52 protein-coding genes and 1 tRNA gene (1 of these 53 cut by a window edge) are annotated in these 56,242 nt (G+C 68.6%); 40 read left to right on the top strand and 13 right to left on the bottom strand.

Translation table 11 applies throughout. The features are described 5' to 3' along the window. Positions 1-166, top strand: partial view of a class III extradiol ring-cleavage dioxygenase gene (locus QMO14_RS20150; protein ID WP_301509240.1) — the 3' end only. The gene continues 668 nt to the left of window position 1, outside the view; the window shows 166 of its 834 coding nt (coding positions 669-834); the start codon falls outside the window, past its left edge; it ends in the stop codon at positions 164-166. 9 nt (positions 167-175) lie between these two features. Here the strand turns inward: QMO14_RS20150 and QMO14_RS20145 are convergent, their stop codons facing one another. Continuing rightward, positions 176-1,633 (bottom strand): glycosyltransferase, encoded by a 1,458-nt coding sequence (locus tag QMO14_RS20145; protein ID WP_301509239.1) that lies wholly within the window; start codon positions 1,631-1,633, stop codon positions 176-178. A 140-nt stretch (positions 1,634-1,773) separates the two neighbouring features. Here QMO14_RS20145 and QMO14_RS20140 point away from each other — a divergent pair, with 140 nt between their 5' ends. Then, complete coding sequence (locus tag QMO14_RS20140) at positions 1,774-2,334, top strand: cytochrome b (protein ID WP_301509238.1); 561 nt, start codon at positions 1,774-1,776, stop codon at positions 2,332-2,334. Then, positions 2,325-3,176: an alpha/beta fold hydrolase gene (locus QMO14_RS20135; protein ID WP_301509237.1), complete on the top strand. Its 852-nt coding sequence runs from the start codon at positions 2,325-2,327 to the stop codon at positions 3,174-3,176. Before QMO14_RS20140 ends, QMO14_RS20135 begins: the two co-directional genes overlap by 10 nt. 1 nt (position 3,177) lies before the next feature. Here QMO14_RS20135 and QMO14_RS20130 read toward each other — a convergent pair whose 3' ends face one another. Both QMO14_RS20130 and QMO14_RS20125 read right to left on the bottom strand, forming a co-directional pair. Next, positions 3,178-4,185, bottom strand: coding sequence for a tripartite tricarboxylate transporter substrate binding protein (locus tag QMO14_RS20130; protein WP_301509236.1), 1,008 nt, complete (start codon positions 4,183-4,185; stop codon positions 3,178-3,180). After that, positions 4,182-5,177: a tripartite tricarboxylate transporter substrate binding protein gene (locus tag QMO14_RS20125; RefSeq protein ID WP_301509235.1), complete on the bottom strand. Its 996-nt coding sequence runs from the start codon at positions 5,175-5,177 to the stop codon at positions 4,182-4,184. Before QMO14_RS20125 ends, QMO14_RS20130 begins: the two co-directional genes overlap by 4 nt. 155 nt (positions 5,178-5,332) lie before the next feature. Here QMO14_RS20125 and QMO14_RS20120 point away from each other — a divergent pair, with 155 nt between their 5' ends. The 7 genes from QMO14_RS20120 (at position 5,333) to QMO14_RS20090 (ending at position 13,493) form a co-directional block, all read left to right on the top strand. Further along, positions 5,333-6,793 (top strand): FAD-dependent oxidoreductase, encoded by a 1,461-nt coding sequence (locus tag QMO14_RS20120; protein ID WP_301509234.1) that lies wholly within the window; start codon positions 5,333-5,335, stop codon positions 6,791-6,793. Positions 6,794-6,886: 93 nt separating this feature from the next. Further along, positions 6,887-7,756: an IclR family transcriptional regulator gene (locus tag QMO14_RS20115; RefSeq protein ID WP_301509233.1), complete on the top strand. Its 870-nt coding sequence runs from the start codon at positions 6,887-6,889 to the stop codon at positions 7,754-7,756. 54 nt (positions 7,757-7,810) lie between these two features. Next, a complete protein-coding gene (locus QMO14_RS20110) occupies positions 7,811-9,106 on the top strand; it encodes an aconitase X catalytic domain-containing protein (RefSeq protein WP_301509232.1) in 1,296 nt (431 codons plus the stop codon). After that, positions 9,103-9,558, top strand: a complete 456-nt coding sequence (locus QMO14_RS20105) for a DUF126 domain-containing protein (protein WP_301509231.1) — start codon at positions 9,103-9,105, stop codon at positions 9,556-9,558. The genes QMO14_RS20110 and QMO14_RS20105 overlap by 4 nt, the downstream gene beginning before the upstream one ends. Beyond that, entirely contained in the window at positions 9,555-11,255 is a 1,701-nt protein-coding gene (locus QMO14_RS20100) for a dihydroxy-acid dehydratase (RefSeq protein ID WP_301509230.1), read from the top strand. Before QMO14_RS20105 ends, QMO14_RS20100 begins: the two co-directional genes overlap by 4 nt. A 127-nt stretch (positions 11,256-11,382) precedes the next feature. After that, positions 11,383-12,516, top strand: coding sequence for a porin (locus QMO14_RS20095; protein WP_301509229.1), 1,134 nt, complete (start codon positions 11,383-11,385; stop codon positions 12,514-12,516). 17 nt (positions 12,517-12,533) lie between these two features. Further along, the gene (locus QMO14_RS20090) at positions 12,534-13,493 is read left to right on the top strand and encodes a tripartite tricarboxylate transporter substrate binding protein (protein ID WP_301509228.1); all 960 of its coding nucleotides are present in this window, start codon (positions 12,534-12,536) and stop codon (positions 13,491-13,493) included. On the opposite strand, the gene QMO14_RS20085 is transcribed toward QMO14_RS20090, so the two are convergent. Next, positions 13,480-14,301: an aldo/keto reductase gene (locus QMO14_RS20085; protein WP_301509243.1), complete on the bottom strand. Its 822-nt coding sequence runs from the start codon at positions 14,299-14,301 to the stop codon at positions 13,480-13,482. The two genes, QMO14_RS20090 and QMO14_RS20085, sit on opposite strands and share 14 nt — an antisense overlap. A 208-nt stretch (positions 14,302-14,509) precedes the next feature. Between QMO14_RS20085 and QMO14_RS20080 the strand changes: the two genes are divergently transcribed. After that, complete coding sequence (locus QMO14_RS20080; RefSeq protein WP_301509242.1) at positions 14,510-15,424, top strand: LysR substrate-binding domain-containing protein; 915 nt, start codon at positions 14,510-14,512, stop codon at positions 15,422-15,424. Here the strand turns inward: QMO14_RS20080 and QMO14_RS20075 are convergent. Then, positions 15,413-16,021 (bottom strand): 2-hydroxychromene-2-carboxylate isomerase, encoded by a 609-nt coding sequence (locus QMO14_RS20075; protein WP_301509227.1) that lies wholly within the window; start codon positions 16,019-16,021, stop codon positions 15,413-15,415. The genes QMO14_RS20080 and QMO14_RS20075 overlap by 12 nt on opposite strands. Then, positions 16,018-16,854: a CmcJ/NvfI family oxidoreductase gene (locus tag QMO14_RS20070; RefSeq protein ID WP_301509226.1), complete on the bottom strand. Its 837-nt coding sequence runs from the start codon at positions 16,852-16,854 to the stop codon at positions 16,018-16,020. The genes QMO14_RS20075 and QMO14_RS20070 overlap by 4 nt, the downstream gene beginning before the upstream one ends. A 184-nt stretch (positions 16,855-17,038) precedes the next feature. On the opposite strand from QMO14_RS20070, the gene imuA reads away from it, so the two are divergent. From imuA to QMO14_RS20050, 4 genes are all read left to right on the top strand, one after another. After that, positions 17,039-17,839, top strand: coding sequence for a translesion DNA synthesis-associated protein ImuA (gene imuA, locus QMO14_RS20065; RefSeq protein WP_301509225.1), 801 nt, complete (start codon positions 17,039-17,041; stop codon positions 17,837-17,839). Then, the gene (locus QMO14_RS20060; RefSeq protein WP_301509224.1) at positions 17,808-19,160 is read left to right on the top strand and encodes a DNA polymerase Y family protein; all 1,353 of its coding nucleotides are present in this window, start codon (positions 17,808-17,810) and stop codon (positions 19,158-19,160) included. Before imuA ends, QMO14_RS20060 begins: the two co-directional genes overlap by 32 nt. Further along, a complete protein-coding gene (locus QMO14_RS20055; protein WP_301509223.1) occupies positions 19,153-22,524 on the top strand; it encodes an error-prone DNA polymerase in 3,372 nt (1,123 codons plus the stop codon). Before QMO14_RS20060 ends, QMO14_RS20055 begins: the two co-directional genes overlap by 8 nt. 89 nt (positions 22,525-22,613) lie before the next feature. Beyond that, positions 22,614-23,543: a hypothetical protein gene (locus tag QMO14_RS20050; protein WP_301509222.1), complete on the top strand. Its 930-nt coding sequence runs from the start codon at positions 22,614-22,616 to the stop codon at positions 23,541-23,543. 336 nt (positions 23,544-23,879) lie between these two features. Here the strand turns inward: QMO14_RS20050 and QMO14_RS20045 are convergent, their stop codons facing one another. Together QMO14_RS20045 and QMO14_RS20040 are read right to left on the bottom strand one after the other, a co-directional pair. Beyond that, complete coding sequence (locus tag QMO14_RS20045; RefSeq protein WP_301509221.1) at positions 23,880-24,107, bottom strand: hypothetical protein; 228 nt, start codon at positions 24,105-24,107, stop codon at positions 23,880-23,882. 103 nt (positions 24,108-24,210) lie between these two features. Next, positions 24,211-25,491: an SGNH/GDSL hydrolase family protein gene (locus QMO14_RS20040; RefSeq protein WP_301509220.1), complete on the bottom strand. Its 1,281-nt coding sequence runs from the start codon at positions 25,489-25,491 to the stop codon at positions 24,211-24,213. A gap of 108 nt (positions 25,492-25,599) precedes the next feature. On the opposite strand from QMO14_RS20040, the gene QMO14_RS20035 reads away from it, so the two are divergent. After that, entirely contained in the window at positions 25,600-26,496 is an 897-nt protein-coding gene (locus QMO14_RS20035; RefSeq protein WP_301509218.1) for a LysR family transcriptional regulator, read from the top strand. 7 nt (positions 26,497-26,503) lie between these two features. On the opposite strand, the gene QMO14_RS20030 is transcribed toward QMO14_RS20035, so the two are convergent. Beyond that, the gene (locus QMO14_RS20030) at positions 26,504-28,753 is read right to left on the bottom strand and encodes a DUF6351 family protein (protein WP_301509216.1); all 2,250 of its coding nucleotides are present in this window, start codon (positions 28,751-28,753) and stop codon (positions 26,504-26,506) included. A gap of 154 nt (positions 28,754-28,907) precedes the next feature. On the opposite strand from QMO14_RS20030, the gene QMO14_RS20025 reads away from it, so the two are divergent. Further along, a complete protein-coding gene (locus tag QMO14_RS20025; protein ID WP_301509215.1) occupies positions 28,908-29,618 on the top strand; it encodes a Crp/Fnr family transcriptional regulator in 711 nt (236 codons plus the stop codon). Between the two features lie 106 nt (positions 29,619-29,724). Here QMO14_RS20025 and QMO14_RS20020 read toward each other — a convergent pair whose 3' ends face one another. Continuing rightward, positions 29,725-30,396 (bottom strand): GntR family transcriptional regulator, encoded by a 672-nt coding sequence (locus QMO14_RS20020; RefSeq protein ID WP_301509214.1) that lies wholly within the window; start codon positions 30,394-30,396, stop codon positions 29,725-29,727. Positions 30,397-30,592: 196 nt separating this feature from the next. On the opposite strand from QMO14_RS20020, the gene QMO14_RS20015 reads away from it, so the two are divergent. The 5 genes from QMO14_RS20015 (at position 30,593) to QMO14_RS19995 (ending at position 35,130) form a co-directional block, all read left to right on the top strand. Beyond that, positions 30,593-31,462: an NAD(P)-dependent oxidoreductase gene (locus tag QMO14_RS20015; RefSeq protein WP_301509213.1), complete on the top strand. Its 870-nt coding sequence runs from the start codon at positions 30,593-30,595 to the stop codon at positions 31,460-31,462. Between the two features lie 81 nt (positions 31,463-31,543). After that, on the top strand, positions 31,544-32,182 hold the full coding sequence (locus QMO14_RS20010; protein ID WP_301509212.1) for a 4-carboxy-4-hydroxy-2-oxoadipate aldolase/oxaloacetate decarboxylase: 639 nt from the start codon (positions 31,544-31,546) through the stop codon (positions 32,180-32,182). A gap of 28 nt (positions 32,183-32,210) precedes the next feature. Continuing rightward, positions 32,211-33,185, top strand: coding sequence for a tripartite tricarboxylate transporter substrate binding protein (locus QMO14_RS20005; RefSeq protein WP_301509211.1), 975 nt, complete (start codon positions 32,211-32,213; stop codon positions 33,183-33,185). A gap of 47 nt (positions 33,186-33,232) precedes the next feature. Further along, positions 33,233-34,162: a tripartite tricarboxylate transporter substrate-binding protein gene (locus QMO14_RS20000; RefSeq protein WP_301509210.1), complete on the top strand. Its 930-nt coding sequence runs from the start codon at positions 33,233-33,235 to the stop codon at positions 34,160-34,162. A gap of 38 nt (positions 34,163-34,200) precedes the next feature. Beyond that, positions 34,201-35,130: an amidohydrolase family protein gene (locus QMO14_RS19995; RefSeq protein ID WP_301509208.1), complete on the top strand. Its 930-nt coding sequence runs from the start codon at positions 34,201-34,203 to the stop codon at positions 35,128-35,130. A gap of 177 nt (positions 35,131-35,307) precedes the next feature. On the opposite strand, the gene QMO14_RS19990 is transcribed toward QMO14_RS19995, so the two are convergent. Then, positions 35,308-35,381: transfer RNA gene (locus QMO14_RS19990), tRNA-Gly, on the bottom strand. Positions 35,382-35,497: 116 nt separating this feature from the next. On the opposite strand from QMO14_RS19990, the gene QMO14_RS19985 reads away from it, so the two are divergent. Further along, complete coding sequence (locus tag QMO14_RS19985; protein WP_301509206.1) at positions 35,498-35,935, top strand: hypothetical protein; 438 nt, start codon at positions 35,498-35,500, stop codon at positions 35,933-35,935. Positions 35,936-36,206: 271 nt separating this feature from the next. After that, positions 36,207-36,506 carry a hypothetical protein gene (locus QMO14_RS19980; RefSeq protein WP_301509205.1) on the top strand — a complete coding sequence of 100 codons (300 nt, stop codon included), beginning with the start codon at positions 36,207-36,209 and terminating at the stop codon, positions 36,504-36,506. A 401-nt stretch (positions 36,507-36,907) separates the two neighbouring features. On the opposite strand, the gene QMO14_RS19975 is transcribed toward QMO14_RS19980, so the two are convergent. Both QMO14_RS19975 and QMO14_RS19970 read right to left on the bottom strand, forming a co-directional pair. Then, the gene (locus QMO14_RS19975) at positions 36,908-37,195 is read right to left on the bottom strand and encodes a hypothetical protein (RefSeq protein ID WP_301509204.1); all 288 of its coding nucleotides are present in this window, start codon (positions 37,193-37,195) and stop codon (positions 36,908-36,910) included. 251 nt (positions 37,196-37,446) lie between these two features. Next, positions 37,447-38,271 (bottom strand): ferritin-like domain-containing protein, encoded by an 825-nt coding sequence (locus QMO14_RS19970; RefSeq protein ID WP_301509203.1) that lies wholly within the window; start codon positions 38,269-38,271, stop codon positions 37,447-37,449. Positions 38,272-38,535: 264 nt separating this feature from the next. Here QMO14_RS19970 and alaS point away from each other — a divergent pair, with 264 nt between their 5' ends. From alaS to QMO14_RS33405, 16 genes are all read left to right on the top strand, one after another. Further along, positions 38,536-41,160, top strand: a complete 2,625-nt coding sequence (gene alaS, locus QMO14_RS19965; protein WP_301509202.1) for an alanine--tRNA ligase — start codon at positions 38,536-38,538, stop codon at positions 41,158-41,160. A gap of 41 nt (positions 41,161-41,201) precedes the next feature. After that, on the top strand, positions 41,202-42,218 hold the full coding sequence (locus tag QMO14_RS19960; protein ID WP_301509201.1) for a 2-dehydropantoate 2-reductase: 1,017 nt from the start codon (positions 41,202-41,204) through the stop codon (positions 42,216-42,218). Between the two features lie 54 nt (positions 42,219-42,272). Then, positions 42,273-43,532 (top strand): D-amino acid dehydrogenase, encoded by a 1,260-nt coding sequence (locus tag QMO14_RS19955; protein WP_301509200.1) that lies wholly within the window; start codon positions 42,273-42,275, stop codon positions 43,530-43,532. A gap of 182 nt (positions 43,533-43,714) precedes the next feature. Beyond that, positions 43,715-44,698 (top strand): tripartite tricarboxylate transporter substrate binding protein, encoded by a 984-nt coding sequence (locus tag QMO14_RS19950; protein WP_301509198.1) that lies wholly within the window; start codon positions 43,715-43,717, stop codon positions 44,696-44,698. A gap of 33 nt (positions 44,699-44,731) precedes the next feature. Further along, positions 44,732-45,547: an SDR family oxidoreductase gene (locus QMO14_RS19945; protein ID WP_301509197.1), complete on the top strand. Its 816-nt coding sequence runs from the start codon at positions 44,732-44,734 to the stop codon at positions 45,545-45,547. Positions 45,548-45,592: 45 nt separating this feature from the next. After that, positions 45,593-46,141, top strand: a complete 549-nt coding sequence (locus QMO14_RS19940) for a cupin domain-containing protein (protein ID WP_301509195.1) — start codon at positions 45,593-45,595, stop codon at positions 46,139-46,141. A 14-nt stretch (positions 46,142-46,155) separates the two neighbouring features. Further along, complete coding sequence (locus QMO14_RS19935; protein WP_301509194.1) at positions 46,156-47,010, top strand: alpha/beta fold hydrolase; 855 nt, start codon at positions 46,156-46,158, stop codon at positions 47,008-47,010. Between the two features lie 41 nt (positions 47,011-47,051). After that, positions 47,052-47,897 (top strand): IclR family transcriptional regulator, encoded by an 846-nt coding sequence (locus QMO14_RS19930; RefSeq protein WP_301509192.1) that lies wholly within the window; start codon positions 47,052-47,054, stop codon positions 47,895-47,897. A gap of 10 nt (positions 47,898-47,907) precedes the next feature. Beyond that, positions 47,908-48,747, top strand: coding sequence for an SDR family oxidoreductase (locus tag QMO14_RS19925; protein WP_301509190.1), 840 nt, complete (start codon positions 47,908-47,910; stop codon positions 48,745-48,747). Next, positions 48,740-50,440, top strand: coding sequence for a thiamine pyrophosphate-binding protein (locus QMO14_RS19920; protein WP_301509189.1), 1,701 nt, complete (start codon positions 48,740-48,742; stop codon positions 50,438-50,440). Before QMO14_RS19925 ends, QMO14_RS19920 begins: the two co-directional genes overlap by 8 nt. A gap of 14 nt (positions 50,441-50,454) precedes the next feature. Beyond that, positions 50,455-51,264 carry an aspartate dehydrogenase gene (locus QMO14_RS19915; protein WP_301509188.1) on the top strand — a complete coding sequence of 270 codons (810 nt, stop codon included), beginning with the start codon at positions 50,455-50,457 and terminating at the stop codon, positions 51,262-51,264. A 12-nt stretch (positions 51,265-51,276) separates the two neighbouring features. Beyond that, entirely contained in the window at positions 51,277-52,755 is a 1,479-nt protein-coding gene (locus tag QMO14_RS19910; RefSeq protein ID WP_301509187.1) for an aldehyde dehydrogenase, read from the top strand. A gap of 151 nt (positions 52,756-52,906) precedes the next feature. Then, complete coding sequence (locus tag QMO14_RS19905; RefSeq protein WP_301509186.1) at positions 52,907-53,878, top strand: VOC family protein; 972 nt, start codon at positions 52,907-52,909, stop codon at positions 53,876-53,878. Between the two features lie 17 nt (positions 53,879-53,895). Further along, positions 53,896-54,891 carry a tripartite tricarboxylate transporter substrate binding protein gene (locus tag QMO14_RS19900; RefSeq protein WP_301509185.1) on the top strand — a complete coding sequence of 332 codons (996 nt, stop codon included), beginning with the start codon at positions 53,896-53,898 and terminating at the stop codon, positions 54,889-54,891. Positions 54,892-54,918: 27 nt separating this feature from the next. Further along, positions 54,919-56,103, top strand: a complete 1,185-nt coding sequence (locus QMO14_RS19895) for an FAD-dependent monooxygenase (RefSeq protein WP_301509184.1) — start codon at positions 54,919-54,921, stop codon at positions 56,101-56,103. Positions 56,104-56,137: 34 nt separating this feature from the next. Next, the coding region (locus tag QMO14_RS33405; protein ID WP_367618161.1) for a recombinase-like helix-turn-helix domain-containing protein at positions 56,138-56,242 on the top strand (105 nt) is incomplete at its 3' end.

The raw sequence follows: 56,242 nt of genomic DNA, 5'->3' as shown, positions 1-56,242 counted from the left end.
GTGGGACTCAGCTCCGGCGGCGCGCATGGCGCATCCGCGCGAGGAGCACCTGATTCCCCTGATGGTGGCCGTCGGTGCCGCCGAGGGAGAAGCAGGCGAGCGCGTCTATCACGAGGACGCGTTCATGGGCGGGCTGGTGGTGTCGAGCTTCCGTTTCGGGACTTGAAGCGGGACCTCAGCCGCGCCGGGTTCCATCGGCATCCACCAGCCCCACCCGCGTCTGCCTCCCCCACGTCCCGCGCCCTGTCAGGAACATCCACCACCCCCAGGCCGCACCCGTGTGCCGCAGGATCTGGAAGGTGAAGGGTTCGACCAGCGCAGCTGCAAAAGCCTGCGCGAAGTTGGCCTCGCTGCCTTGGCCGATCCAGCGCCGGTAGATGTACACAGACCACAGGTGGAAGACGAGGTCGAGCACGATCTTCGCGCCGATCACCCCGGCGACCGGCGCCAGCACGCCGAGGTTGCCGCGCACCAGGTACACCAGCAGCAGCCCGAAGGCCGCGAGGCCGTAGAGCGGCTGCAGCGTGTCGACGGCCTTCACCGGCAGCATCGCGACCCCTAGCCAGCCGTAGCGCCGGTCGCCGACCATGGCGCGGTACCAGAACTGGGTCTGCAGGAAGCCGCCGAACCAGCGGCGGCGCTGGCGCAAAAAGGCGCCGGTGCTGCTCGGCGCGTCGGTGTGTGCCTGGGCGTCGCCCAGCACGCGCACGGTCCATGGCAGGCCATGGGCCTGCGCGTGGCGGTGCAGGCGGTGGATGAGTTCGTAGTCTTCGACCAGGCAGTCGGTATCGAAGCCGCCCACGGCGCGCACTGCCTCGGTGCGGAAGCCCGCGAAGGCGCCAGAGATCAGCAGCAGGCCGTTGACGCGCATCCACGCATAGCGCGAGAGGAAGTTGCGGATGTACTCATAAGTCTGGAACCACTGGAAGCAGCGGCCGGCCAGCGTGCGGCTGCACACGGGCGTGATGACGCCAGTGGCGGCGACGAGCTCCGGCTCTTCCGAGAAGGCCCGGCGCACGGCGCCGATGGCGCGGCTGTCGAGCAGCGTGTCGCCATCGACCGTGAGCACGATGTCGGTGTCGATGCACAGGATGGCGGCGTTCAGCGCCACTGCCTTGCCGCCGTGCGGCAACCGCAGCCATCGCAGCGACGGATGCAGCGTGCTGGGGGCGCTCAGCTCGCCCAGCTCGGGAGCGACGAGCCCGTAGCGCGTGATGAGCAGCTCGGCCGTGCCGTCGCTCGAGCCGTCGTCCGCGATCACGATGCGGTCGGGCAGGTCGGTCTGGGCGAGCAGGGCGGCCAGCGTCACGGGCAGCACGGCGGCCTCGTTGTGCGAGGCGACGATCACGCCCAGGGTGTTGCGCCGGGCGGCCGCCGTTGGAGAAGGCGCCGGCCGCGGCCGCAGGATCGGCAACGTCATCCACGCGACGAACAGCAGCAGCACCGTGTCGTAGAGCACATAGGCCACGCCCACCGACCAGGCCCCGACATCGACGGCCTTGAAGGCCATGGCGAAGAGCAGGGCCCACAGCACGAGCACGCCCCCGTGGATGAGCCAGCTGCGCAGCGGCGTGGCGGGTGGGGACAGGCGCGGCGACGCGGCCAGGAAGGCGCTTTTCAGAGGATCGTTCAAGGGAAGTGGCCCGGGCGGCTGTCGGTCGATGGTGCGTGAATACGTAAAGACTCGGCCTGCGGTTTCGAAAAAGCCCGGGGAATGCCGGGACAATCGCACGCGCTTCCGACTGAGTCGGCCCCCGCCTGAAAATTCCCCGCATGCTCGCACAAACCCGCTACACCCGAACCGCGATCGCGCTGCACTGGCTGATCGCGGTGCTCATGATCATCAACATCGCGCTGATCCTGCTGGTCGACCGCTATCCCGACGACTGGGTGCGCCCGGCCGTCGACACCCACAAGTCCATCGGCATCACCGTGCTGGGGCTGGTCATCATGCGCATCCTCTGGCGCGCCACGCACAAGCCGCCGGCCATGCCGGGCTCCTACGGCGCCTTCGAGCGTTTCGCGGCCCACCTGGCGCACGGCGCGCTGTACGTGCTGATGATCCTGCTGCCGCTGTCGGGCTGGATGCACGACTCGGCCTGGAAGGACGCCGCCACGCACCCGATGCAGCTCTTCGGCCTGTTCGAATGGCCGCGCATCGGCTGGATCATGGCCATCGAGCCGACGGTGAAGGAGACATGGCACACCGTGCTGGGCGGTGTGCACGAATGGGCCGGCTACGTGCTGTACGTGCTCTTCGGCCTGCACGTGCTGGCCGCGCTGAAGCACCAGTTGCTGGACGGCGAGCGCGAGCTGCAGAGGATGTGGCCTTGAACGCCGAGCTCATCGCGCGCATCGACGCGCTCTCGACCCATCACGACGCGGTGCACGAAGGCGTGCGCGTGCGCTGGCGCCGCTTCGGCACGGACACCAGCCGCCCGCCGCTGGTGCTGCTGCACGGCGGCCACGGCAGCTGGATGCACTGGCTGCGCAACGCCGAGGCGCTCTCGGCCGGCCGCACGCTGTGGCTGCCCGACATGCCGGGCTTCAACGAATCCGATGCGCCGCCGCGCGTGGCGCCGGGCGAAGACCCGCTGCAGCCGCTGCTCGCGGCGCTCGGCGGCACGCTCGACCAGCTCATCGGCGCAGGTACCGTCATCGACCTCGGCGGCTTCTCCTTCGGCGGTCTGACGGCCGCGCGCTTCGGCGCCGGGCGCGGCGCGGTCCGCCGGCTCGCGCTGATCGGCAGCGGCGGCCACGGCACGCTGCGGCGCATGACGGCGCAGATGATCAACTGGCGCGCCGCCCCAGACCGCGAAGCCGAGCGTGCCGCGCTGCTGCACAACCTGGCGGCGCTGATGCTGCACGATGCCGCCGCCATCGACGAGCTGGCCTTCGCCATCCACGACATCTCCTGCCACGGCACGCGCTTTCGCAGCAAGGAGGTGTCGCAGTCGGGCGGACTGCAGCAGGCAATCGGCACCATGAGCGTGCCGACGCTGCTGCTGTGGGGCGAGTTCGACGTCACGGCCGATCCGCGCCCGCTGGTGGCGCAGCTCGCCGCCGAGGGCCCGGCGCGCGAAGGCGTGGTGATCGACGGCGCCGGGCACTGGGCGCAATACGAGCGCGCCGATGAGGTCAACGCGCGGCTCGTGGAGTTCTTCCGCCGAGCCTGACTTACTGGGGCTGCTTCACCAGCCCCAGCTTGCGGATGATGTCGCCCCACTGGTCGTAGGTCGCTCGCGTCAGGTCGGCCAGTTGCCGCGGGCTCGACGACTCGGCCTCGTAGGCGCCCTGGCGGAAGAAGTCGCGCGTGGCCGGCATCGCCAGCACCTGCGCCAGCGCGGCGTTGAGCTTCTCGACCACCGGCGCCGGCATGCGCGCCGGCCCGTAGAAGCCCAGCCAGCTCGGCATGTCGACACCGCTCACACCCTGTTCGCCCATGGTGGGCACGTCGGGCAGCATCGGGCTGCGCCTGGGGGCGGCCACCGCGAGCATGCGGACCTTGCCGGTGGCGGTGTTCTGGATGGCGTTGGGCGCCGCGTCGAAGTAGTACTGCACGCGGCCTGCCAGGAAGTCCTTGGCCGCGTCGGCGCCGCCCTTGTACGGCACGTGCACCACGTCGAGCCCGGCCTGCCGCGCGAAGGCCTCGCCGTAGATGTGCGAGGAGGTGCCGGTGCCGAAGGAGGCATAGCTCATCTTCCCCGGGTTGGCCTTGACGTACGCCACCAGCTCCTGCACCGTGCGCGCCGGCACGCTCGCGTGCACGGTCAGCACCAGCGGGCCGCGCGCACCGAGCGAGATCGGCGTCAGGTCCTTGAACGGGTCGTAACGTACCTGCGCCAGCGTCTGCGGGTTCTGTGCCACCACGGAGGAGGGTGCGTACATGAAGGTGTAGCCGTCGGGTGCGGCGCGGATCACTTCCTCTGTCGCGAGGATGAAGCTCGCGCCCGGCCGGTTCTCCACGATCACCGGCGTCTGCAGCACCTCGGCGAGCTTGTTGGCGACGAAGCGCGCCTGCGCGTCCGAGGCGCCGCCGGCCGCCAGGCCCAGCACGATGCGGATGGTGCGGCCCTTGTCAGGAAAGGGCGCGGCGGCATGCGCAAGCAGCGGGGGCACGGCCGCGCCGAGCGCGAGCCAGGCGGCAACTCGGCGGCGGCCAGGAGAAAAAGGCGCGCCGTTCATTGCTTGGCCAGTCCCACCTGCTGCACCATCGCGCCCCAGCTGTCGTAGGTCGAACGCGTGATGCTGGCGAACTCCGCCGGCGTGGTCGAGCCGGCCTCGTAGCCGCCGCTGCGGTAGAACTCGCGCACCTGCGGCATCGCCAGCACCTTCGCCAGTGCGGTGTTGAGCTTCTCGACCACCGGCGCCGGCATGCGCGCCGGCCCGTAGAAGCCCAGCCAGCTCGGCAGGTCGAGCCCGGCGTAGCCCTGCTCGGCGAAGGTGGGCACGTCGGGCAGCGCGGCGATGCGTGCATTGGCCGCCACCGCGAGGATCTTCACCTTGCCGGTGGAGGCGGTGATGATGGCCGAGGAGGCCGAGTCGAACATGTACTGCACGCGCCCGCCGATCAGGTCCTTCGCCGCGTCGGAGCCGCCCTTGTACGGGATGTGCACCGCGTCGATGCCGGTCTTCTTCACGAAGGCCTCGCCGTAGATGTGCGAGGAGGTGCCCGCGCCGAAGGAGGCGTAGCTCACCTTGCCCGGATGCGCCTTCACGTAGGCCACCAGTTCCTTCACGTTGTTCACCGGCACCGTCGTGCTCAGCGACAGCACCAGCGGCCCGCGCCCGCCCATCGAGATGGCGGTGAAGTCCTTGAACGGGTCGTAGGGCACCTGCGCGAAGGTGTGCGGGTTCTGCGCCATGGTGGACGAGGGCGCGTACAGCAGCGTGTAGCCGTCGGGCTGGGCGCGCGACACCTCGTTGGCCGCCAGCATGGTGCTGGCGCCGGGCTTGTTGTCGACGATCACGCTGGTGTCGAGCACCTCGCCGAGCTTCTGCGCAACGATGCGCGCCTGCGCGTCGGTGCCGCCGCCGGGCGTGAAGCCCACGACGATGCGGATGGGCTTGCCGCGCGCCGGGAAGTCTTGCGCGAGCGCCAGTGGCGCGAGGCCCAGAAGGGCTGCGGCAGCGAGGGCCGAGCCGAAGGCACGGCGGGTGCCGTGGGGTTTTCTCATCGATGTCTCCGTTGGATTGCTTTTTAAATATTGATCTTGAAATCCATAAAAATCCATATTTATTAGGGAATACCCCAAAACAACGCGCATTGCGTTTGACAAAATGGAAAGTGAAATCAAAATACGACGAAACAAGCCAAGCCGAGAACGCATTCATGAAAACTGTCGTCCGCACCGACGAGCGCATCCTGTCCTCCGACATCTTCGACCGCGACAGCCGCGTCAAGCGGCCTGACCACGGCAGCTGGGCCGAGCCCGGCAAGAGCATCCCGGTCTATCACCGCTGCGGCGTGCTGGTGGTGGGCGGCGGCCCCTCGGGCACCGCCGCCGCTGCCGCCGCCGCCCGTGCGGGCGCCGACGTGGCGCTGCTGGAGCGCTACAACCACCTGGGCGGCCTGTCGACCGGCGGCCTGGTCATCTGGATCGACCGCATGACCGACTGGGAAGGCAAGCTGGTGATCCGCGGCTTCGCCGAAGAGCTGTTCGACCGCCTGCCGGCCGAGGCCATCGCCGGCCCGGCACGCGAGGACTGGGGCTCGCAGGACGCCGCCAAGGCCGCGCACTGGTCGCAGCGCACCGCCGCCTACCACGGCGTCGTCACCTGGTCGCCCACCATCGACCCCGAGCGGCTGAAACTGCTCTCGCAGGAGATCGTGCTGGAGCGCAAGGTCAAGCTCATCTACCACTCGTGGGCCGCCATTCCCATCGTGCAGGACGGCGCGGTGAAGGGCGCGGTGTTCGAGAGCAAGGAAGGCCGCATGGCCATCATGGCCGACGTGGTGGTCGACGCCACCGGCGACGGCGACCTGTTCGCCCGCGCCGGCGCCGAGTACGTGAACGACATCGAGGAGGCCGACGTGCATCACTGCATGAACACCTCGTGGCTCTTCGGCGGCGTGGACATGAACCGCTGGATCGGGTTCAAGGCCGGCCAGCCCGAGGCCTTCACCGCCTTCATGGCGGGCGGGCGCGAGCAGTGCGGCCTGTTCGAGCGGCCCTTCGTCTCCTGGCGCAACGACGTGGCGCTGTTCATGGGGCCGCGCCAGTCGGGCTACTCGGCGCTCGACGTGGACGACCTCACCGCCGTGGAGGTGCGCTCGCACCGCGCCATGGCCGCGCACCTGGACTACTTCCGCGCCCATGCGCCGGGCTTCGAGAACGCCTACCTGATGCTGAGCGCGCCGCAGATCGGCGTGCGCCACGCGCGGCGCCTCGTCGGCGTGGGCTCGGTGCTGCGCAGCCAGTGGCCCGACGGCGTGCCGCTGGCCGACGAGATCGGCGTGTCGCCCGCCGTCTCGCCCAAGTTCCCGAACATCTCCATTCCCTACGGTGCGCTGGTGCCCAGGCAGCTCGACGGCCTGCTGGCCTGCGGGCGCCACATCTCCTGCGACCGCAACTCGCACGGCTTCATGCGCGAGATCCCGCAGTGCTGGATCACAGGCCAGGCGGCGGGCGTGGCGGCGGCGCTGGCCTCGCGCGGCGACATCGCTCCGCGCTTCGTCGACGTGGGCGCGCTGCAGTCCGCGCTGCTGGAGCAGGGCGTGTACCTGCGTGCCGGCGCCGGGCAGGGCGACAGCGCTGCGCTGGCCACGGCCGAGGCCGAGGCCGGTGCCTGATGCGCGTGCACGGCCATGAACCCGGCAACCCTGCGTCCGCGAGCCTCTACATTCGGGAGTCCCGATCCTGAGAGTCTTGCGAAGGGTTCCTCCATGTCCACCGAAAAGAACGACACCTCTTTCCCCCCGGCCGATCTGCAACAGCAACAGGCCGACGCGCGCGGCGGCGAGCGCTCCGACACCGTGAGCGCGCTGGAGCGCGGCATCTCCGTGCTGCGCTGCTTCAGCGAAGACCGCCCGGTGCTCGGCCATGCCGACCTGGCGCGAATGACCGGCATTCCGCGCGCCACCGTCAACCGGCTGGTCGCCACGCTGCTCTCGCTGGGCATGCTCAAGCCAGCGCAGGCGGCGGACCGCTTCATGCTCGGGCCGGGCGTGGTGTCGCTGTCGCGCGTGTTCCTCGGCAGCCTCGACGTGCGCGCCGCCGCGCGGCCCAGCATGCAGGCGATGGCGGAAGAAGTCGGCGCCTCGGTCTACCTGGCCGTGCGCGACGGCATGGAGATGGTGCTGATCGAAGCCTGCCGGCCGCGCTCGTCCATGCTCTCGGCGCGGCTCGACGTGGGCTCGCGCGCGCCGCTTGCCAACTCGGCGCTCGGCCGCTCCTACCTCTCGGCGCTGCCCGAGGCGCAGCGCAACCAGCTCATCGATTCGATGCGCCTCTTGCGCGGCCCCGAGTGGGACAGCATCGCGCCCGGCATGAACCGCGCCATCGGCGAGTCGAAGCGGCTGGGCTACTGCCTTTCGCTCGGCGAGTTCCACCGCGAGATCAACTCGGTGTCGGTGCCGCTCATCGGCCCCGACGGCGAGGTGATGGCGCTCAACGGCGGCGGCGCCGCCTTCGTCTTCACCGAGGAGCGGCTGCGCAACGAACTCGCGCCGCGCCTGCACGACATCGCGCTGAGCATCGCGCGCGACATCGGCGGCCATGTGCCGACGCCTGCACCCACACCCTCGCCGGGCTAGCGGCCCGGCCGGGGCCCGATCCCCACGACACAAGAAAGAACGGAGACACAGGTCATGCACCTGAGCGATGAAGAAAAGGCCATGTACGACGGGCGCGACGGCCCGGCGGTGCAGAAGGCGATGGACCTGCTGGTGCGCTACGGCGAAGCCCTCGGGGCAGAGCGACTGGTCGAGACGCGCAACGTCTGCGCCTCCATCACCTCGACCACGCCCTTCCAGCGCGACTTCGCGCTCGCCAAGGGCGGCGGCATGGACGCGGTGTTCTCCGAATTCAGCCTCGACAGCCAGGAAACCGTCGAGATCCCCAAGTTCAAGGTCTTCACCAGCCACCTGCAGCTGGGCTTCGACCCCGGCCAGCCCGAACGCATGGGCGTGAGCGAGGAAATCGTGCGCTTCTACGAGAAGAGCGAGCGCCACGCAGCCGGCCTCGGCGCGCAGATCATGAACACCTGCACGCCCTACCAGGTGGGCAACATCCCGACGCGCGGCGAGCACTGCGCGTGGATGGAATCGTCGGCGGTGGTCTATTGCAACTCGGTGCTGGGGGCGCGCACCAACACCGAAGGCCGCGAGAGCACCGGCGCGGCCATGCTCACCGGCCGCATTCCCTACTGGGGCTACCACCTCGACCAGAACCGCCATGCCACGCACGTGGTCGAGCTCGACATCGAGGTCGAGTCGGTGCAGGACTGGGGACTGCTCGGCTACTACATCGGGGAGCACGTGCAGGAGCGCGTGCCGGTGGTGCACAGTCGGCGCGGCATCTCTCGGGTGCCGAACCTGCCGAGGCTCAAGCACTTCGGCGCGGCAGCATCCTCCTCGGGCGGCGTGGAGATGTATCACATCGCGGGCGTCACGCCCGAGGCGCTCACGCTCGAACAGGCACTGGGCGGGCGCGCCCCGGCACAGGTGCTGCGCTACGGCGAGGCCGAGCGCCGCGCCACCTACGAGAAGATCAACACCACGGGCAAGGATGGCGAGGTGCAGTACGTGATGCTCGGCTGCCCGCACTACACCATCGAGCAGATCTGGGAAGCCGCGCAGCTCATCGAAGGGCGCAAGGTGCACCCCGACTGCGAGCTGTGGATCTTCACGCCGCGCGCCATCAAGGCGCTGGCCGACCGCAACGGCTACACGAAGATCATCGAGGACGCGGGCGGCATCATCATGGGCGACAGCTGCTCCGCCATGAGCCGCGCCGTGCCCAAGGGCACGAAGACCGTGGCGCTCGACTCGGCCAAGCAGGCCCACTACCTGCCCGCCATCCTCGGCGTGCAGGCCTGGTTCGGCAGCACGGCCGAATGCATCGATGCTGCCTGCACGGGGCGCTGGAATGGAGGCTATGCATGAACGCCGCAGTCATTACCGAACAACAAACCCTCGTCATCCGTGGCCGCAAGGTGGTGGGCGGCGTTGCGGAAGGCGAGGCGCTGGTCACCCGCGACCGCATTTCCGGCTGGGGCGGTATCGACCCGCGCACCGGCACCGTCATCGAGACCCGGCACGAACTGCGCGGCCAGAGCTTTGCCGGCAAGGTGCTGGTGTTTCCGGGGGCCAAGGGCTCCTCGGGCTGGTCGGCCATGTTCCACATGACGCGGCTCATGAACTCGGCGCCGGCCGCGTTCCTGTTCAACGAAATGACGACCAAGATGGCGCTGGGCGCCGTGGTCACGCACGCGCCCGCGATGACCGACTTCGAGCGCGATCCGCTCGAATGCATAGAGACCGGTGACTGGGTGCGCGTGGACGCCGACAGCGGCGTGGTCGAGATCACGAAGAAGAAGCAGGAAGGTGCCGCATGACCCGACCGCTACGCAGCAACTTCCCGCGCGGCTCCTACCTCTGGTCGGTGCGCAACGCCCACTGGCGCGCGCTCGGCATTCCGGAGGAGGACTGCGAGAAGCCCAAGATCGCCATCGTCAACAGCTCCTCCGAGCTGGCCGCCTGCTTCAGCCACCTCGACCGCGTGGCGGCGGAGATCAAGGACGCCATCCGCGCCGCGGGCGGCGTGCCCTTCGAGATCCGCACGGCCGCGCCCAGCGACTTCATCACCGGCGCGGGCGCGCGCGGCGCCTACATGCTGGCGGCGCGAGACCTCGTCACCAACGACATCGAGGTGGCCGTCGAAGGTGCGCAGCTCGACGGCATGGTCTGCCTTACCTCGTGCGACAAGACCGTGCCGGGCCAGCTCATGGCGGCCGCGCGGTTGAACATACCGACGCTGCTCGTGCCCTGCGGCTACCAGCCCAGCGGCGAGTACAAGGGCCACCACATGGACATCGAGGAGGTGTTCATCGGCGCGATGCATGCGGTCACCGGCAACCTGCCGGTGGAAGAACTCGTGGGCATGAGCCGCGAGGCGATTCGCGGCCCCGGCGTGTGCTCGGGCCTGGGCACGGCGAATTCGATGCACATCGTCTGCGAGGCGCTCGGCATGGCGCTGCCCGGCAGCGCGCCGGTGGCCGCGCTGAGCCCGAAGATGATGGCCGACGTGCGCGCGGCCGGCACGCGCATCGTGCAGATGGTGTGGGACGACCTGAAGCCGCGCGACATCCTCACGCCCGGCGCCTTCGCCAACGCGGTGCGCGCGGTGCTGTCCATCGGCGGCTCGCTCAACACCGCCAAGCACCTGCAGGCGGTGGCGACCGAGGGCGAGACGGGCGTCGACGTGTACGGCATGTTCGAGCGCCTGGGCCCCGAAACGCCGGTGCTGGCCGGCGTGCGGCCCATCGGTGCGGACTCCATCGAGGCCTTCGAGGCGGCGGGTGGCTGCCGCGCGGTGATGAAGCAGCTCGAGCCGCTGCTCGACACCGGCGCACGCACCGTCACCGGCGGCACGGTCGCCGACAACCTGCGCGATGCCAAGGTGGCGAACGCCGAAGTGATCCGCCCCATCGGCCGCCCGGTGGCGCCGCTGCCGGCCATCGTGCTGCTGCGCGGCAACCTCGCGCCCGAGTCGGGCCTCATCAAGACCGGCATCACCGAGCGCAAGGTGCGGCGCTTCTCCGGCCCGGCCGTGTGCTTCTGGACTTCGGACGCCGCCATCGCCGCGCTGAAGAAGGGCGAGATCGTGCCCGGCCAGGTCGTCGTGATGCGCGGCGCCGGGGCCTGCGGCGGTCCGGCGATGGGCGGCGGCGCGTCGCGCGTGGTCTTCGCCGTCGACGGCGCGGGGCTGGGCGACCAGGTGGCGCTGCTGACCGACGGCCATCTCTCGGGCCTGGTCTGCAAGGGGCTGGTGGTGGCCGAGGTGTCGCCCGAAGCCGCGCTCGGCGGACCGCTGGGGCTGGTGCGCGACGGCGACACCATCACCATCGACCTCGACGCGCGCCGCCTCGACATCGACCTGACCGACGCCGAACTGCAGGCGCGCCGCGACGGCTGGCAGGCGCCGCCGCCGGTGCATGACACCGGCTGGCTGCAGCAGTACCGGCGCAACGTGGGGCCGCTCTCCAAGGGCGCCGTGCTCGTGCGCACCGAGCGCGCCGAACCCGCCAGCTAGGCCCTTCCATACCGGCTTTCGCCAACCGGTGCGCACACCCGTGCGCAGCCGGTGGCGCAGCCCTGCGCGCCTTCGTTCGTTCGACAGAGTTTTTCAACCCAAGAGAAGAAGCAGGAGACAAGAAACCATGAAGAGAATCTTGATGTGGTCGGCGCTGGGGCTGGCCGGCAGCGGCGTTGCACAGGCGCAATCCAGCGTCACCGTGTTCGGCGTGATGGACCTCGGCATCCAGTACACGAACGGCGCCGGTCCGGGCGGCGGCTCGGTGAAGGCGCTGTCCAACGGCGGGCTTTCCACCAGCCGGCTGGGCTTTCGCGGCACCGAGGACCTGGGCGGCGGCCTGCGCGCGGGCTTCTGGCTCGAAGGCAGCCTGAACCCCGACACCGGCACCGGCCGCCCGAGCAACAGCAACAACCAGCCGAGCGGAGCGGGCACCGCCGGGCCGATCTCCTTCGACCGCATGTCCTTCGTGAGCCTCTCGTCCGACACGCTGGGCGAGCTTCGGCTGGGCCACGACTTCATTCCCACGCACTACAACAGCATCTACTTCGACCCCTTCAACGCCAACGGCGTGGCGCGCGCGGGCAACCTGACCTTCTCGGCCGTGGGCACCGGGCCGCTGCCCACCACCATCACCGGCAGCAACACAGTGAGCTACTGGCTGCCGCGCAAGCTCGGCGGCTTCTACGGCATGGCGATGGTGGGCACCGGCGAGAACGATTCCACCCTGGCGAACCGCCACGACGGCAACTTCGCCGGCGCGCGCTTCGGCTTCGCATCGGGCGCCTTCGACGTGGCGGCGGCCGTCACGCGTTCGAAATTCAATGCCACCGCCGCCATTGGCAACTACACGCACGCCAACATCGGCGGCTCGTGGGACGCGGGCTTCGCCAAGTTCTTCGCGCTCTACAACAGGGTGACGGTGAAGCTGGCGGCCGGCACGGTGCGCAAGAACACGGCCGAGATCGGCGCGCACATCCCGGCCTTCGAGGTCGGGCGCATCCGCATCAGCTACGCCTACCTCGACGACCGCAGCGACGAGAGCCTGCGCAACGCCAACGGCATGCCGCGCAACCGCGACGACGCGCGGCAGTTCGGCATCGGCTACGTGCACAACCTGTCGAAGCGCACCGCGCTCTACGGCACCTACGCGCGGCTCATGAACAGCGGGCAGGCGCGCTACGTGGTCAGCGGCGGCGTGGCGCCGGCGGCTGGGCATCGCTCGACCGGCTGGGAATTCGGCGTACGCCATCTCTTCTGAAGCGGAGGGCCTTCAACATGCGACGCAGGACATTCACGCTGGCGGCCGCCGGCGCGGTATTGCCCGGCACGGCGGCATGGAGCGCCGATGCCTTTCCCAACAAGCCGCTGAAGCTGATCGTGGGTTTCGCGGCCGGCGGCGGTGCCGACGTGCTCACGCGCATCATCGCGGAGGGGCTGGCCAAGCAGCTCGGCCAGCAGGTGATCGTGGAGAACCGCCCCGGCGCCGACGGCGTGCTGGCCGCGCAGGCCACCTCGTCGGCCAGGCCCGACGGCTACACGCTGCTGATGGGCACCAACACCGCGATGGTGGCCGCGCCCACGCTGCGGCCGACGCCGCCCTACGATCCCTTCAAGGCCTTCATGCCGATCAGCTCGGCCGGGCAGTTCTCGATGTTCCTGGTGGTGCCTGCGAGCCTGCCGGTGAAGAGCGTGAACGAGCTGCTCGCGCTGGTGGCCTCGAAGCCCGGCGCGCTCAACTCGGCGTCGAGCAACAGCGCCTCGGAGCTCGCGATGCTGCAGCTGCTGGGCGACCGCAAGGTGGTCAACGCGCGCTACAAGGGCGACATGCAGGCCATGACCGACCTGCTGGGCGGGCAGATCCAGATGATGTTCACCACCGGCACGCTGGCGCCGGGCTTCGTGAAGGAAGGGCGCATCCGTGCGCTGGTGACGCTGCTGCCGCAGCGCAGCGGCCTGTTGCCCGACGTGCCCACGGGCGGCGAGCTGGGGCTGGGCAAGCTCACCATCACGCCGTGGGCCGGCTTCTTCGGACCGCCGGGGCTGCCGCGGGAGATTACCGACAGGCTCTCGCAGGAGCTGCAGAACACGCTCAAGCGCCCCGAGGTGCATGCGCAGCTGGTGCAGCAGGGCTTCGAGGGCTACGGCATGAGTCCCGCCAAGTTCGCCGAGTTCTTCCGCACGCAGTACGACGCCTTCGGCGCCACCGTGCGCGAGCACAACGTCAAGTTCGAATAGCTTCGGCCTCGCGGCGCCAGAAGGCCGCGTCGGGAAAGCCGCCGGCGCCGGCCGCCGCGTTGTCGGCCATGTGCTCGCGGCGGCTGGTGCCCGGTATGGCGCAGGTCACGGCCGGATGGCTCAGCACGAACTTCAGCAGCACCTGCGCCCAGCTCGTGCAGCCGATCTCGCCGGCCCATGGCGGCAGCGGTTTGTCGCGCAGCCGGCGCAGCAGCCCGCCGCCGCCGAAGGGCATGTTGACGATCACCGCCACGCCGCGCTCGGCCGCCAGCGGCAGCAGGCGCTGCCCGGCCTCGACCGCGTCGAGCGAGTAGTTGATCTGCAGGAAGTCGAGCTTCTCGGCCTTGAGCACCGCCTCGACCTCGCCGTAGGCCGAGGCCGTGTAGTGCGTGATGCCGATGTAGCGCACGCGGCCCTGTTCCTTCCAGCCGCGCAGCGTGGCGAGATGCGTGCGCCAGTCGACGAGGTTGTGCACCTGCATCAGGTCCATGCGCCGCGTGCGCAGCCGCGCGAAGGACTGCTCCATCTGCGCGATGCCGGCCTCGCGGCCCGAGGTCCAGACCTTGGTGGCGAGGAAGGCGTTGACCTGCCGCTTCGACGCGGCCAGCAGCTCGCCGGTGGTCTCCTCGGAGCGGCCGTACATCGGCGAGCTGTCGATCACCGTGCCGCCGGCCGCGAACAGGGCGTCGAGCACGCCGGGCAGGCGCGCGTATTCCTCGCTGCCGGGGCGCTGGTCGAAGCCGATCCAGGTGCCGCAGCCGATCACGGGCAGGGCTTCCTTGGTGGAGGGGATGGGGCGGGTGTTCATCGTGGGCTTGGACCGGGTTTGGGCAAAGGACGGTAGCGCGGCGCCGGCGCACAGCGCGACGCCCAGGCGCAGCAGTTCGGCGCGGGTGAGGGCGGGGAGGTCGTTCCGGGGCGGCATCGCCGGCCAGTATCCGGTGGCGCGGCACCGGGCGCGATGCCTCACCCTGTGCTCCAATCCGCCTTTTCGCTGCCTCATATTCACCATGGGAATGCCACTCTCCCTGCTTCGCATGCCCTCGCTGGACCTGGTGCGGGGCTTCGTCGCGGTGGGCCGGCGCATGAGCATCTCGCTCGCGGCGCAGGACCTGTGCCTCACGCAGTCGGCGGTCAGCAAGCAGATCCACGCGCTCGAATCGCAGCTCGGCGTCGCGCTGCTGGTGCGCGGGCACCGCTCGATCTCGTTCACGCCCGAGGGCGAGCGGCTCTTCCGCAGCGCAGACGGCGCGGTGCAGCAGTTGCAGGACGTGATGGGCGGCATCCGCCAGTCCGGCGAGCAGCGTCCCGTGACGCTGAGCGCGAGCATCGGCATGACGGGGCTCTGGCTGCTGCCGCGGCTGGGCAATGTGCAGAAGCTGCATCCGGGCGTGGACGTGCGGGTGTCCTCCAACAACCGGCTGGCCGACCTGCGCAACGACGGCATCGACCTGGCCATCCGCTATACCACGCCCGCCCTGGCACCGGCCGGCGCGGTGCGGCTTTTCGGGGAGACGGTGGCGCCGGTGGCGCATCCCTCGCTCGGGCTGCGCGCGCTCGATGAGCCCGGGGCGCTGTCCGGCCTGTGCCTGCTGGCCTTCGAAGACCCGCAGCACCCCTGGCTGCAGTGGAAGAACTGGCTCGCGGCGGTGGGCTGGGCCGACGCGAAGCCGCGGGCGGTGCTGCACTTCAACCAGTACGACCAGTTGATCCAGGCCGTGCTGGCCGGGCAGGGCGTGGCGCTGGGGCGGCTGGAACTGATCCAGCCGCTGCTCGACGAGAACCGGCTGGTGCGCATCGCCGCTGCGGTGCCGGAGCAGCCCTCGGGCCATGCCTACTGGCTGATCCAGGCCGAGGAATCGCCGCGCGAGGACGTGCGCCACGTCGCCGAATGGCTGGTGGACGAGGCGCGAAAGTCGTCAGTCGGCTGAGGCCTGCGCCTTGCAGAACGCGATCGCCTCGTCGAGCCGGTCGTTGCCCCAGAACATCTCGTCGTCCACGAAGAACGTGGGCGCACCGAAGATGCCTTTCTCGGCCGCCGTCTCGGTCTGCCGCCGCAGCCGCAGCTTGTTGGCGTCCGACAGCGCCTCCTCGATGACGCGGTGCGCCGGCAGGCCGAGCGAGCTCAGCAGTTCGTGCATGGCCTGGGGCGAATCGATGTCGCGGTCCTCGGCGAAATTCATCGACATGGTGCGGCGGCAGAACTCGCTCATCCACGGCTGCGAGGCACCCACCAGCGCGATGCGCAGCGGCAGCACGGCCGGGCGCGGAAAGTGGGTCGGCCGCTGCCACGGCAGGCCGTACTTGCGGCACTGGCGGGCCATGTCCTTCCACATGTAGTCGCCCTTTTCCTTCTGCAGCACGAAGGGCGACGACTCCCAGCCGAAGGAGCGGAAGATCGGCCCCAGCAGAAAAGGCCGCCAGCGGATGGCGATGCCGCTCGCGGCGGCTTCGGCCTCGATGCGCATGGTGCTCAGGTAGCTGTAGTTGCTGCCGAAGTCGAACCAGAACTCGAGTTCGGCGCTCATTCGAACACCACCAGGCAGCGAGCCTCGATGCTCTCGCGCAGCGGCGCGTCGGCGGGCGTTTCGGGATGGTCGAAGGCCGCGTGCGGCGTGTAGCGCGAGACGCCGCCGAGCTGCGAGTCGTACTGCTTGAAGACCAGCGCCTCGTGCCGGTCCATCGCGGAGAAGTACGACCAGCGGTGCGTGGGCGAATGCGTCGCCAGGTAGATCTCGCCGGTGCGGCGCAGGTAGCGCACCTCGGCGCTGACCAGGTCCTTCGCCATCACCGAGCGCGCGTCGCACACGGCCAGCGGCGTGTCGAGCACCGGCCCCTTGATGGAGCGCCAGACGTTGACGATGCAGTAGCGTCGCACTGACGCGGCTTCGTCTGGGTCGGTCAGCACCAGCGATAGCCTGCGGCGGCCGGAGTCTTCCGTGTAGTCGTTGTGGATGCGGCCGTTGGCGGCGGCCCGGCCGTCGGTCGCGCGGCGGCCGAAGCTTAAAGCGGCGCGGTCGGCCTCGCGCCGGCGCACCAGGAGGTCGAACACGCAGGCGCGTGCACCGCCGGTGACGGCCAGCGCCAGTTCGGCCACCTCGCGGCGATAGACGGCCTCGACCTCCGCGTCGTCGAGGAAGTCGCGCACGGCCGTGGGCGCATCACGCAGCACGAAGCCCTCGCGCTCGATGTCGGGCGGCGTGGCGGCGCAGCGCGCGTCGGCGATCGGCATGGGGCGCAGTTCGTAGCTGCCGCTTTCCCATGGTGTGTCGGGCGGCGGCTGGAAGGTGTAGCTGAAGGGGCGCAGGGCTGAGGGCTGGAGGTAGTTCAGGCCTGCGGTGACGGTGCTCTGGGTGGTCATGCGTGGCTCCTTTGGGGTAGGTTCATTGGAGCGAAGCGGCGCCTCGGGCTCAAACGACTTATTGGCGCCTTCGCATGAGCCAAAGGAATGTCAAGGCAGACGGTAAAGAAGAAAAACAGGGAAAGCGGCGTTCCTGTTGTAGGCTGCGAAATACTGTATGAAAATACAGTTAACAGTCATCACCATGGGCCTTCCTTTCCTCGATTCCTTTTCCGCTGCCGCGGGCCGTGGCGTCTGGCATGCCGACGAACTCGGCCTGGCCGACGCGCAGGTCGTCGCCACTGGCCATGCCGTGCTCGACGCGGAACTGCCGGGAGGAGGCTGGCCGGTCGGCGCGATGACGGAACTGCTGCTGGCCGCGCCCGAAGCCCATGTCTGGCGGCTGCTGCTGCCCGCGCTGGCGCAGGCGGTGGCCACCCGGGGCGGGCCGGTGGTGCTGATCGGCGCGCCCTACGAGCCCTGCGGAGCCTCGCTCGCGGCGCAGGGGCTGCCGGTGGAGGCGCTGATGTGGGTGCGCAGCGAGGCCCCGGCCGCGCGGCTGTGGGCCTGCGAGCAGGCGCTGCGCTGCGCCGAGGTGGCCGCCGTCGTGGCCTGGTTGCCGCAGGCGCGGGTGGGCGAGCTGCGGCGGCTGCAGCTGGCGGCCGCGCAGCACGAGGTGCTGCTCTTCGTGTGCCGGCCCGAGTCGGTGGCGCTGTCGGCATCGCCCGCGCGGCTGCGCATCCGGGCCGACCGGAGCGAGGCCGATGCCTCGCAGATCGAGTTGCACATCCTCAAGCGCCGGGGCCCGCCGCTGGCTGCGCCGGTGATGCTGCCGGCGCGCAACGAGCGCATGACGGCATTGCTTGCCGCCGCCCGGCTGCGGCGCAAGCTGCGCCTGCAGCAGCAGGGCACGGTGCCGGCCGGTGCGACGTCGGCCACGGTGGTGCGCATCGACGCATGGAAAGGAGGCCCGGATGCACTGGATCGCCTTGCGGTGGTTGCCTGAAGCCGACACGTCCGACGCCCCGACGCTCCCCACGCCCGAGGCCCTGGGCTGGTGGGCCCTGAAGTACACGCCCCACGTCGCCTGGCTCGACGAGGCGCTGATGCTCGAAGTCTCCGCCTGCGAGCGCCTCTGGGGCGGGCGCATGCAGCTGATGCGCCTGCTGATGGCCGACAACCCCGTGCCCGACGCGCGCATGCTGGGCGCGCAGGGCGCCACCAGCCTCATCGCGCTGGCGCGGCTGCGCCTGTTCGCGCGCGAGGAGAAGCGCCCGAAGGACGTGCCTGCCGGCCTGCCGCTGGACACGCTGAGCGCCGCGCGCGAGCACCTCGACCTGCTGGCGCGCCTGGGCTGCCGCACCTGGGGCGATGTGGCGGCACTGCCGCGCGGCGGGCTCACGCGGCGCTTCGGCACCGGGCTGCGCGAGGCGCTCGACATCGCCTGGGGCCTGCGTCCCGAAAGCCATTCCTGGCTCACGCTGCCCGACGTGTTCGAGCAGAAGCTGGAGCTGCCCGCGCTGGCCGAGACCGCGCCCGAGCTCATGTGGTCGGCCAACCGGCTGCTGACGGCGCTGCAGATCTGGCTGCGTGCCCGCCAGCGCGGCGCGCGTGCGCTGGAGCTGCAATGGACGCTCGACCTGCGGCGCCTCAATGGCGTGAACCTGCCGCCGTACGAGCAACTCATCGTGCGCACGGCCGAGCCCACGCAGGACATGGCGCACCTGCGCCGGCTGCTGTCCGAAAAGCTGGCCCTCGCCACGCTGGCCGCGCCGGCGAGCTGGATCAGGCTGCGCACGCTCGAAACCGATCCGTGGGCCGGCGCCAGCACCAGCTTCCTGCCGGAAGACAACCGCAAGGGCGACAGGCTGCACGAGATGGTCGAGCGGCTCAGCGTGCGGCTCGGGCCGCGGCAGGTGGTGGTGCCGGCTGCGCAGGCCGACCACCGGCCCGAGCGCAAGCAGGCCTGGCGGCCCGCGCTGCAGAAGGAGAAACCGGCCGGCGACGGCAAGGCCCGCAAGGAGGCCGCGGCCGCAGCCTCGCAGCCCGACGCCATCTACCCGCCGTGGCTGCTGCCCGAGCCGCTGCTGCTCGAAATGGATGGCGAGCGCCCTTGCTACCGGGGGCCGCTGAGCCGCTTGATCGGCCCGCAGCGCGTCGAGACCGGCTGGTGGGGCGACAAGGAAGAGGGCGGCCAGCCCGCGATGCGCGACTACTACGTCGCGGAGAGCCCCGAGGCCGGGCTGGTGTGGATCTTCCGCGAGCGGCCCGCCGCGCGCTTTTCTTCCGGCGAGGTTCGCTGGTATCTGCAGGGGTTCTATGCCTGAGCTGAGCGGCAAGCAGGAAAGCAGGCGCCAGCCCGCCAAGGTGCATGCGCTGCCGGTGTCGCTGCGCAAGGCGCCTTCGTTCGAGCTGCCCGATTACGCAGAGCTGCACTGCCTGACCAACTTCAGCTTCCAGCGCGGTGCCTCGACGCCCGAGGACATCGTGGACCGGGCCTACCAGCTCGGCTACAAGGCGCTGGCCATCACCGACGAGTGCTCGGTGGCTGGCATCGTGCGGGCGCACGTTTGCCTGCGCGGCATGGAGCACAAGCTCGACGAGTACGAGCGCGAGCATCCCGACGAGCCGAAGATCCCGCGCAACCCCGCCTTCCGCCTGCTGTTCGGCAGCGAGTTCCAGTTCGAGCGCTTCAGGCTCGTGGTGATCGCGAACGACACCGAGGGCTGGGGCAACCTCTGCGAGTTCATCACCGCCGCGCGCAACACCGAACTGCCCAAGGGCGAGTACCGCGTGAGCTGGGACGAGAGCGACGTGGCCTCGCTGCAGCGCTGCCAGGTTCTCTTCGTGCCGAACCGCGACCCCGGCGGCGCGATGGATACGGCCACGCTCCACGAAGACCTGGTGGCCGCCAAGGCGCTGTACGGCGACAACCTCTGGCTGGCCGTGGAACTGTTCAACGAACTCGACGACGACCTCTGGCTCGTCGCGCTGATGCAGGCGGGCGAGGACGCGGGCGTGCCGCTGGTGGCTGCCGGCGACGTGCACATGCATGCGCGCTCGCAGAAGCCCTTGCACGATGTGCTGACGGCCGTGCGCGAGGGCCGGACCGTGGCCGAGTGCGGCTTCGCGTTGCAGTCGAATGCCGAGCGGCACCTGCGTCAGCGCGTGCGGCTGGCCGAGCTCTATCTGCCGCGGATGCTGGAGAACACGCTGGTGGTGATGCGGCGGTGCAGCTTCGATCCGGAGGTGATCCGGGAGAACTACAAGTACCCGCTGGAGACGGTGGGCAGCCACGAGACACCGTCGCAAACGCTGGTGCGAAAGACATGGGAGGGGGCACTCAAGAAGTATCCGCTCGAAAGGTATGCCTCGGGTATTCCGGAAAGTGTTTGCAAGCAGGTCCGCAAAGAGCTCGACCTGATCCTGGAGCTCGAATACGAGATGTTCTTCCTGACGGTTGAGAACGTCGTGAGCTTTGCCAAGTCCCGGGACATCCTTTGCCAAGGCCGGGGCTCCTCGGCCAATTCGGCGGTCTGCTATTGCCTGGGCATCACGGCGATCAATCCCGAAAAAGGGCACCTGCTGTTCGAGCGCTTTTTGAGCCGTCATCGCCGAGAGCCACCCGACATCGACGTCGACTTCGAGCACCAGCGGCGCGAGGAAGTCATCCAGTACATCTACGACAAGTACGGCCGCGAGCGCGCCGCCATCGCCGCCGTCGTCATCTGCTACCGCTCCCGCAGCGCCTTGCGCGACGTGGGCAAGGCCATCGGCATCGACGAGCGGCTGATCGACGAATTCGCAAAGGACCACTACTGGTTCGACGACACCGTGCTCGGCGAGCAGCTGCGCCAGGCCTCGGCGCGTGTCGGTGTCGAGGAGGACGAACTCAAGCTGATGCACTGGATCGAGATGACGCAGCGGCTCAAGGGCTTTCCGCGCCACCTGAGCCAGCACGTGGGCGGCTTCGTGCTCACGCACACGAAGCTCACGCGGCTGGTACCGGTCGAGAAGGCCTCGATGAAAGACCGCTCCGTCATCCAGTGGGAGAAGGACGATCTCGAAGCCATGGGCATGCTCAAGGTCGACGTGCTGGCGCTCGGCATGCTCAGCGCGATCCGCCGGGGGCTCGATCACATGAACCGCTGGCGCGGCTCGACGCTCGCGATGCACCAGATACCCAACGACGACCCGAAGGTGTTCGACATGATCTGCGACGCCGACACCATCGGCGTGTTCCAGATCGAGAGCAGGGCGCAGATGTCGATGCTGCCGCGCCTGAAGCCGCGCACCTATGAAGACCTGGTGATCGAGGTGGCCATCGTGCGGCCGGGGCCGATACAGGGCGGCATGGTGCATCCGTATCTCAAGCAGCGGGAGCGCAAGAGGAAGGGACTGGAAATCCGCTACGAGAAAGACGCGCTGCGCCCTGCGCTGGAGCGCACGCTGGGCATCCCGATCTTCCAGGAGCAGGTGATGCAGATCGCCATGATCGCGGCCAGGTTCACCGCCGACGAGGCCGACCAGCTGCGCCGCGCCATGGCCGCGTGGAAGCGCAAGGGCGGCCTCGGCAAGTTCCACGACAAGCTGGTCAACGGCATGGTCGACAACGGCTACAAGGCCAGTTTTGCCGAAGCCATCTTCAAGCAGGTCATGGGCTTCGGCGACTACGGTTTCCCTGAAAGCCACGCCGCCAGCTTCGCGCTGCTGGTGACGGTGAGCAGCTGGCTCAAGAACTACGAGCCGGCATGCTTTCTCGCAGCGCTGCTCGATTCGCAGCCGATGGGCTTCTACAGCCCCTCGCAGCTGGTGCAGGACGCACGCCGCCACGGCGTCGAGGTGCGCCCGGTCGACGTCACGCGCAGCGACTTCGACACCACGCTCGAAGCCCGCGACCCCGATTCGCCGCGCATGCCGCCCGGCACAGACGAGCGCTATGCGGATCGCCTCGGCAGAGAGAACCAGCCCGCCGTGCGGCTGGGCCTGAACCGCATCGCGAGCCTCAGCGACGGCGGTGCCGGGCGCCTGCTTGCGGCGCGTGCACAGGCGCCCTTCACGAGCACCGAGGATCTCGCCCTGCGCGCCGAACTCGACGGCAAGGACATGGCCGCGCTGGCCGCGGCCGATGCGCTGATCTCGCTCTCGGGCCACCGGCGCCAGCAGGTGTGGGACGCCACCGCCCAGCGGCGCGCGCCGGCCCTGTTGCGGGGCGTGCCGATCAACGAGCAGGCGCTGCTGCTGCCGGCCGCGTCGGAGGGCGAGGAGATCGTGGGCGACTATGCGGCGATGCGGCTCACGCTGCGCCGCCATCCGCTCGCGCTGCTGCGCCCGCGCCTTGCGCGCATGAAGCTGATGAGCGCGGCGGAGCTGCGTTCGCTTTCCAGCGGCCAGACCGCGCGCGCCTGCGGCATCGTCAAGGGGCGGCAGCGGCCCGGAACCGCCAACGGCACCATCTTCGTCACGCTGGAGGACGAGACCGGCAATGTCAACGTGATCGTCTGGAGCCATGTCATCGAGGCCTGGCGCGAGCCGCTGCTCAAGTCGCATCTGCTCGCGGTGCAGGGCACCTGGCAGCGCGACGACGACAGCGGCGGCAAGGTGCAGCACCTGATCGCCACCGGCTTCAAGGACCTGACGCCCCTCATGGGGCGGCTCGCGCAGAGCAACACGAGCCGGGACTTCCATTGACGCGGCTAAAGATTCGGCGGAAAGCTCGAATGCAACCGATCGTTCCGCACCTCGCGCCTTCCGGCACTTTTCGCTAACCTGATTCCGCCATGTCCGAACCTGCCGTTCTCGCACCCGCCGTCGCCGGACCCATCGGCCCGCCGCCTCCCGCGCCCGATGTGCCCATTCCCGTGCCGCCGCTGCAGCCTCCAGTGCCGCCGCCGGAGGGCGATCCTCCGCCGGCCGAGCCGCCCGTGACCGACCCAGGCTTTCCGCCGCCGGTGACCGAGCCGCCGCCGATGCAGAGGGCGAGAGCAGAAGCGGAGGTGCCCTTCGGCAAGCTGCATGCGCGCCGCCTGCGCGAGATCTACCGCTCGGCCGGCTGGCCGTGCTGCGACACCATCGAGGTCGAGCTGCTCGCGGGCGGCTACCTGGAGCGCGTGCGCACGGTGCATGGCCACGAGACGCTGCGCGTGACCGACGCCGGCATCGCACGCATCGCCACCACGCTCACGATCAACCGCGCGGCGCTGTCGCCGCACGAGGCGCTGGTGGAGCGCGTGGCGCGCGAGATGACGCGCGGCGGCCGCATCGCATGGCGCGGCCTGGGCCTGCGGGCTCGCCTGCCGCCGCTGGAAGAGGGCGGCAAGCCGCGCTGGTGCATGGCGCGGCCCGATGTGTTCTCGATCCGCAATACCAGCGTGGAGGCCTATGCGCACCCCATCGTTCACGAGGTGAAGGTGAGCCGCGCCGACCTGCTGGGCGACCTGCGCAAGCCCGACAAGCGCGCGGCGTATCTCGACCTGGGCGGCGAGTGCTGGTACGTGCTGGGCAACGACGCGAAGGGCCGCTGCATCGCGAAGCCCGAAGAGGTGCCGGCCGAGTGCGGCGTGATGGTGCTGGAGGGCGATCGCCTCGTGGTCGCGCGCGCGGCGGTGCATCGCACCTTCGAGCGCATTCCGTTCGCGGTGTGGCTCGCGCTGGCCAAGGCCCAGCCGGTCGCGGGCTTCGAGGACGACGCGCAGGACATGCTGGTCTGACCGGTCCCGAGCCCCTGCGGTTGCTCAGGTGATGGCGTCGTAGCTCCGGTGCGCGATGTCGGCTGCGGCGTCGGGCAGGAACCGGCTCTGCATCTGGCGCAGGCCTTCTTCGCGGTCTTCCGTGCTGGCGGATCGCCGGACATCTGTTCGCAGAGCTCCGGCAGGTTCTTCACGATGCGTTCGGGCGGCAGCAGGCGATGGCCACCGGAGGGGCCGTAGCGCCGGACGATGTACGCGCCTCGGTGCAGTGGATAGGTGCCCAGCAGCTCGTGGCGGAACGGATAGGTGAAATGCGGGCGGCCGAGGCGGAATTTCGTCGCTGTCCAGCGGCTGGTTTCAGGATTCCGGCGGCCACCAGCTTTCGGCCGTGGTGTGAATGACGCGCGCCGCCTGGGCGCGGATGTCGTCTGCGTCGTTGCGATCATCGTCATGGCCCCTGTCGCGGGCCACCTTGAAGGGCCAGGTCGAGATTCGGCCTGTTCGGGTGCGGGATGGCTGCAACCGGTGCAGCCCGGAGAAGAAAAGGACCTGCGTGGTGGGCGCAGGCGGACTGGCGGTGGTCATGGGCGTCGCCTCGATGTTGTTCTTGGAGACGACGAATTCTAGAGAAATACTGTATTTATGTACAGTATTTCGGGAGCCCGCAAACCCTTGAGAAAAAGGTTCTTCAGGGCTGTGCGGCCGGGCCGAGAAGAGCCTCCAGATCGATGGCCGCAGCCATCGCCCTGTAACCGGCATCGCCCGGATGCAGATGGTCACCCGAGTCCATCGACGCCTTGAGCCGCGAGGGGTTTGCCGGGTCGCGCAGCAGGGCGTCGAAGTCGACCACGGCGTCGAAGGCGCCGCCTTCGCGGATCCAGCGGTTCACGGCCTGGCGCACCTTGTCCTTCGCGGGCGAATGGTGGCCTTCGAGCGGCGTGCCCTGCAGCGCCCGCTCGTTTGGCGGGATGGTGCCGGCCATGATGCGCACATTGTGGGCGCGTGCCATCTCGGCGAGTTGCCGCAGCCCCTGGATGACGGCTTCGGCGCGCATGGCCGGCTCCTCGGGCGCGAAGGGGCCGCCGGGCCAGCCGATGTCGTTGGTGCCCAGCAGCACGATCATGGCGCGCACGCCCGGCTGGCCGAACACGTCGCGGCCCGCGCGCTCAAGGCCCGAGCGGCCCATGCCGTCCTTCAGCAGGCGGCCGCCGGAGATGCCGGCGTTCAGCACCGCGACATTGCGCCCCGCCAGCCGCTCGGCGAGTGCGTCGGGCCAGCGGGTGTTGGCGCCGGGCGTGGAGCCGTTGCCGTCGGTGATCGAGTCGCCGAGGGCGACGACGGTGGCCGGGGGGCGGGGCGCCTCGACGATCAGGCCGCTGAAGTAGACGCGGGTGCTCCATTGCGTGGCTGCCGCTGGCAGGCGGGCCGCGCCGCTCAGGTCGCCATCGGCGACGTAGGCGGTCTGGCGCGCGTCGAAGTGGAAGCCCGCGGGCTGGCTGGGCCGCGGCAGGTAGAGCGACACGGCAAGCTCGGTGAGCGCGGGCAGGGCGATGTCCACCGGGTCGCTGACAAGGCGCGCACCGGGCGGAACGGTCACCTCGGCCTGCCCGCCGAAATGCAGCGGCCGGTCCGTGCCTTCGACGATGGCCGAGCCCCCGCCATGCCGGGCCACGTGCGCGGCGCCGATGTACAGCGGCGTCGTGCCGCCTTCGTTGCTGATCACCACGCGCAGCCGCGATCCGCCGATGCTCAGGCGCGCGACCTGCCGCACGGTCTGGCGGTTGAACTGGAAGGGCAGGCCGCTGGGCAGCACGAAATCGCCGTTCCAGACGGGCTGCGTGCTGGCCATCCAGCTGGGGCTCCAGTAGGTGACTGGGACGGGTTCGGCTGTCGAAGTTGCGGCCGAGCCGACAAGGGCGAGCGCGAGAGCGCCGTGGCGCAGGGCCGAGGCGAGAGCGGAGGTGGTCATTGAGTTTTTCCGGATGAAAGTTGAAGCGAGGCCACGACTTTCATTCATGCTCATTCGGATGAGTAGAAGGCAAAATGACATCAATAGCATTCCATACTCGAATACACCATGGATACCTTGCGCGCTCTCGAAGCCTTTGTGCACAGCGTGGAGCTGGGCAGCCTCTCGGGTGCGGCCCGCGCGCTGGGCACCACGCAGCCGACCGTCAGCAAGCTGGTCGCCGGGCTGGAACGCTCGCTGGGTGTGCGCCTGCTGCGTCGCACCGCGGCGGGACTGAGCCTCACCGAAGAAGGCCAGCGCTTCCACGAGCGCTCCCGGCGCGTGCTGGAGGACTACGGCGACGCGGTGGCCGACGCGCGCGAAGGCATCCGGCAGCCGCGCGGCCTGCTGCGCGTGAGCGCGCCGGTGACGCTGGGGCAGCGGCACCTCAACGCGATGGCGCTGGAGTTCCTGGGCCTGTATCCCGAAATCGAACTCGAACTGGTGCTCGACGACCGCTTCATCGATCCGCTGGAAGGCCGCATCGACGTCTCGCTGCGCGTCGGCGGCACCTTGCCGCCCGATCTGGTCGCGCGCCGGCTGGGCTCATGGCCGCGCGTGCTGGTCGCCTCGCCGGAATACATCGCGTCACGCGGCAAGCCGCGCAGGCCGCAGGACCTGCTGTCGCACGACTACCTGCGCTACGCGGCGGGCGACGACGGCGTGCTGCTCGACGGCCCCGAAGGCCCGGTCTCGGTGCCGCTGCGCAGCCGCTACCGGGTGAACAACGCGGTGGCCATGCTCGATGCCGTGCAGGGCGGCGCGGGCATCTCGCTACAGCCGACCTGGATGGTGGCGGAGCTGCTCGCGCAGGGCCGGCTGGTGCGCGTGCTCGGCCGCCACACCGGCCCCGCACAGGAAATGCATCTGCTCTATGCGCCGCGCCGCCACCAGCCTCAGCGGGTGCGCGTGCTGGTGGACTTCCTCGCCGAGCGGGTGGCGAAGCTGCCGGGTTCGGCAGCCTGAACTCCTGTCAGTTCAGAGGCAGGCGCAGGTAGGTGCCCCGCAGCGCCTCCTGGCCCGCGCCGGGCTTGCTCCAGTCGCACACGCCTGCGGGGAAGATGGTCTGCAGCCGCGTCAGGTCGGCGCCCGCAATGGTCACCGAGTAGTCAGCCGCGTTGACAGGCTTGAGCTGGCACTTGAGCACGTCGTTCACCAGCGGCGAGCCGGCCACGATTCGCGGTGTGCTGAAGCGCGGATAGACCGTATTGCAGGCGGCGGCCGGGTCGGTCGACGCAGCTTCGTCGATGCGCTTGCCGGTGGCATCCCAGCAGGCATCGTTGGCGCCCGCGGGCTTGTTGCGCACCACCTTGTCGATGGACGGCGCGGACGTGTCGGCGGCCATGTTGTCCAGCCACTTGTTGATGAGGTCGAGCGAGGCTGACATGTAGTCCACCGGCGTCTTCGAGCCCAGCGTCCAGATGATCTGGTTGTCGCTGCGGCCGTTGGCGCGCTGCAGGCGGGCGCGGATGATCAGGTCCTGCATCGTGTCGTGGATGTCGCCCACGGCATCGGCGTTGCCGCGCTGCGTGACGATCGGAATGTTCGCAAGGCCCGGCCCCTTGAAGCTGTTCTTGAAGCCGCCCGAGTAGGTGAGCTTCAGTGCGTCGGGGTCGGCCTCGGAGCGCGCGGCCTGCGTGTTGCCGTCGCCGTCGTAGCCGCCGACCTTCTCGTTGAGGTCGAGGAACTCCTTCACCGAGATCGCGCCGCTGTTCAGCGCGGCCAGGCCGTACTGCACACCGATGTTGTCGATGGGGCGGCGCGCCTCCTGCGTGCCGGCGCGCTTGCCCAGCAGGTTCACGTTGGTCTGGAACAGGTCGCAGCGGATGCCGTTGGGGTTGCTCGCGCGGTTGAACACGTTGGACGCGTTGGCAGGCTCCAGGAAGCCGCAGCCCGGTGCGTTGTCGGACTTGATGATGCTGGCGAACGAAAGGTCCCAAGCGGTGCATGTGTTGGTGTTGAAGCCGTTCACCGCGTTCTGCTTGGCCGTGGTCCAGGTGGTGGTGTCGAGCTTGTAGACGTTGTTGAGCAGCCGGCACTCCATCACCTCGGGCATCAGTGTCTCGGGAAAGGACACGATGGGCTGGATGCCGTCGAGCAGGCCCGGGTAGAGCTGCGCGATCAGGTACTGCTGGATGGCGCCGCCCGAGCCGCCGAAGCCGACGGTCCACTTGGGCACGGTGCCGAATTCCTCGATGACGTGCTCCTTCAGCATCATCAGCGTTTCGCCCTGCAGGTGCGGGTTGGCGTGCTGGTTGTTCCACAGCTCGGTCGAGTTCATGAAGGCGAAGCCGCGCGAGAGCTGGATGTGGCCCGCGTCTCCGAGGATCGACTCGATGGGATGCACGCCCTGGTTGTACTGGGCGGAGCCGCAGCAGTCGAAGTACACGACCAGCTTCCTGTTCCAGCCCGCACCGGGCTTCCAGGTGGCGGGCGCGTCCTTGCTCGGGTTGTCGAGCACCGCGAGCCGGTACACGCCGCGGTTGATGGTGCCGGACTCAACGCGCACGATGTAGGGCACGGTGTTGCCGTCGTTGGTGGTCGTGGTCGCGAGGTCGGCCGGCCGCGTGCCCGTCGGGTCCGAAAGCGGTTTGAAAGTATTGGAGGTGCTGCGGTAGTACCAGACCACCTGCGTCGCGGCCGAGCAGTCTGCATCGAGCGGCGAGCCCAGGCCGTTCTGCACCGTGCGGCATTCGTAGGGCGAGATGTGCGGGCCCGAGAGGATCGGTCCGGTGATCGGGTAGTTGACCAGCMTGACCTCGGTGCGCTGCGCTGAGTTGTCGGCGTTGCTCACCACCAGCGAATTGCTGCTGCCCGTGGTGCTGGACGCATCGGTCGTGAGCCCGGTGACGAGGCCGCGCAGCACGCGGGCCGTGCTGTCGGCTACGGGCACCTGCGAACTCACGTCCTTGCCGTTGAGGCTCACGCGCACCTTGTCGAGCGCAACGCCCACGGGCGCGGTGATCTCGAGCAGCGTGTCGCCGCCGCTGATCATGTCGGGCGACGACGAGAGCGTCTTCACCTGGAACGCCGCCGGCGCCGGCGTCGAGGGCGGCGGGCTGGCGCCGGGAATGAACGAGAACCCGGGGCCGCTGTCGGAGCCTCCCCCGCATGCGGCGACCAGCAGGGCGCCGGCCATCGCGACAAGCCCGGCTGCAACGGCACTGGACGGCAGAGGCCACGGAAAAACCCGCTTGCGCGGGTGGCGGGGTGTAGCGAACATGGATGTCTCCTGTGTTGTATGTCCTTGAAAGAATACGAATGGACGTTCCGGGCCGCGGTCGTTGCGACGACAGATGACGCGCGAATTGCTACAGGTAATCCCTGACCCCCCTGATCCGACCGGCGAGCCCGCCGCCCCGCAGGCGATGGAGGAGATGGTGCGGCGCTCCAAGTGGGCATCGGTGCTTTCGCCCGCCGACCTGGAACACGTGCTCGGCAGCATGCAGGAGCGGCAGTTCGCGCGCGGCGGCTGCATCGCGCGCGCGGGGGAACTGGTCGAGCACTGGATGGCGCTGATCGATGGCTTCGCCAAGATGTCGGTTGCGTCGGAGGACGGACGGGTGTCGACGCTCACAGGTGTTTCGGCTGGCGTGTGGTTCGGCGAAGGCTCGCTCTTCAAGCACGAGGCGCGCCGCTACGACGTGTTCGCGTTGCGCCCCGCCCGCGTGGCACTCATGCCGCGCCGCACATTCGAATGGCTTCGCGGCACCAGCGTGCCTTTCAACCACTACCTCCAGGATCTGCTCAACGCGAGGCTCAGCCTCTTCATCGGCGCGCTGGAGCATGAACGCCTGCTCGACACCGACGCGCGCGTTGCGAACTGCCTGGCGAGCCTGTTCAATCCCGAGCTTTATCCCCATGCGCCGCGCTTCCTCGAAGTGGGGCAGATCGAGATCGGGCTGCTCGCGAACGTGTCGAGGCAGCGCGTGAACGTCGCGCTGCAGCGTTTCCAGGCGCTGGGGCTCATCCGGCTCGAGAAGCGCGGACTGAGGGTGCTCGATCTGTGCGGATTGCGCGGTTACAAGGCCGAAGCCGGCACCGGGCTTGCCGGCGAAGGGGAACGACCGGCGCCGGGCGCTGCGTAGCTAGCGCGTGCCCATCGGCATTCGGCGCGCACTGTCGGCGGCGATGGTATGGGTCTGAAGGCTGGCCAAAGCCGAGACCGGCTCCGGCGTCATCGCCATCACGCGATCAAACGGCGTCGCGGTTGCGCGCGCGGGCGAATTCGTCGCGGTGCTTCATGAAGCGGTGGTAGGACATCCGCAGATGCAACTGCATCACCTGCCGCGCCAGTTCGCCGTCGCGTGCTTCGACCGCGAGCGTGAGATCGCGATGGTGATGAAGGCTCTGTTCCAGCTCGGCCGTCGTGTAGATGTAGAAGGAGCGCACGATGATGGGCATGTCGATCATCGTCTCCAGCATCGCCCTCAGCCGAGACGACCCCGAGGCCTCCAGCAAGGACCGGTGGAATGAGCGATTGGCGTCCTGAATGATTGCGATGCTTCCCGCGTCGCCGGCGGCGATGGCCGCGGCCATCCGATCGTTGCTGGCCGTGAGCTGGGAAACCAGCTGCTCGCCGCCACGCTGCGCAGCCAGCGATGCCGCGTAGGGCTCGAGGAGCATCCGCAGCTGAAACGTCTCCTCGATGTCCCACTCCGACCACTCGGCCACGTGGATGCCCTGGCCCACGCTGTCGGTGGCGAGGCCGTCTGCCACCAGGCGCCTGAGCGCCGTGCGGACTGGCGTGCGGCTCAGGCCCAGCTCGCGCGCGAGCGGTTCCTCCTTGAGCTGGGTGCCTGGGCTGTAGTGCCCCCCAACCAGGCGCTGCCTCAGGACTTCATATGCCTTGTCTCTGCCTTGCATGTCGTGATCTTCGTTGGCCCTCGTGGATTCTAGGCATGGGCCAAGCTCGCAGGACCTGATGTGCCGCCTTGAATATTTGTACTTTGTTTGTTCTTTCTTGGTTGTTGTTGTTTTCAATTTTAGGTGAAAACCCGCAATGCATTGATTCGATTGTTTTTTGTTTGTATTATTTTTGTACTTTTAAGGAACGAGTTCGATGCGTATCGCAATCATTGGTCTGGGTGAGTTGGGTCGCTGCTTCGCTGCCCCGCTACACGCCGCTGGCTTCGAGGTCAGCGTCTGCGAGGTTCGGCCGGCTGCCGCGGCACAGGAGCTTGCCGCGTCCATCGGCGCACCCATCCATCCAGCCCCTGGAGCGTGGCTGTCCGACGCGCAGTGGGTGCTTTCGTGCGTCACTGGCACGACGGCGCTGCCGGTGCTGGAGGCGGTACTGCCTCATCTCGCAGACGGAGCATCTGTGGCCGACTTCACGACAGCCAGTCCGGCGGTCAAGCGCGAGGCTGCGGCCAGGGCGGCTGCCGCGGGCGTCCGGTACGTCGACACGGCCGTGATGGGGGCCATCTCGTTGAATCTGGTGCGCACACCGCTGCTGGTTTCCGGAGAAGGTGCCGGCGACTTCAAGGCCTTCATGGAGCAGGCTGGCGGGCGTGTACAGGTGATCGAGGGCGCCAAGGCGGGCGATGCCATCTCGCTGAAGATCCTGCGCAGCATCTTCACCAAAGGCATGGAAGCGCTGTGCGTGGAACTGCTGATGAGCGCCCAGAAGCAGGGCGTACGCAGCGAGTTGTACGCCCAGCTTGCCGACATCGACCAGACGCCGCTGCGGTCCTTCATGGACATGCTGGTACGAACGCACGTGGTGCACGCCAGGCGGCGAGCGCATGAGGTCCGTGACGCCCAGGGCGAACTGACGGCCCAGGGCCTGTCGTCCGTGGTTCTGCCCGGCGTGGCACAGCGATTCGTGGCAACCGCATCGGCGCTCGAGCACACGCCGCTGCCGAGCAACGACCCGAGCGTCGAACAGGCGATCGACTGGCTGCTCACCACCGCCACCGCCGGCTCCTAGCCTGACTTTCAACCCCTGCTTGTTCCGGGTGCCGCATGCCCCCCGGTGCTCGTCCTCGCTCTTTTTCTTTTGGAGAACACATTGGCAACCAAAGACCAGATCAAACAGCTTCGCGACCTCGGAGCCGCAACCGTCTACGAGGCCCAGGGCGCCAAAGGTGCGCTCGACCAGGGCATCAAGCCGATCGACCCCACGCTGCGGCTGGCGGGCCCCGCGCTCACCGTCGATTGCCGCCCCGCCGACAACCTCATGCTGCACTACGCCGTGCAGAAGGCCGCGCCCGGCGACGTGCTCGTGGTCGACGCCAAGGGGTTCATGGAGGCCGGCCCGTGGGGTGACGTGCTGACCATCCAGGCCATGAAAGTGGGCATCGCGGGCCTGGTCATCAACGGCTGCGTGCGCGACGCGAACCTCATCATCGAACTCGGGTTCCCCGTGTTCTGCCGCGGCCTGTCGATCAAGGGAACGGCCAAGAACCAGCCCGGCAGGCTCAATGTGCCGATCACCTTCGGCGATGTCCTGATCCATCCTGGCGACATCATCGTGGGTGACCGCGACGGCGTCGCCGTCGTCCCCAGGGACGAGGTGGCCTCGGCCATCTCCAGCAGCCTGGCCAGGGAGGAGAAGGAAGCCGACCAGCGCAAGGCGATCGAACAGGGCGCGATGACGGCCGAGCTGCTCAACCTGACCGACACCCTCAAGCGATTCGGCCTCGTCTGAGCGCCCCCATACAAAAAGGAGACATCACGTGCGCAAGTTCATGACCATGGCGCTTTCCTGCGCCGCCCTTCTGGCGCCCCTGTCGCAAGTCCAGGCCGCAGATGCCTACCCGTCGAAGCCCATCCGCATGGTGGTTGGGTTTGCCGCGGGCGGCTCGGCCGACATCAATGCGCGCATCGTCGCCCAGGAACTGGGCAAGGAGCTCGACGGCACCATCGTCGTCGACAACAAGGGCGGCGCCGGGGGCAACCTCGGCGCGGTCGAGGTCAAGCGTGCCGCGCCGGACGGCTACACGATGTTCTATGCGACCTCCGCCGTCGTGCTTGCGCCTTCCCTGTACGCCAGGCCCGGCTTCGACCCCTATGCGGACTACACGCCCATCTCGCTCACCGCGACCATCCCGCTGCTGCTGGTAGTGAACCCCAAGGTTCCTGCCAGGACCGTCGACGAGTTCATCGCTCTCGCCAAGGCCAAGCCCGGGGAAATGAACTACGGCTCGTCTGGATCGGGCGCGTTGCTCCACCTGGGCGGCGCACTGTTCACCAAGGAGGCGGGCATCCAGGCTACGCACGTGGCCTACAAGGGCAGCGCCCCCGCCGTTGCCGACCTGCTCGCCGGCACCACCCAGTTCATGTTCCTGCCGATCAACGAATCCATTGCGCATGTGAAGAGCGGCGCCCTCCGCGCCCTGGCCATCACCAGCGAGAAGCGATCCGCGCTGCTGCCGGACGTGCCCACGATCCGCGAGGCGACAGGCAAGACGACCATGGACATGGGCGCCTGGCAGGGGTTGATGCTTCCCAGGGGCGCTCCCAGGGAGGTCGTCGACAAGGTGACCGCTGCGCTGAAGAAGACGCTCGCGGACAGGCCCACACAGGAGCGGCTCACAGGGCAGGGCTCGGTCGTCCTGGGCGGCGGCGCCAAGGAGTACTCGGACTACATGAAGGTCGAAGGTGAGCGCTGGGCCAAGGTCATCAAGGAGACCGGCGCCAAGGTCGAATGACAACCATAGAGGAGACAAACGTCATGCTGAAGAAAAGAACGCTGATCGTGGGCGCCGTCGCGGTATTCGCCGCCCTGGCCGCGGGTGCCCAGGATTTCAAGACCCCCATCAAGATCGTCGTGCCGTTCGCGCCCGGCGGCGCCACGGATGCGCTCGCCCGCCTGCTCGGACCCAGGCTGGGCAAGGAACTGAACCAGACTGTCATCGTGGACAACCGGCCCGGTGCCAGCGGCCAGATCGGTACTGCGGCCGTCAAGGCTGCTCCCGCCGACGGCTCCACTTTTCTTCTGGCGCTCGATCATTCGGTGGTCGTGGTTCCATTGATCACGCCCACGGCGGGGTACGACGCGGTACGCGACTTCGTGCCCGTCGGCCAGGTGGCCCGCTTCCAATGGACGTTCGCGGTACCGCTGACCAGTTCTGCCAGGTCACTTCCCGAGTTCGTGGACATGGTCCGCAAGGATCCGCAAAGCGGCAACTACGGCGTACCGCTGCAGGGCGGTGTGCCGGACATCATCGGTGCGGCCATCACGCGCAAGGCGAATGTGAAGATGGAGTCGATCGCCTTCGGCGGTTCGGCGCAGCTGATGCCCCAGCTCATCGGTGGCCAGCTCGCCTCCGGAGTCACCGGGGAGCCGGAGGGCGTCCAGATGGCGCGTGGCGGCAAGGTCCGCATCCTGGCCATCTCGGGCGGCAAGCGCTCCTCGCTGCTGCCGGAGGTCCCGACCTTCGAGGAACTGGGCTTCACCGGCGTCGACGTGAACAGCTTCAACGCTTTCTTTGCGCCCAAGGGCCTGTCTCCGGTGCTGGCCGAGAAGTTCAACACTGCGTTGCGTGCCGTTCTCAAGGACGCCGAGGTACAGGCACGCATCAAGGAGATGTCGCTCGATCTGGCGCCCACCGACCTGAACCAGTCCAGAGCCGAGCTGGCCAAGTCGTACGCGTTCTGGAACGATGCGGCGACGCGGAAGAAATGACGCCCGTCGCTTCGGCGGCGGCGAGGCGGGATGGCAGCATGGACACACCTTTTTCGACCGGCACGAACGCCCCGGCATTTGCCGTGCCGGAAGGCGCCTGCGACTGCCACATGCACCTGTTCGACAACGCCTCGCCGTATGCCGGCCCCGATGTCCTGAAGCACCCGGATGCGACGCCGCAGGACTACCGGGCGCTGCAGCGGCGCCTGGGCACGTCTCGCAACGTGGTGGTCCAGCCCTCCAGCTACGGATTGGACAACCGCGTTCTCGTGGCCGGCCTGAAGGCGTTGGGCGACAGTGCCAGAGGCGTTGCCGTCGTCGATCCGACGGCAACCGCGTCGCAGCTGCTCGATCTCGAGGACGCTGGCGTCGTCGGAGTTCGATTCAACCTGGTGCAGGCCGGTGCCACGCACGAGCGCATGCTCGAAGATGTCGCCGAACTCATCCGGCCCTTTGGATGGCACATCCAGATCCATGCCCACGCAGCCACGCTGATCGGCCTCGCTGACCGTCTCATTCGACTGCCGGTTCCGGTCGTGATCGACCACTATGCGCGTCTCAATGTGTTCCCGGAGCTGAGGCCGGGCCTGGAAGACAGCGTGTTCCGTCTCCTGTCCACCGGCTGCGCGTGGCTCAAGCTGTCGGCGCCGTACATTGCGTCGCCCCAGTCGACGGCCTACGAGGATCTTGAGAGCTTCGCGCAGAGGCTATCCGCCAAGTACCCCGACCGGCTGGTGTGGGGAACGGACTGGCCCCATGTGACCGAGCGTGGGTACAAGCCGGACGACGCTGTGCTCATGGGGCTGCTCTCGCGATGGTTCTCTGCGGACGAGATCACCAGAATCCTGGTCGACAACCCACGCGCCCTGTACGGATTCGACATCCAGGAAGAGCGTCGCACCGATTGCGACAGCATCGCCCCGGGCAGCGACGCCATGCGACGGCCTCACTGGGCTGCCCGCGGATAGCTGGATTGGCGAGACGAGCCGGTGCGGCAGGTCATCTCGTGGATGAAATCAACGGGGGGAGGTGCACGGTGGGCCTGCGGAGTACCGGAGCGCCGACTCATTGACACAGTGCTGAGACCCATCCGGCAATTTCAAGCTGTTGCCGCACTTGAATCGGGTGGCTTCCTCTGCAAGGAGTGGAGCGGGTGAAGGGAATCGAACCCTCGTATGAAGCTTGGGAAGCTGCCGTTCTGCCATTGAACTACACCCGCATCTGGCAAGCCGCCGATGGCAATGCTGCAATCGGCGACAGGCGGCAGTATAGATGCACACCATTCGAGGTTCGCGCCGCCGAGCGAACCGGCTGATCCGATACGCCATACCAAGCATGAAATCCAAGCCGATCCGAATCATCCTTCACGCCGTCGTCGCGGTTTCAGCAGGCTCTGCCGTCGCCGGAACCATCACATGCGTGCCCGCGCCGGGCGGCGCGGGCACGGCTCCCTGGATCCGCAAGATCTCCATCGACGAGCACTCGCGCACCGTCAACATGGACATCGTGCGCCGCAGGACAGAAGACACGGACACCATGGGCAAGATGAGGGCCGATCTGCTGAGCATGGAAGAGACCCAGGGCGGGGAGCCCGCCTACGTCTTCAACGCGATTCCCGCCGCGGGTGACGAGGTCACGAACCTCTTCAAGCTGTTCAAGGCGGGCGAATGGCGGCTGATCCGGGCTGGCGTGGTGTTCATCGGCAAGGTGCCGGCGCTGCGGGCGGTCGATCCGGGCATGGTTCTCGATTGCAAGCGGTCGGACCTGGGATAACTCGCCGGCAGGCGCTGCCGAAAATTTTTTCGGGCGCTGCCTCTTTGGCAGGCATCGTGTCGCAGGCCAGGCCAGACAAGGCTTCCGAGCGATGCGCACATGGTTTTCCACAGCATTGTCCCCATCGGAACGGGAAAACCTGTCATTGGCTTGTGGTAAGGCGAATCCGTATTGAAAAAGGGTAACCCGGGGGTAGGCGCGCGCCGACAGACTCGGCCGCGCGCGGGGAGGAATATGGTTCGCACCGCATTCCAGCGGAAAGGAGCGTGAAATGACGTTCGACTTCTTGTTTCGCCCGAATCACACCGCCTACCTGCGACGCGCGGCGGCCCTCCTGGAAGAGGCCCAGATGGCGCGCATCGAGCATCAGGCGGCGGCAGAGCACCACAGCGCGCTTGCCCGGATGTATGCCGAACGCGTCAGGCGTCTTGAGAACGAGCTCTATCGCCAGCCGCAAGCTACGGCGCACGGAGGTGGCCTGGCGACGACGGAGGCTGGCTCGCCGGACGAGCGTCCGCAGCTGTATTCGCTGGACGGTAGCCGCAAGCCGGGGCTGACCTCGGCGAACTGAGTTGCCCCGGCGGAGGGCGCGCGTCGTGTCGCCGCGGGCGCGAGGCGGGCCAGTGCGCGATGGACAAAAAAATACCCGCCGAAGCGGGTTCGAGTTGCCCTTGTGGGCACGCTCCAAGCACTGACGGAGAGCTCTTCTTTTATGCGGCCCTGTTGCGTGACAGCATCGGTATCGTCGGTGTTCGCCTTGGTGGCACGTGTCAGCCGGAAACAGGTAGGTGCCGTAGGACACTCATTAAAACGTGAACTATTTGGCATTTTCTGGAGGGTGCCGAGCCTCGCGGCCGAACTCTTCGATTCGAAGTGTCGGTCCTGTCCGACAAGGCTGCAGTGCATGAAGCCCTAGATTTTGCTGGCTCGCTTTGAAGTGCGAGTTCTCTGTGCGTGACAGCACCAAGAGGTTCAACCCAGCCTTCGCGCTGGGTTTTTTTTGAGCGTTGCCTTGTCGCTCCTGTCTCGGAAAAGTTCGAACCGAAAGGTGGTCTGAGGCTGGCCGAGGGGCGGAGTCGCAATCCCGATCGCATGCTCCCAGGCTTCGCGCCAGAGGCGGGCGTTGGCGATCTGCATTTCGCTCGTCGAGTCGATGCCGGATTCGAGCTGGTTCGGCCATGCCCGACAGCACTTCATCGGCCGCGACGATGGGCCGGTTCGCGGCTCCAGCAACCGCAGGGAAGTGAAGCGCACCTCCATCAGGTCGCGTAGGCCGGGCTGGCTGTGTAGAGCTGCTCGCGGTTGGCTGCGTGATTGAACATCGGGACGCGCATGCAGCAAGGCTGCGAAACGGCTTGCCGGCGGCGCGATGCAGCCGCGCTTGTCCGAAGGTCTCCGGCCTTGTCTCCAGCTGGGCAGAAAGGAGGGCGGAAATATCGGCCAAGCACCTGTTGTGCGAAATGGAATCCTGGCTCCGGTTTGCAGCTACGCGGGAACGCCCCGATTGCCGCTCACCGCAGGAACACGTGCTCCATGAATTGCCTGATCGGATACTGGATCACCGTCTGCACCTTCGCCGGCAGTTCCAGCGGCCGCATCAGCATCTTGAGCGTGGTGCCCGGGCTCAGGTGGGTGCGGATGGTGTTGTTCATGTCGGCGCTCAGGCGCTGCACATAGGCAATGTCGTCGGCCCGCTCGGGCGAACGCGTCCTGACCACGTGGCGGATCGCGCAATCGGCGTCCTCGCTCTTGAGCTCGAGCGTGCGCCGGCCGATGGTGCCCATCACGCGCAGACGGCTCAGTTTTTCCTGCTCGCGGTAGCGCCGGTAGTAGCGGTAGAAGTGCTTGTAGTGATTGACCTCGTCGGTGGCGATGCGGGTCGCCAGGTCCTGCAGCACGGGCTCGTCGGTGCAGCGGGCCATGGCGCGGTAGTAGGTGGCGGTGCCGGTCTCGACCACGCAGCGGGCGGTCATCTCGAGGCCTCGGGTGGGGGCGAGCAGCTCGACCTTGCAGTAGGTCGCGTACTCCTCCAGGAAGTTGCGGTAGGCGGTGTCCCAGTCGAACTCCGGCCACACGTGGCGCACGTAGGCGCGCAGGGCCTTGCCGTGCTGCAGTTCCTCGAGCTCCCAGTGCCGGGAGAGCCAGTCGGTGACTTCCTGGTCGCCCTGGAAGAAGTCCACCAGGTTGTGCGTGTACAGGTCGGAGCCGCTCTCGATGAAGGAGGCGGAGGTCACCAGGTAGAAGAGGTTCTCGTCCGGGCGTACCTTGTCGAGCGCGATGCGCGAGAAATCCAGGTCTTCGATCGTCCAGTGCCGTTCGGCATCTTGGCTTGCCATGCGAACTCCTTGATCTTTTTGTCCGTACAAGTACGGATGGCGCCGACCGTCCTTGGTCCTCGTTTTTTTGCGCCAGGGCACATATTAGCCGTGGAGTACGGATCCTGCCGTCTTGCGGGCGGCCCCGGCCGGCGAGGGCGGCATGGCCAAACCTATAATCGTTTGTTCAAGCAAATCAAGCAGTTAGGCCGGTTCGCCGCAGTGGGTTCGACATGAGGGTCGCCATCGCCGCGCCGCCCTCGACGGCAGAAGACGAATCCAAAGATGAGCCAGCCCACATTCACGGTCGCGGACATCCGCAAGACCTTTATCGATTTCTTCGCTTCCAAGGGCCACACGGCCGTCGCGTCGAGCCCTCTCGTGCCGGGCAACGACCCGACGCTGATGTTCACCAATTCGGGCATGGTGCAGTTCAAGGACGTGTTCCTCGGCACCGACAAGCGCCCCTACAAGCGCGCGGCCTCCGTCCAGGCCTGCCTGCGCGCCGGCGGCAAGCACAACGACCTCGAGAACGTGGGCTACACCGCGCGCCACCACACCTTCTTCGAGATGCTGGGCAACTGGAGCTTCGGCGACTACTTCAAGCGCGAGTCGCTCACCTGGGGCTGGGAACTGCTCACGCAGGTCTACAAGCTGCCGGCCGACAAGCTGCTGGCCACCGTCTATCACGAAGACGACGAGGCCTATGACATCTGGACCAAGGAAATCGGCCTGCCGCCCGAGCGCGTGATCCGCATCGGCGACAACAAGGGCGGCAAGTACAAGTCCGACAACTTCTGGATGATGGCCGACACCGGCCCCTGCGGCCCGTGCTCCGAGATCTTCTACGACCACGGCCCGCACATCCCCGGCGGCCCCCCGGGCAGCCCCGAGGAAGACGGCGACCGCTTCATCGAGATCTGGAACCACGTGTTCATGCAGTTCGACATGCAGGAAGACGGCAGCGTGGTGAAGCTACCCGCTCCCTGCGTCGACACCGGCATGGGCCTGGAGCGCCTGGCCGCGATCCTGCAGCACGTGCACAGCAACTACGAGATCGACATCTTCGACGCGCTCATCAAGGCCGCCGCGAAGGCCACCGGCACGCAGGACCTGTCGAACAACTCGCTGAAGGTGATCGCCGACCACATCCGCGCCACCTCGTTCCTGGTGGCCGACGGCGTGATCCCGTCGAACGAAGGCCGCGGCTACGTGCAGCGCCGCATCATCCGCCGCGCCATCCGCCACGGCTACAAGCTGGGCCAGAAGAAGCCTTTCTTCCACAAGCTGGTGCCCGAACTGGTCAGGCTGATGGGCGAGGCCTACCCGAAGCTGGTGGCCGATGAAAAGCGCATCACCGACACGCTGAAGGCCGAGGAAGAACGCTTCTTCGAGACGCTGGCCAACGGCATGGAAATCCTCGACGCGGCGCTGGCCGATGGCGCCAAGACGCTGCCCGGCGACGTGGCCTTCAAGCTGCACGACACCTACGGCTTCCCGCTCGACCTCTCGGCCGACGTGTGCCGCGAGCGCGGCGTGAGCGTCGACGAAGCCGGCTTCAACGCCGCCATGGAAAAGCAGAAGGCCGCTGGCCGCGCTGCCGGCAAGTTCAAGATGGATCGCGCCGTCGAATACGCTGGCGCCGGCAACACCTTCACCGGCTACGAGAGCCTTGAAGAAAGCGCCAAGGTCGTCGCGCTGTACTTCGAAGGCGCGGCCGTCAACGAGCTGAAGGAAGGCCAGAGCGGCATCGTCGTGCTCGACACCACGCCCTTCTATTCGGAAAGCGGCGGCCAGGTCGGCGACCAGGGCGTGCTCGTTGCCGAAGGCGTGCAGTTCGGCGTGGAAGACACGCAGAAGATCAAGTCCGACGTGTTCGGCCACCACGGCACCCAGACCCAGGGCACGCTGAAGGTCGGCGACGCGGTCAAGGCCGCGGTCGACACCGCGCGCCGCGCCGCCACCATGCGCAACCACTCGGTCACCCACCTGATGCACAAGGCCCTGCGCGAAGTGCTGGGCGGCCACGTGCAGCAGAAGGGCTCGCTGGTCGACGCCGACAAGACACGCTTCGACTTCGCGCACAACGCGCCCGTCACGCACGCGCAGATCCTCGAGATCGAGAAGCGCGTGAACGCCGAGATCCTCGCCAACTCCGAGACGCACGCCCGTGTGATGGACATGGAGTCGGCCCAGAAGACCGGCGCGATGATGCTGTTCGGCGAGAAGTACGGCGAGACCGTGCGCGTGCTCGACATCGGCACCAGCCGCGAGCTGTGCGGCGGCACCCACGTGGGCCGCACGGGCGACATCGGCCTCTTCAAGATCGTCAGCGAAGGCGGCGTGGCCGCCGGCGTGCGCCGTATCGAGGCCGTCACCGGCGCGAACGCGCTCTCCTACCTGCAGGACCTGGAATCGACCGTGCAGAGCGTGGCTGCCACGCTCAAGTCGCCGGCCGCCGAGCTGCAGGGCCGGCTCTCGCAGGTGCTGGAGCAGGTGAGGGCGCTCGAACGCGAAGTGGGTGCGCTCAAGGGCAAGCTCGCTTCGTCGCAGGGCGACGAGCTCCTGTCGCAGGCCGTGGACGTCAAGGGCATCAAGGTGCTCGCCGCCAGGCTCGACGGCGCCGATGCCAGGACGCTGCGCGAGACCATGGACAAGCTCAAGGACAAGCTCAAGACCGCCGCCATCGTGCTGGCCGCCGTCGACGGCGACAAGGTGCAGATCGCGGCTGGCGTCACGGCCGACAGCACGGCCAAGGTCAAGGCCGGCGAGCTGGTCAACTTCGTGGCCCAGCAGGTCGGCGGCAAGGGCGGCGGCAAGGCCGACATGGCCATGGCCGGCGGCACCAACGCGGCGGGCCTTCCGGCCGCGCTGCAATCGGTGCAGGCCTGGGTCGCCGAACGCGCCTGACGGCTTTTCCACCCCAGACGAAAAGAAAGCACAAGCACTTCATGCCAGACACGATCCCCGGTGAAGTGCTTGTGATGGGGGCGGGCACCATCGGGTGCTTCATCGGCGGAAGCCTGGCGGCGGCGGGCGTGCCCGTCACCTTCGTCGGCCGCCCGCGCGTGCTCGAAAAGCTCGCGAAGCACGGCCTGACGCTCACGGACATCGACGGCGCGATGCACAAGCTGCCTGCCGACAGTCTGCGCCTCAGCGGGCAGGTGCCTGCAGGCGCGCGGCCCTCGCTGGTGCTGCTGTGCGTGAAGAGCGGCGCTACGGCCGAGGCGGCGGGCGAACTGGCCTTCGCGCTGCCGGCCGGTACCGCGGTCATCTCGCTGCAGAACGGCATCTCCAACTGCGCGGCAGCCGCACAGACCGGCCCTTCGCTCAACGTGCGCGCCGGCATGGTCCCGTACAACGTGGCCGAGATCGGCCCGGGCGCCTTCCATCGGGGCACGCCCGGCCGGCTGGCCGCGGAAGACGATGCGGTGCTGCGCCCCTGGCTTCCCGTGTTCGAGCGCGCCGGCGTGCCGCTCGACCTGCATGCCGACCTGCTGCCCGTGCAGTGGGGCAAGCTCATGCTCAACCTCAACAACCCGGTCAACGCGCTCTCGGGCCTGCCGCTGCGCGAAGAGCTCATGCAGCGCGGCTACCGCCGCTGCTTTGCGTCGCTGATCGACGAGGCGCTGGGCATCCTCAAGGTCGCGGGCATCGCGCCGGCGCAGGTTGCGGCGGTGCCGGCGCACCGGCTGGCGGGCCTGCTGCGATTGCCCGACTGGATCTTCCGCATCGTCGCGGCTCGCATGCTGCGCATCGACGCGAAGGCGCGCTCCAGCATGGCCGACGACCTCGCGCTCGGCCGCCGCACCGAGATCGACGCGCTCAGCGGCGAGGTGGTGCGCCTCGCGCAGGAGCACGGCCTGAGCGCGCCGCGCAATTCGCGCATGGTCTCGCTGCTCGAGGCCTGGCCGCAACAGCCGAAGCGCTGGACGGCACGGCAATTGCAGGACGCACTGGGCTTGTAACGTCCGGCCCTGTACCCTCGGCTGCGTCACGGCAGCTTCAAAAGGGTTGTTCTCATGCGCGTCCTGATTCTCGGCAGCGGTGTCATCGGCACCTCGATCGCGTACTACCTGGCGCGCACCGGGCACGAGGTAACGGTGCTGGAGCGCCAGCCGGCGCCCGCGCTTGAAACCAGCTTCGCCAACGCTGGGGAGGTTTCGCCCGGCTACTCGGCGCCATGGGCCGGGCCCGGCGTGCCGGTCAAGGCCGTCAAGTGGATGCTGATGCAGCACAGCCCGCTGGTCATCAAGCCGATGCTCGATCCGGCGATGTGGCGCTGGGGCCTTGCGATGCTGCGCAACTGCACGCAGGCGCGCTACGAGATCAACAAGAGCCGCATGGTTCGGCTCGCGGAGTACAGCCGCGATTGCCTGAAGGAGTTGCGCGCCGACACCGGCATCGCCTACGACGAGCGCATGCAGGGCACGCTGCAGCTGTTCCGCACGCAGCAGCAGCTCGACGGCACCTCGAAGGACGTCGAAGTGCTCCAGGCCTCGGGCGTGCCCTACCAACTGCTCGACCGCGAGGGCTGCGTGCAGTACGAGCCCGCGCTTGCGGCGGTGAAGGGCAAGTTCGTCGGCGGTCTGCGGCTGCCGGGCGACGAGACCGGCGACTGTTTCAAGTTCACGCAGGCGCTGGCCAGGCTGGCTGAGGCCGAGGGCGTGAAGTTCAGGTTCGGCGTGAACATCCAGGCCCTCGAACACGATGCGGCCAGGGGCATCACCGCGGTGCGCACCGATACCGGCAGCTTCACGGCAGAGCGCTACGTGGTCGCCCTCGGCAGCTATTCGCCCGCGCTCGTCAGGCCGCTGGGCATCCGGCTGCCGGTGTATCCGGTCAAGGGCTTCTCGATCACCGTGCCGATCACCGACGCGGGCGGCGCGCCCGAATCGACGGTGATGGACGAAACCTTCAAGGTGGCGGTCACGCGGCTCGGAGATCGCATCCGCGTGGGCGGCACCGCGCAGCTCTCGGGCTTCGACCTGCGGCTCAACGAGCGCCGGCGCGACACGCTCGAGCACGTCGTGACCGACCTGTTCCCCAAGGGCGGCAACGTGCGCGACGCTTCCTTCTGGACCGGCCTGCGCCCCATGACGCCCGACGGCACGCCCGTGATCGGCGCCACCCGCGTTCCCAACCTGATGCTCAGCACCGGCCACGGCACCCTCGGCTGGACCATGGCCGCAGGCACCGGCCGCGTGATGGCCGACCTGATCGCGGGCAGGGCGCCGGCGATCGACATGGAAGGCCTGACCGTGGCGCGCTACGGCGGCTGAGGCTCTTCCGTCCCTCCTTGCGCCAATGCAGGGCGGCCCGAAAAGGCCGCCCTGTTTTCGTTGTGACACAAGGATTCGGGTTTTCCCTTAGTCATGAAGTTGTCTTCTTCGATATTCTTCGTGGCGTTCCATTAATAAATCGTTGTTTCTTTAGTGAAACAAAACAGAGCCAAACGGACACGATGAAACAGACACGCCGCCTTGCCATCGCCGCCGCCATTTCCATGGCCGCCGCTTGCGCCTCCGGACTCGCCTGGGCAGCCGACAGCTACCCGGCCAAGCCGATCACGCTGGTCGTCGCCTATCCGGCCGGTGGCGACACCGACGCGCTGGCGCGGCTGTTCGCCGAGAAGCTGTCGACGCGCGTCGGCCAGCCCGTGGTGGTCGACAACCGCCCCGGCGCCAGCGGCATCATCGGCAGCGCCTACGTGTCGAAGGCCACGCCCGACGGCTACACGCTGCTGCTCGCGCCCAGCACCTTCTCGATCGCGCAGCTGGTGCTCAAGACCAACGGCTCGGGCTACGACGTGCTCAGCGGCTTCACCCCCATCGTGCAGACGGGCAGCCAGCCGCTGTTCCTGGTGGCCGGCGGCAACAGCGGCCTCGCGACGGTGAAAGACGCCGTGGCCGCCGCCAGGGGCGGCAAGACGCTGAGCTACGCGAGCCCTGGCAGCGGCTCGCCGATGCACATCCTGGGCGAGATGTTCGCCCGCGCCTCCGGCACCACGCTCGCCCACGTGCCCTACAAGGGCGTGGCGCCCGCCATCAACGACGTGCTGGGCGGCCACGTGCCCGTCACCTTCATCACGCTGGGCCCGGTGGCGCCGTACATCGCCAACGGCAAGCTGCGCCCGCTGGCCGTGGCCTCGGCCCAGCGCTCGCCGCTCGCGCCCAACGTGCCGACGCTGGCAGAGCAGGGCTACAAGGACGTCGAGGTCACCGCCTGGAACGGCCTCTGGGGCCCGCGCAACCTGCCGCCCGAGATCGTGAAGACGCTCAACGGCCACTTCAACGAGATCCTGAAGATGCCCGAGATCGTCTCGCGCATGGCCGTGCTCGGTACCACGCCCGTGGGCGGCGACGCCGACGTGCTCGGCAAGACCAATGCCGCCGACTACGCGCGCTTCGGCAAGGTCATCAAGGAACTCGGCATCCAGGCCGACTGATCTTCCGGTCTTCGTTTCCACCAGCTTCATTCCATGACCGACCTCAAAGCCATCGCCGACCCATCGAGCCTGCAGGCGCTGCTCGCCGAGATGCCCGCCAACCTGCTGGCCGGCCGCCGCGTGCTCGTGACCGGCGGCGCGCGCGGCCTGGGGCTCGCCTTCGCGCAGTGCATCGCCGCCGCGGGTGCCAGCGTGGTGCTGGCCGACATCCTCGGCGAGCTGGCCGAGACCGAGGCGAAGGCGCTGCGCGAAGCCGGCCGCAACGCGCATGCGCTGCCTGTGGACCTGGCCAACCCCGGCTCCATCGTGGCCTGCGCCGACGAAGCCATCCGCCTGCTCGGCGGCCTCGACGGCCTGGTCAACAACGCCGCCATCACCAACTCGGGCGGCCGCGACGCGCACCAGCTCGAGATCGACGTGTGGGACCGCGTGATGAACGTCAATGTGCGCGGCAGCTGGCTCATGGGCCGCGCCTGCCGCCAGGCGCTGGCCGAAAGCGGTCGCGGCTCCGTCGTCAACCTCGCCTCCGACACCGCCCTGTGGGGCGCGCCCAACCTGCTGGCCTACGCGTCGAGCAAGGGCGCCGTGATTTCCATGACGCGCTCGCTGGCGCGCGAATGGGGCGGCGACAACATCACCGTCAACGCCGTGGCGCCGGGCCTCACGCTGGTCGAGGCCACCGAATACGTGCCGATGGCGCGTCACCAGAAGTACCTCGAAGGCCGCGCCATCCCGCGCGAGCAGCAGGCCGCCGACGTGTGCGGCGCCACCGTCTTCCTTCTTTCGGGGCTCGCGCGCTTCGTGACGGGCCAGCTGCTGGCCGTCAACGGCGGCTTCGCGATGCACTGAGAACCCACCCACGCACCCGATTTTTCCGACCAAGGAGTCAACCCGATGAGCGATCTGTCCGAACAGCAGAAGATCAACCCCGCGGCCACCAACACCCTGGCCCAGCCCGAAGGCAGCAGCCTCGCGGAGTGGATGAACACCCGCATCGCGCGCTACGAGACCCGCAAATACGACTGGGACGCGCTGAAGTTCCAGGCCGACTTCGACCCGAAGTTCCGCCGCGCCCAGATGCGCTACGTGGGCACCGGCGGCACCGGTGTCGCGGCCGACGTCAACACCGTGCCCGCCGAGCACTTCACCTTCTCGACCATGGTGATCCCCGCCGGCCACGAAGGCCCGCCGCACCTGCACACCGACGTGGAGGAAGTGTTCTTCCTGATCCGCGGCAAGCTCAAGGTGGTGATCGAGAAGGACGGCGAGCGCTTCGAGACCATCATGACCGACCGCGACCTGATCTCGGTGCCGCCCGGCGTGTACCGCGAAGAGATCAACATCGGCGACGAGGACGCGCTGATGTGCGTGATGCTGGGCGCGAAGAAGCCCGTCACGCCGACGTACCCCGCCGACCACCCCTTGGCCAAGATCAAGCGCTGAGCGGACGCACGGCCATGAACCTCTCCACCGACGCCCTGAATCTGCCGGCCTCCGAGCTGGCAAGGCTCGACGCCAGCTTCCCGGCCCGCGATGTCGCGGTCGGCGGCGGCGCCGTGGTGTCGGTGCGCGAATGCGGCAAGGGGCCGGCCATCGTGTGCCTGCACGGCATCGGTTCGGGTGCGGCATCGTGGATCGACACCTCCGCGCTGCTCGCGGCGCAGGCCCGCGTGATCGCCTGGGATGCGCCGGGCTATGGCAGCTCGACGCCGCTCGAAGCCGCCGCGCCGGCCGCCGCCGACTACGCGGCGCGGCTGGGCCGACTGCTCGACGCGCTCGGCATCGACTCGTGCGTGCTGGTCGGCCATTCGCTGGGTGCGATCACCGCCGTCTCGGCCGCGCGCAGCGATGCGCGCATCCGCCGGCTGGTGCTTGTCAGCCCGGCCATCGGATACGGCGCCGCCTCGCGCGCGGAGGCGCGGGCCAAGGTCCGCGCCGAGCGCCTCGCCACGCTCGACGAACTCGGCATCGCCGGCATGGCCGCGAAGCGCTCGGCCCGGCTGGTTTCCGACAAGGCCAGCGAGCACGCCCGCCAGTGGGTGCGCTGGAACATGGCCCGCCTGAATGACCACGGCTATCGCCAGGCTGTCGAGCTTCTGTGCAACGCCGACCTCCTGGCCGACCTGCCGCCGCCCATGCCGGTGCGCGTGGCCTGCGGCGCGCTCGACGTGATCACGCCCCCGGCGGCATGCGAAGAAGTCGCGCGCCGGTGCGGAGTGCGGCTCGAATTGTTGGACGATGCGGGCCACGCCGGCTATGTGGAGCAACCGCAGGCCGTCGCGAAGCTGCTGAGCGAATCCCTCGCCGGCTGACCGCAACCACTACAGAGACATCCAAGGAAGGAAACACAGGCATGGCCAGCAACAACAACGACGGCAACGAGGCGATGGAAGAGGGCGCCGACCGCTACAACGTGCCCGCGCTGGAGCGCGGACTGCGCGTGCTGTGCGAGTTCAGCCGCGAAAGCCGCACGCTTTCGGCGCCCGAACTGGCGCGCCGCTTCGACCTGCCGCGCTCCACCGTCTTCCGCCTGCTCACCACGCTGGAGAACATGGGCTTTCTCGAGCGCACCGAGGGCGGGCGCGACTACCGCCTGGGCCTGGCCGTGCTGCGCCTGGGCTTCGAATACCTGGCCTCGCTGGAGCTCACCCAGCTCGGCACGCCGCTGCTCAACCGGCTGTGCGACGAGCTGCGCACGCCCTGCAACCTGGTGGTGCGCGACGGCCGCTCCATCGTCTACGTGGCCAAGGTGGCACCGCCCACGCCCTTCGCCAGCTCGGTCACCGTGGGCACGCGGCTGCCGGCCCATGCCACGGTGCTGGGCCGCATCCTGCTCGAAGACCTCACGCTGCCGCAGCTGCGCGCCCTCTATCCGGAAGACAAGCTCGAAACCTTCTCGCCGAGCACGCCCAAGACCGTGAACGAGCTCTTCGACATGGTGCAGGCCGACCGCCAGCGCGGCTACGTGCTGGGCGAGGGCTTCTTCGAATCGAACATCTCCAGCATCGCCGCGCCGGTGCGCGACCACAGCGGCCACATCGTGGCGGCGCTGGGCGCCACCGTCACCGCCAGCCACATCGAGGAGAGCCGCATCGACGAGATGGTGCAGCGCGTGCGCGGCACCGCCGACGAGATCTCCGGCCTGCTCAATTACTCGCCCGCGCGCACCGCCAAGGTAGTGCCGCTTCGCTCAGCATGACACCGGGACCATGACCACCCCAGCTCTTCCTTCCTCCTTCTTCGCCGCCGATGCGCTGGCCGGCCGCGTGGCCGTGGTCACGGGCGGCTCGTCGGGCATCGGCCTGGCCACCGTCGAGCTGCTGCTCGGCTGCGGCGCCGCGGTCGCGCTGTGCGGCCGCAACGCCGAGCGGCTCGATGGCGCCGTGGCCGGCCTGCGTGCGCAGTTCACCGGCGCGAAGCTCTTCGCGCAGACCTGCGACGTGCTCGACGCCGCCTCGGTTCGCTCCTTCGCCGCTGCCAGCGAGGCCGCGCTCGGCCCGGCCTCGATGCTGGTCAACAACGCGGGGCAGGGCAGGGTCTCGACCTTCGCGGACACCGACGACAAGGCCTGGACCGAAGAGCTGAACCTGAAATTCTTCTCGGTCATCAACCCGACGCGCGCCTTCCTGCCGCAGCTCGCGGCGCAACGCGCCGCGCTGGGCGATGCCTCCATCGTCTGCGCCAACTCGCTGTTGGCGCGCCAGCCCGAGCCGCACATGGTTGCCACCTCGGCCGCGCGCGCCGGGCTGCTGAATCTGGTGCGCTCCATGGCCACCGAGTTCGCGCCACAGGGCGTGCGCGTCAACGGCATCCTGATCGGCCTCGTGGAGTCGGGCCAGTGGCGCCGCCGCTTCGAGGCGCGCGAAGACAAGTCGCTCGACTGGGCCGCATGGAGCGGCCAGCTCGCGAAGAACAAGCACATCCCGCTGGGTCGCCTGGGGCTTCCGACCGAAGCCGCGCGGGCGATCCTTTTCCTGGCTTCACCCCTCGCGTCGTACACGACGGGCAGCCACATCGACATTTCCGGAGGCCTGTCACGCCATGCATAACCCCAACAACACCGTCACCGTCGGCGCCGTCGTCGCCGCTTTCCTCGAACAGTGCGGCGTCAAGGCGGCCTTCGGCGTGATCTCGATCCACAACATGCCGATCCTCGACGCCTTCGCGCAGCGCGGCACGGTGCGTTTCATCTCGGCGCGCGGAGAGGCCGGCGCGGGCAACATGGCCGACGCCTACGCACGTTCCACCGCCAGCCTGGGCGTGTGCATCACCAGCACCGGGCCCGCCGCGGGCAACATCGCGGGCAGCATGGTCGAGGCCCTGACGGCCGGCGCGCCTGTGCTGCACATCACCGGCCAGATCGAGACGCCGTACCTCGACAAGGGCATGTCGTACATCCACGAGGCGCCCGACCAGCTCACGATGCTCAAGGCCGTGTCGAAGGCCGCGCTGCGCGTGCGCAGCGTCGAGACGGTGCTCGGCACGCTCAAGCGCGCGGTGCAGCTCGCGCTGACGGCGCCGACCGGCCCGGTCAGCGTCGAGATCCCGATCGACATCCAGTCGGCGCTGACCACGATGCCGGCCGACCTGTCGCCGCTGCCCATCGAGCGCGCCGTGCCGTCGGCCGCCGCGCTCGACGCGCTGGCCGCGCGCCTCGCCGCTGCAAGGCGCCCGATGCTGTGGGTCGGCGGCGGTGCCCGCCATGCCCGCGCCGCCATCCAGCGCCTGCAGAAACTCGGCTTCGGTGTCGTCACCACGACGCAGGGCCGCGGCACGGTGCCCGAGGACGACGCCGGTTCGCTCGGCGCCTACAACATCCAGAAGCCGGTCGAGGCCCTCTACCAGACCTGCGACGCGATGCTCGTGGTCGGTTCGCGCCTGCGCGGCAATGAGACGCTCAAGTACGAACTGAAACTGCCCCGCCCGCTGTACCGCATCGACGTCGACGCCGCCGCCGAAGGCCGCTGCTACGCGTCCGAAGCCTTCGTCTGCGGCGACTCCGCGCTGGCCCTCGAAGGCCTGGCCGACCGCCTCGAAGCCGCCAGTTACAAGGCCGACCCGCAACTGCTGGTCGACCTGCGTGCCGCGCACGACCAGGCGGTTGCGGCGCTGCGCGACGGCCTCGGCCCTTACGCCGAGCTCGTACGCCAGCTCCAGTCGGCGGCCGGGCGCAACTTCAACTGGGTGCGCGATGTGACAGTCTCCAACAGCACCTGGGGCAATCGCGAGCTGCGCGTCTTCGAACCGAGCGCGGGCGTGCACGCCACGGGCGGCGGCATCGGCCAGGGCATGCCGATGGCCATCGGCGCGGCCATCGGCGCAGCGGTGACGGGCTCGGGCCGCAAGACCTTCTGCCTGGCCGGCGACGGCGGCTTCATCCTGAACCTGGGCGAGCTGGCCTGCATGGTGCAGGAGAAGGCGCCCATGGTGATCGTGCTCATGAACGACAAGAGCTACGGCGTCATCAAGAACATCCAGGACGCGCAGTACGGCGGCCGCCAGTGCTACGCCGAGCTGCACACGCCCGACTACGACCTGCTGTGCAAGTCGATCGCGCTGCCGCATGCCCGCGTCCGGGACCTGGCCGAGCTGCCCGCACGCATCGGCGAGGCGCTGGCGGGCGAAGGTCCGTTCCTGCTGGAGATCGACATGCTCTCGATCGGCAGCTTCAAGACCACCTTCGCCGGCCCGCCGACCAATACGGTCACGCAGATCCCGGCGCTCGGTGCGGTGGGCAAGTGAGCGAAAGCCGTTCCATGTCCACGCCCACGCCCACGCCCACCCGCATTGCACTCGTCGGCTGCGGAGCCATCGGCAGCTCGGTGCTGCAACTGCTCCACGGCGATCCCGCCCTGAAGGTGGTGGCTGTCGTCGTGCCCGCCGACGCCATCGCCGCCGCGCAGAAGGCGGCACCCGACGCGCAGGTGGGCAGCGCCTTGCCCGCCGACGGCATCGACCTCGTGGTCGAGACGGCCGGCCATGCCGCCATCGAGGAGCACGTGCTGCCCGCGCTGGCACGCGGCACGCCCTGCGTGGTCGCATCGGTCGGTGCGCTGTCGGCCACCGGCCTCGCCGAGAAGCTCGAAGCCGCCGCCATCGCAGGTCGCACCCAGGTGCAGCTGATTCCCGGCGCCATCGGCGCCATCGACGCGCTGGCTGCCGCCCGCATCGGCGGTCTCGACAGCGTGCGCTACACAGGCCGCAAGCCGCCGCAGGCCTGGAAGGGCACGCCGGCCGAGCAGGGCCGCGACCTCGGCGCGCTGGCGCATGAAACCGTGATCTTCGAAGGCAGCGCGCGCGAAGCGGCCTTGCTCTATCCGAAGAACGCCAACGTGGCCGCCACCGTCTCGCTCGCGGGGCTGGGGCTCGACCGCACGATGGTGCGGCTCATTGCCGACCCCGCCACCGCCGAGAACGTTCACACCGTCGAAGCCGAGGGCGCCTTCGGCAGCTTCGAGCTGACCATGCGCAACAAGCCGCTCGCGGCCAACCCCAAGACCTCCGCGCTCACCGTCTACAGCGCCGTGCGCGCGCTGCGCAACCGCGTGGCCGCGCTCGCCATCTGAGCCCGACATTCCATGATTTCTTCCGAACTCCTTCCGATCTGCATCGCCGGCGAATGGCGCCTGGGCGGCGGCGACATCTACGAAAGCCTCTACCCGGCCACCGGCGAGCCCATCGCGCGCCTGCGGGCCGCGAGCCTGGCCGACGTCGAGGAAGCCATTGCCGGCGCAGACCGCGCATTCCGCACCTGCGGCTGGGCCCAGCGCCTGCCGCACGAGCGCGCGGCCGTGCTGCACCGCGTGGCGCAGCTGATCCGCGAAGAGAGCGAATCGCTCGCGCAGAAGCAGCGCCTGGACAACGGCAAGCCGATCAACGAAACCCGCAACCTGGTGGCGAGCGCCGCCGGCACCTTCCAGTTCTTCGCCGCCGCGCTGGAGACGCTGGAGGAAACCATCACGCCGTCGCGCGGCGCCTTCGTGACCATGAGCGTGCACGAGCCCATGGGCGTGGTCGCGGCCATCACGCCGTGGAACTCGCCCATCGCCAGCGAGGCGCAGAAGCTGGCGCCCGCGCTGGCGGCAGGCAACGCGGTGGTCGTGAAACCCGCCGAGGTCACGCCGCTGATGGCGCTGGAGCTGGCGCGCATCTGCGAGCAGGCCGGCGTGCCCAAGGGCATCGTCAGCGTGCTGCCGGGCAGGGGCTCGGTGATCGGCGACGCGATCACCAAGCATCCGCTGGTCAAGCGTGTGTCGTTCACCGGTGGCACCACCACCGGCAAGCACATCGCCCACATCGCGGCCGACAAGATGATGCCGGTGTCGCTGGAGCTCGGCGGCAAGTCGCCGACCATGGTGCTGGACGACGCCGACCTCGACCACGCGGTCAACGGTGTGCTCTACGGCATCTTCAGCTCGTCGGGCGAGTCGTGCATCGCGGGCTCGCGCCTCTTCGTGGCGCGGAGCATCTACGACGAGTTCCTCACGCGGCTGGCCGAAGGCGCCAATGCGCTGCGCGTGGGCGATCCGGCATCGGAGCGCACACAGATGGGCCCGCTGATCACGGCGAAACACCGCGAGGGCATCGAGCGCTACGTGGAGCTGGGCGTGTCCGAAGGCGGCAGGATTCGCACGGGCGGCGTACGCCCGCACGGCGACGGCTACGACCGCGGCTACTTCTACCAGCCGACCATCCTCGAAGGCCTGACGAACGGCGCGCGCATCAGCCAGGAGGAAATCTTCGGCCCGGTGCTGGTGGCCATGCCCTTCGACAGCGAGGAAGAGCTGATCGCGCAGGCCAACGACAGCGTCTACGCGCTGGCTGCCGGCGTGTGGAGCCGCGACTTCAAGCGCGCCTGGAAGCTGGGCCGCGCTGTGCAGGCCGGCACGGTCTGGGTCAACACCTACAAGCAGTTCTCCGTGTCCACGCCCTTCGGCGGCTGGCGCGACAGCGGCCTGGGCCGCGAGAAGGGCCGCGAAGGCATCTTCCAGTACATGGAGCAGAAGAGCATGTACTGGGGCACGAACGAACAGCCCCTGCCTTGGGCAGCACCATGAAAAACCCCCAGGCTTCGCGCACTTCGTGTCGCTTCGCCCACCCCCTTGCAGGGGGCAATACCGGCGGCCCGGCAAAGCCGGTTCCGCGGTGTTCCTGGAACGAGCTGTTCGGTGCCACGCGTGTGCCGGTCGGCATGACAGAAAGATTGAAATGAGCGTACTTGGCATCGACCAGATCACCTACGGCGCGGACGACCTGCCCGCCTGCAGCCAGTTCTTCCAGGACTGGGGCCTTTCGCTGAAGTCGGAGGCCGCCGACGAACTCGTCTTCGAATGCCTCAACGGCTGCAAGGTGGTGGTCGCCGCGCTGGACAAGCCGGGCCTGCCGCCCGCGATGGAAGAGGGGCCGACGCTGCGCGAAGTGGTGTGGGGCGTGGAAAGCGAGGCGGACCTCGCCCGCTATGCCGACGCCATCGCACAGGACCCGGGCTTCTTCGACACCACGGTGGACGGCGCGCGCCGTATCGGCTGCATCGATCCCAACGGCCTCGCGGTGCGCCTGCAGGTCAACCGCAAGCATGCGGTGCAGGTGGAGTGCGGCGCCATGAACACCTGGAACGCCAAGCCGCGCGTCAACCGGGCCGCGCCCATCTACGAGCGCGCCGTGCCCATCGAGGTCGGCCACGTCGTGTTCTTCGTGAGCGACGTGAAGACCACCAGCGCCTTCTACGCCGATCGCTTCGGCTTCGTGGCCTCCGACAGCTACCCCAACCGCGGCGCCTTCATGCGCTGCGCGGCCGAGGGCGGCCACCACGACCTGTTCCTGCTGCAGATTCCCTCGGGCAAGCGCGGGCTGAACCACGTGGCCTTCACCGTGCGCGACATCCACGAAGTGTTCGGCGGCGGGCTTCACTTCTCGCGCTGCGGCTGGGAAACCCAGCTGGGCCCGGGCCGCCACCCGGTGTCGTCCGCCTACTTCTGGTACTTCAAGAACCCGGCGGGCGGCCTCATCGAGTACTACGCCGATGAAGACCAGCTCACCGCCGACTGGCAGCCGCGCGAGTTCGAGCCGGGCCCGACCGTCTTCGCCGAATGGGCGGTGGACGGCGGCCTCGACGGCAACACCCGCCGCCAGAAGAACGCGGAAGGCCCCAAGGGCGCCTTCCTCACCGAAAAGAAATGACTCACACGACCAACGCCATGCAAAGACGTTTCTCTCTTTCCGTCCTGTTCGCCGCACTCACGGCCTTCACGCTCGCCGCGCCCGTGCACGCGCAGCAGAGCGAGGCGCAGAAGCAGCTCTCCAGCGAGCGCTTCACCATCATCTCGCCGTTCCCGCCGGGCGGCCCTGTCGACACGCTGGCCCGCGTGCTCTCCGACGGCCTGGCCAAGCGCTACGGCCAGGCGGCGGTGGTCGACAACCAGGTGGGCGCGGCCGGCAACATCGGCATGGAGAAGGTCAAGCGCGCCAAGGGCGACGGCCACACGCTGCTGGTGATCCCGGCGGGCAACGTCACCATCAACCCGACGCTGATGCCCAACTTCCCCTTCGACATGGCGAAGGACTTCGTGCCCGTCACCATGCTTGCGAAGGCGCCCAACGTGCTGGTGGCCTCGCCGGCCTCGGGCATCAGGAACGCGAAGGACCTGGTGGCGCAGGCCAAGGCCAAGCCCGGCACGCTCTCGTATGCCTCGCCCGGCGTGGGCAGCGGCCTGCACCTTGCGGGCGAGCTCTTCAAGCAGCAGGCCGGCATCGACATGCTGCACGTGCCCTACAAAGGCACGGCGCCCGCGCTCAACGACGTGCTCGGCGGCTCGGTGCCGCTGATGTTCAGCAACCTGCCGGCGACGCTGCCCTTCCTGAAGAACGGCAAGCTGGTGGCCATCGGCGTGACCGAGGCCAAGCGCAGCGCGGCGGCGCCGGAGATTCCGACGCTGGCGGAGCAGGGCATCCAGGGCGTGACCGTGACCTCGTGGTACGGCCTCATGGCGCCCAGGGGCACGCCGCCGGCGGTTGTCGAGCAGCTTGCCAAGGACGCGACCGAGATGCTCTCGGCGCCCGACGTGCGCGAGCGCCTGAAGCTGCAGGGCATGACCGACGCGGCCATGAAGCCCGCCGAGTTCGCCTCCTACATCCGCGATGAGACGGCGGTGTGGGCCAAGATCATCAAGGCCCGCAACATCGTCGCCGAGTAAGCCGAAGAAGGACCCGGGGAGACACCCATGAAGACCATCACCACCAGCGAATCCACCATCGGCATCGTCGGCGCGGGCATCGGCGGCCTCGTGGCGGCCATCGCGCTGCGGCGCGCGGGCCACGACGTGGTCGTGTTCGAGCAGGCGAAGCAGTTCGCCCGCGTCGGCGCCGACATCAACCTCACGCCCAACGCCGTGCGCGCGCTCGACGGCCTCGGCGTGGGCGAGGCGGCCCGCGTGACGGCGGCGCGTCCCTCGCACCGCATCAGCCGCACCTACGACACCGGCGAGGAAACCTCGCGCCTTGAGATGGCCGAGACCGCCGAGCAGCGCTACGGCGCGCCGCAGCTCACCATCCACCGCGCCGACCTGCTGGCGGCGCTGGCCGACATGTTCCCTGCGGAGCAGGTCGCGCTCGGCAAGCGCGCCGAGAAGATCACGGCCGATGAGAAGGGCGTGAGCCTTTCGTTCGCGGATGGCACCGAGGCGCGCGTCGGCGCGCTGATCGGCGCCGACGGCATCCACTCCTGCGTGCGCACGGCGATGTTCGGGGCCGAGAGCCCGCGCTTCACCGGCATCGTGGCGTACCGCGCCGTGGTGCCCGCCGGGCGCGTGGCCGGCGTGCCGAACCTCGGCGCCTTCACCAAGTGGTGGGGGCCGAATCCGCAGAGCCAGATCGTCACCTTCCCGCTGAACCGGGGCAAGGACATCTTCATCTTCGCCACCACGCCGCAGGACAGCTGGCACCTGGAGTCGTGGACCGCGCCGGGCAGCGTCGACGAACTGCGCGAGCAGTACGTGGCCTACCACCCCGAGGCGCGCGCGCTGCTCGACGCCTGCGATACGGTGCTGAAGACCGCGCTGTACGAGCGCGACCCGATGCCCGCCTGGACCCAGGGCCGCATGGCGCTGCTGGGCGACGCCGCGCACCCGATGCTGCCCTTCATGGCGCAGGGCGCGGGCATGGCCATCGAAGATGCCGTGGTGCTGTCGCGCCACCTCGACGGCGTGGCGATGGCCGACCTGCCGGCCGCGCTGCAGGGCTTCGAGACCGCCCGCATCGAGCGCGCCAGCCAGGTGCAGCTCGGCTCGCGCGGCAACAACTGGCTGCGCGAAGGCGGCAACGCCGACTGGGTCTACGGCTACGACGCCTGGGCCGCGCCGCTCGCTGCACCGGCCATGGCCGCCGCAGCAGCAGCAACAGCAGCCTGATTCTTCATTTCACCTCGTCCCACGGAGGCACACGATGCAAACCCAAGACCGCTACCTGCAACCGCACCAGGCGCGCCGTCGCCCCGCGACCACCTACGAAGACCTGCTGGGCGACGTGATCGAGCGCGCCTTCGCAGAT

It is taken from the genome of Variovorax sp. CAN15, from assembly GCF_030462475.1.
Classification (GTDB): Bacteria; Pseudomonadota; Gammaproteobacteria; order Burkholderiales; family Burkholderiaceae_C; genus Variovorax.
The sequence above is the reverse complement of the archived record's forward strand: the minus strand, read 5'-3'. Positions and strand labels throughout refer to the sequence as shown.

Coding starts and splice junctions, on each gene's coding strand:
- QMO14_RS19940 (WP_301509195.1), top strand. CDS start 45,593: ATGAGCGATCTGTCCGAACAGCAGAAGATCAACCCCGCGGCCACCAAC.
- QMO14_RS20055 (WP_301509223.1), top strand. CDS start 19,153: ATGCCTGAGCTGAGCGGCAAGCAGGAAAGCAGGCGCCAGCCCGCCAAG.
- QMO14_RS20070 (WP_301509226.1), bottom strand. CDS start 16,854: ATGACCACCCAGAGCACCGTCACCGCAGGCCTGAACTACCTCCAGCCC.
- QMO14_RS20045 (WP_301509221.1), bottom strand. CDS start 24,107: ATGACCACCGCCAGTCCGCCTGCGCCCACCACGCAGGTCCTTTTCTTC.
- QMO14_RS20115 (WP_301509233.1), top strand. CDS start 6,887: ATGTCCACCGAAAAGAACGACACCTCTTTCCCCCCGGCCGATCTGCAA.
- QMO14_RS19950 (WP_301509198.1), top strand. CDS start 43,715: ATGAAACAGACACGCCGCCTTGCCATCGCCGCCGCCATTTCCATGGCC.
- QMO14_RS19985 (WP_301509206.1), top strand. CDS start 35,498: ATGAAATCCAAGCCGATCCGAATCATCCTTCACGCCGTCGTCGCGGTT.
- QMO14_RS20140 (WP_301509238.1), top strand. CDS start 1,774: ATGCTCGCACAAACCCGCTACACCCGAACCGCGATCGCGCTGCACTGG.
- QMO14_RS19900 (WP_301509185.1), top strand. CDS start 53,896: ATGCAAAGACGTTTCTCTCTTTCCGTCCTGTTCGCCGCACTCACGGCC.
- QMO14_RS19975 (WP_301509204.1), bottom strand. CDS start 37,195: ATGGAGGTGCGCTTCACTTCCCTGCGGTTGCTGGAGCCGCGAACCGGC.
- QMO14_RS20075 (WP_301509227.1), bottom strand. CDS start 16,021: ATGAGCGCCGAACTCGAGTTCTGGTTCGACTTCGGCAGCAACTACAGC.
- QMO14_RS19970 (WP_301509203.1), bottom strand. CDS start 38,271: ATGGCAAGCCAAGATGCCGAACGGCACTGGACGATCGAAGACCTGGAT.
- QMO14_RS19895 (WP_301509184.1), top strand. CDS start 54,919: ATGAAGACCATCACCACCAGCGAATCCACCATCGGCATCGTCGGCGCG.
- QMO14_RS20110 (WP_301509232.1), top strand. CDS start 7,811: ATGCACCTGAGCGATGAAGAAAAGGCCATGTACGACGGGCGCGACGGC.
- QMO14_RS19920 (WP_301509189.1), top strand. CDS start 48,740: ATGCATAACCCCAACAACACCGTCACCGTCGGCGCCGTCGTCGCCGCT.
- QMO14_RS20100 (WP_301509230.1), top strand. CDS start 9,555: ATGACCCGACCGCTACGCAGCAACTTCCCGCGCGGCTCCTACCTCTGG.
- QMO14_RS20120 (WP_301509234.1), top strand. CDS start 5,333: ATGAAAACTGTCGTCCGCACCGACGAGCGCATCCTGTCCTCCGACATC.
- QMO14_RS20015 (WP_301509213.1), top strand. CDS start 30,593: ATGCGTATCGCAATCATTGGTCTGGGTGAGTTGGGTCGCTGCTTCGCT.
- QMO14_RS19960 (WP_301509201.1), top strand. CDS start 41,202: ATGCCAGACACGATCCCCGGTGAAGTGCTTGTGATGGGGGCGGGCACC.
- QMO14_RS20020 (WP_301509214.1), bottom strand. CDS start 30,396: ATGCAAGGCAGAGACAAGGCATATGAAGTCCTGAGGCAGCGCCTGGTT.
- QMO14_RS19935 (WP_301509194.1), top strand. CDS start 46,156: ATGAACCTCTCCACCGACGCCCTGAATCTGCCGGCCTCCGAGCTGGCA.
- imuA (WP_301509225.1), top strand. CDS start 17,039: ATGGGCCTTCCTTTCCTCGATTCCTTTTCCGCTGCCGCGGGCCGTGGC.
- QMO14_RS20040 (WP_301509220.1), bottom strand. CDS start 25,491: ATGACCACCTCCGCTCTCGCCTCGGCCCTGCGCCACGGCGCTCTCGCG.
- QMO14_RS19915 (WP_301509188.1), top strand. CDS start 50,455: ATGTCCACGCCCACGCCCACGCCCACCCGCATTGCACTCGTCGGCTGC.
- QMO14_RS19995 (WP_301509208.1), top strand. CDS start 34,201: ATGGACACACCTTTTTCGACCGGCACGAACGCCCCGGCATTTGCCGTG.
- QMO14_RS20050 (WP_301509222.1), top strand. CDS start 22,614: ATGTCCGAACCTGCCGTTCTCGCACCCGCCGTCGCCGGACCCATCGGC.
- QMO14_RS20025 (WP_301509215.1), top strand. CDS start 28,908: ATGGTGCGGCGCTCCAAGTGGGCATCGGTGCTTTCGCCCGCCGACCTG.
- QMO14_RS19980 (WP_301509205.1), top strand. CDS start 36,207: ATGACGTTCGACTTCTTGTTTCGCCCGAATCACACCGCCTACCTGCGA.
- QMO14_RS19945 (WP_301509197.1), top strand. CDS start 44,732: ATGACCGACCTCAAAGCCATCGCCGACCCATCGAGCCTGCAGGCGCTG.
- QMO14_RS20080 (WP_301509242.1), top strand. CDS start 14,510: ATGCCACTCTCCCTGCTTCGCATGCCCTCGCTGGACCTGGTGCGGGGC.
- QMO14_RS19955 (WP_301509200.1), top strand. CDS start 42,273: ATGCGCGTCCTGATTCTCGGCAGCGGTGTCATCGGCACCTCGATCGCG.
- alaS (WP_301509202.1), top strand. CDS start 38,536: ATGAGCCAGCCCACATTCACGGTCGCGGACATCCGCAAGACCTTTATC.
- QMO14_RS19910 (WP_301509187.1), top strand. CDS start 51,277: ATGATTTCTTCCGAACTCCTTCCGATCTGCATCGCCGGCGAATGGCGC.
- QMO14_RS20130 (WP_301509236.1), bottom strand. CDS start 4,185: ATGAACGGCGCGCCTTTTTCTCCTGGCCGCCGCCGAGTTGCCGCCTGG.
- QMO14_RS20060 (WP_301509224.1), top strand. CDS start 17,808: ATGCACTGGATCGCCTTGCGGTGGTTGCCTGAAGCCGACACGTCCGAC.
- QMO14_RS20125 (WP_301509235.1), bottom strand. CDS start 5,177: ATGAGAAAACCCCACGGCACCCGCCGTGCCTTCGGCTCGGCCCTCGCT.
- QMO14_RS20105 (WP_301509231.1), top strand. CDS start 9,103: ATGAACGCCGCAGTCATTACCGAACAACAAACCCTCGTCATCCGTGGC.
- QMO14_RS20090 (WP_301509228.1), top strand. CDS start 12,534: ATGCGACGCAGGACATTCACGCTGGCGGCCGCCGGCGCGGTATTGCCC.
- QMO14_RS19925 (WP_301509190.1), top strand. CDS start 47,908: ATGACCACCCCAGCTCTTCCTTCCTCCTTCTTCGCCGCCGATGCGCTG.
- QMO14_RS19905 (WP_301509186.1), top strand. CDS start 52,907: ATGAGCGTACTTGGCATCGACCAGATCACCTACGGCGCGGACGACCTG.
- QMO14_RS20095 (WP_301509229.1), top strand. CDS start 11,383: ATGAAGAGAATCTTGATGTGGTCGGCGCTGGGGCTGGCCGGCAGCGGC.
- QMO14_RS19930 (WP_301509192.1), top strand. CDS start 47,052: ATGGCCAGCAACAACAACGACGGCAACGAGGCGATGGAAGAGGGCGCC.
- QMO14_RS20035 (WP_301509218.1), top strand. CDS start 25,600: ATGGATACCTTGCGCGCTCTCGAAGCCTTTGTGCACAGCGTGGAGCTG.
- QMO14_RS20085 (WP_301509243.1), bottom strand. CDS start 14,301: ATGAACACCCGCCCCATCCCCTCCACCAAGGAAGCCCTGCCCGTGATC.